The organism is Pseudoalteromonas sp. AWH4_217 (assembly GCF_056161105.1).
This window is the reverse complement of the sequence record NZ_JBSWYM010000005.1, coordinates 1-57,671: the sequence shown is the minus strand read 5'-3', so window position 1 is coordinate 57,671 and position 57,671 is coordinate 1. Positions and strand designations below refer to the sequence as shown.

Sequence of the window (57,671 nt, the reverse complement as noted above, 5' to 3'; positions counted from 1 at the left end):
TTCCCAAGGACATGCCGCTGGAGCTGATTGAAATCTCCGCCGGTAAGCGGGGTAAAAATGCAGATATAAAACGCATTTTACAGCAAGAGGGTGAAAAAACCCTAGCCGCGATCCCCAAAGGTAACCGCATAGTGACACTAGAAGTAACGGGCAAGCCCTGGGACACCCACCAGCTGGCCGGTAATATGGAAAAGTGGCAACTCGATGGTCGCGATGTTAGCTTGCTGATAGGCGGACCTGAAGGCCTGGCGCCGGAATGTATCGCCGCTTCCGAGCAAAAGTGGTCGCTGTCCAATCTGACACTGCCGCACCCACTGGTGCGCATTGTGGTAGCAGAAAGCCTGTATCGAGGCTGGAGTTTGAACAATAACCATCCTTATCACAGGGAATAGTCACCATTATGCTCAATCACAGGCCGACGATCCGCGACCATAGCGCAGAAGCAAACCTGTTTGCGCGTCGCGCCTTTATTGGCTTTGTATTCGTGGTTACTCTGATCGGTATCTTACTGCACAATGTGTATAAGTTACAGGTTACTGAGCACGAAACCTATCAGACTCGTTCTAACGACAACCGTATTAAAGTCATTCCGGTCGCACCAAACCGAGGGTTGATATACGACCGTAATGGCATCATCCTGGCCGAAAATCGCCCCGTTTACAATCTGGAAGTGATCCCCGAAGACGTCGAAGATCTCGACACGGCGTTGACCCGGGTCCGAGCCCTGATCAACATCAGCGATCAGCAAGTGGAAGAATTTCGTAAAGACATACGTCATAATCGTCGTTTCAAAAGCCAGATCCTCAAAGGTCGCTTGAACGAAGAAGAAGTGGCCATTTTTTCGGTCAATCAGCATAAGTTTCCCGGCTTCAGTATTGAGGCCCGGCTGGCTCGCTACTACCCCTACGGCGATACTCTAACCCACGCGCTGGGTTATGTTGCCAAGCTGAATAAAAAGGAGCTCGACGAGCTCGAGTCTGAAGGCCATGCCAGCAACTATCGCGCAACCCGGGATATCGGCAAACTGGGCATTGAAAAGTTTTACGAGTCGCGACTGCATGGCGTAGTCGGCTCACAACGTGTTGAGGTCAATAACCGTGGCCGTATCATTCGCACTTTGGGCGTCGAACCACCGCAGCCCGGTGAAGATCTCGTCCTGACCATGGATATTGGCCTGCAACAGATAGCCCAAAAAGCGCTGGAAGACGTGCGGGGTGCCATTGTAGTGCTCGATCCCAAAGACGGCGGTGTGCTGGCCATGTACTCCAACCCCAGCTATGACCCAAACCTGTTTGTCCATGGGATCAGCAGCAAAGAATATCGCGAGCTGCTTAATCCCGACAGACCACTGATTAACCGAGTTACTCAGGGTCGCTATGCACCGGCCTCGACGGTGAAGCCACATCTGGCCATTCTGGCACTGGAAGAAGAGCTGGTGACAGAACAAACCAAACTCTGGGATCCGGGCTTTTTTCAGATCCCCAATGTCGACCACCGCTGGCGTGACTGGAAGCGCTGGGGGCATGGTCACGTGGATGTTTATAAAGCCATTGAAGAGTCATGCGATACCTATTTTTACCATACCGCTTATCAGCTTGGCATCACCAAGATCAGTAACTTTATGAGTCAGTTTGGCTTTGGCGACCTGTCCGGTATTGATATCTACGAAGAAACGGGTGCCATTATGCCCACCACAGACTGGAAGCGTCAGCGCTTTAAGGAGAACTGGTGGCCTGGTGATACCATTTCAGTCGGCATTGGGCAAGGTTACTGGACTGCCACACCAATCCAAATTGCCAATGCAGTATCCATTTTGGTTAACAAAGGGGCACACAGACCGCCACACCTGGCACAGGTCGCCCGCCATGACAATGAAGTCACACAAATGTACACCGATGAAAAGCCGCCTGTGGTTTTAAAAAATCCGGACCATTGGCGTATTGCGCTAGAGGCGATGCACAACACGGTTTATAAAACCACCGGCACGGCCCACAAAGCATTCAAAGGCGCAACCTATGACCCGGCAGGGAAAACGGGTACAGCACAAATCGTCAGTATTGCCCAGGGCGAAGAGTACGACGCAGAAAAATTACAAGAGCGACACAGGGATAATGCCATTTACACCGGATTCGCCCCCTATAGTGACCCCCGTATTGTGGTCGCCATTGTAGTTGAAAACCAAGGTGGTGGTTCAGCCATCGCAGCCCCCATCGCACGGCGCCTTATGGACTATTATTTTGCCACTTACCCCAGTGACACGGAGGGACAATGAGCCCGTTAAATCAACAGCGTACCATCTGGCACAGGCTGCATATCGACTTGCCGCTGCTGCTCGCTATGCTGGCGATGATGGTCGGTAGTATCACCATTGTCTACAGTGCCAGTGGCCAGGATATGGATATGGTGGTGCGCCACAGCAAACGTATGTTTGCCGCCTTTGCGGCCATGCTGTTAGTAGCCCAGCTGTCTCCCAATACCTTAAAAAGGCTGGTGTTTCCCATGTACACCATTGGCCTGCTGATGCTGATTGCCGTGTTGTTTGTCGGGGTCAGCAGTAAAGGCGCACAGCGCTGGCTGGATCTGGGCATTACCCGTTTTCAGCCATCCGAGATCATGAAAGTCGCAGTACCTATGATGGTTGCCTGGTACATTGGCCGCCACCATATGCCGCCGCGCTTTATCCACATAATTGTTGGCTTTGCGATTGTGCTGGTGCCAACCTTGCTGATCAAAGAACAACCCGACCTGGGCACCTCTATACTCATCGCCAGCTCAGGGATATTTGTGCTGTTTCTTGGCGGGCTCAGCTGGAAGCTGATTGGCTCCGGTGTTCTGCTAGCCATTCCGGGCGGATTTGCGCTGTGGCATTTTGGTATGCATGCCTATCAAAAGCAGAGAGTACTGACCTTTTTAGACCCTGAAAGTGACCCGCTGGGCTCAGGCTATCACATTATACAATCAAAAATTGCCATAGGCTCAGGCGGCATAGAAGGCAAAGGCTGGCTACAAGGTACCCAGTCGCAATTGGAGTTTCTGCCCGAGCGTCATACTGACTTCATCTTTTCGGTGTTAAGTGAGGAGTTCGGGCTCACCGGTGTGGTCATTTTACTGAGCCTGTACCTGTTTATTATTGGCCGTGGCCTGTACATTGCTGTAAATGCGCAAGATGCCTTTAGTAAACTGCTGGCTGGCGCACTGACGCTCACCTTTTTCGTATATATTTTTGTTAATATTGGCATGGTATCGGGTTTGCTTCCTGTTGTGGGAGTACCGCTCCCCTTGATCAGTTATGGCGGCACCTCCATGGTGACCCTGATGGCCGGATTTGGCATTATCATGTCGATAGCCACAGATAAGAGGATGTTATTGAAGTGATGAAGAGGACGTTTAAACAAGCCGCACTGCTCGGTTTCGTTGTCGTATTAAGCGCCTGTAGCAGTCGCTATCATGTGAAGCAGGATAAAGCACCATTGCGCGCGCCCACAGAGCTGGAGATGCAAGATGCTCTGGTGACAAGCGAGGCCAAAAGTGTCAGCGCGGGTCGCCCGTACGAAGTACTGGGCAAGCACTACACACCGATGTCAGATGAAAAAGGCTATCAGGCACAAGGGACTGCATCCTGGTATGGACATAAATTCCATGGTTACTACACCTCCAATGGTGAAGTATTCAACATGTTCGACATGACCGCAGCCCATAAAACACTACCTTTACCAAGCTTTGTCCGTGTAACCAATGTCGAAAATGGCAAAAGTGCCATTGTCAGGGTAAATGATCGTGGGCCCTTTCACGATGACCGCTTGATAGACTTATCCTATGCCGCCGCCTATAAACTGGGCTTTCACCGTCAGGGTACAGCACAGGTTAAGATAGAAGCCATTACCATAGCGCGCGATACGCCCAGGCTAACCTATGTGCAAGTCGCAGCCGCCAGCAACATTGAAAATGTGCAGGCGCTGGCTAGTACTTTGTCGCAGCAATTTCAGCTCGCCGCGCCAATCGCCTTTGAGGACAATTTATACAAGCTGAGACTAGGCCCGATCACCGACGATAACACGGCGCAGAAACTCTTAGAAACATTACGCCAGGGTGAATTTAATCGCGCCTTCTTGCTTTACACAGAACATGAACTTTAAAATATTCAGTATTGACATTTAAACATGCCGATCAACAACCAAAAAGCGAGCATAATGACAGTTTTCAAACCTAAATTTATTAAACACTTAGTGGGTGCCGTGTGTTCGTTCACCCTGTTTTCGGCCAGTGCGCAGATCTTACCTTCACCGCCTCAGATTGGTGCAAAAGGTTATTTTCTGGTCGACTTTACTACGGGTAAAGTCATCGCAGAAGGCAACCCGGACACCAAACTGGCCCCGGCAAGCTTAACCAAAATGATGACCAGCTATGTGATCGGTACCGAGCTGCTGGCCGGTAACATTTCCAATGACGATATGGTCACCATCAGCGAAAAGGCCTGGGCGAAAAATTTCCCGGAATCTTCCAAGATGTTTATCGAAGTAGGTAAGCAGGTCAGTGTTAAAGACCTCAACTACGGCGTGATCATCCAGTCGGGCAACGATGCTTGTGTCGCTATGGCAGAGCACATCGCAGGCAGTGAAAGCGCGTTTACTGACCTGATGAACGCCCATGCTGAGAAGCTGGGGATGAGCAACTCTCATTTTGCTAACAGCCACGGCCTGGACAGCACAGAACAATACACCACGCCAAGAGATATGGCTACGCTGGGTGCGGCGCTGATCCGTGATGTGCCGGAAGAATATGCCATCTACAAAGAGAAGTCGTTCACCTTTAATGGCATTAAGCAGTATAACCGCAACTCTCTGCTGTGGGATGCCAGCCTGGATGTCGACGGCATCAAAACTGGTCACACCTCTGAAGCCGGCTATAGCTTAGTTACCTCAGCAACCAAAGGTGATATGCGTTTGATAGCCGTAGTGATGGGCACAGCCAGCGAGCGTGCCCGTAAGGTAGAAAGTAAAAAGCTCCTGAACTACGGTTTCCGCTTCTTCGAAACCATTACCCCTTATAAGGCAGGCGACAGCTTTGCGGATCAACGTATCTGGATGGGTAACAAAGAAACCGTATCGCTGGGTATTGCTCAGGACACGCCTATTACCATCCCGCGTGGTCAGCGTAAAAACCTGAAAGCGCACTTCGAGCTGGATAAGACCCTCGAAGCGCCGCTGGCAAAAGGCAGCAAGGTAGGTACTTTATTCTTGCAACTGGAAGGCGAAGACATCGCTCAGTACCCGCTGGTCACGCTTGAAGAAATAGAAGAAGGCAGCTTCTTCAGCAAGATCTACGACTACTTACGTTTACAGATCATGCAATAACCCCGTTATTAGTGGGCTTATAATCACAGACGCCTCCCACCGGAGGCGTTTTTTTTTGTCGCAAAAATGCTAGAATGCCCGCCAAGATATGTAGTGTGCCGGGGTCTGTTCAGGCCCAGCCAAGTAGTGAGGATACCGTTGTGGTAACACCTGTAAAAAATACTAAGTTTGACGAGTACTTAGAGTTCCCTTGCCCGTTTACTTTCAAGATCATGGGTCTGGCGAATGTCAACCTGACCGATCAGGTTGTGGCAAAGATGCAAACTTTGGCACCTGGTGACTATGCACCTAAAACTAAGCCAAGCAGCAAAGGCAACTATGAATCCGTCACCCTGGTTGCCACTGTGACGTCTAAAGAGCACATCGAGCAGATCTACACTGAGATAGGTTCACTGCCAGACGTCCGTTACGTGCTTTAAGGCGTAAGACTGATATGAGCAACCGCAGTATCATAGTTCGTCAGCTTGGCCGCCAGGCCTATGAGCCAATCTGGCAAAAAATGCAGTCGTTTACCGATACCCGTGATGATAACAGCCCGGATGAGATCTGGTTGGTTGAACACGAGCCGGTGTTTACTCAGGGTCAGGCTGGCAAAGCTGAGCACTTGTTGGCGCCTGGTGACATTCCTGTCGTTAAGGTCGATAGAGGTGGCCAGGTCACGTATCATGGCCCGGGCCAGCAGATGATGTATGTGCTGTTTAACCTGCGTCGCCTGAAAATCGGGGTACGCGAACTGGTCACCTGGCTTGAAGAAACCATCATAGATGTGCTTCAGGATTATGGCATTGAAGCCTATGCCAAACCAGATGCGCCGGGTGTCTACGTCAATGATGCCAAAATTGCCTCATTAGGACTGCGGGTCCGCCGGGGTTGCTCGTTTCATGGTCTGGCGCTGAACGTCAACATGGATATGAGTCCATTTTTACGCATCAACCCATGTGGCTATGCCGGCATGGAAATGGTGCAAACCAGTCAACTTAATGGCCCAGCTACGCTTACTGATGCGGGCAATGGCCTGGTACAACACATGCTCAAGCGCCTCGAGGCCGAGCAGGTTATACACACCCAGGGGTTTGAAAACGAATGAGTAAACCAGTGAAAATTGAGCCAGGGGTAAAACTCCGCGACGCAGAAAAAATGGCGTTGATCCCGGTTAAAGTAATGCCAACCGAGCGCGATGAAATGCTCCGCAAGCCGGACTGGCTGAAGATCCGTCTGCCAAAATCCAGCGAGCGTATTGATGGCATTAAGCAAGCGATGCGCAAGCACGGCCTGCACTCCGTCTGTGAAGAAGCCTCATGCCCTAACCTGTCGGAGTGTTTTAACCACGGTACCGCCACCTTTATGATTTTGGGTGCCATCTGTACCCGTCGTTGCCCATTCTGTGACGTGGCGCACGGTCGCCCACTGAAACCAGATGCAGCAGAACCAGAGAAGCTGGCGCTGACCATCAAAGACATGAAGCTGAAATACGTGGTGATCACGTCGGTTGACCGGGATGACCTGCGTGACGGTGGTGCCCAACATTTTGCGGACTGTATTCGCGAAATTCGCAAACACAACCCGGGGATTACCATTGAGATCCTGGTACCGGATTTCCGTGGCCGGATGGACCGCGCACTGGAAATCTTAACCGAAACGCCACCAGATGTGTTTAACCACAACCTGGAAACCGCACCACGCCTGTACAAAATGGCCCGTCCGGGTGCCGACTACAAGTGGTCACTGGAACTATTGCGTCGCTTTAAAGAAGCGCACCCTGAAGTGAAAACCAAGTCTGGCCTGATGGTCGGTCTGGGTGAAGAGATGTCAGAAATTGAAGAAGTACTGCGCGATTTGCGTGAGCACAACGTCGACATGCTGACTGTTGGTCAATATCTGGCACCGTCAAAACACCACCTGCCAGTTAAACGCTACGTGCCACCCGCAGAATTCGATGCGCTGAAAGAGTACGCCGACGAAATTGGCTTCAGCCACGCCGCCTGCGGCCCGTTTGTACGCTCCAGCTATCATGCTGATCAGCAAGCTGCGGGTAAAGAGGTGAAGTAACACTCACACAGCAGAAGAAAAACGCGACCTGAGTGTCGCGTTTTTTATTCATGTAAGCAGCCCATTCCTGCCAATTTCAAAGCACATACCGCTATACACAGAAAAACCAGCTTTAAATCAGCAATAAGCATATTTTTCAACCTCTTAAAAGTGCCTTTCATACTTTAAATGGGTGTTTCCTTACCGAATCTGACTCTGTCAAAAACCAAAAGCAGTCTGCTGTCAGCGCTAAATCAATAAAAAATCAGTGCAAAGTCAGGCATCACAAACCAAACACGGTACTGTGAGATGGCTTCACCTTATTCAGACCACATAGCATCAGAAAAATAAGGAACAATCATGCACGCTGTCTATCGCATATTTCCTCTGTTACTCGTCGGGTTAACAACCAGCTACAGCAGTAACGCACACAATCAGGCACCTGCTTTCAAAGGGCCATATCTAGGTCAACCCTCTCCCGGGCTAACACCGCGTGCCTTTGCGCCAGGCGTGATTGCAACAGATAGTCACCTCGAAACAGAAGTGTTGTTTTTACCAGATATGACTGAACTCACATTTACTCGCTCTGGGGGAGAATACGGACAAAGCACCCGGCTTGCCATGCAATACAAAAATGATACCTGGCACTGGAAGTCAATTCCTGCAGGCAAGACAAATGCCTACCAATCACGCTTTAGCCCGCCTGTCTCTGAAATCAAGAAATTCGCGCCATTCAAAGATATTCCTGTCATTGGTTACACTCGTTCTGCCGCCGATACTATTTATTTCTATGTGTTGAACTTTGATGACGGTAGCGGACATTTAAGCTACTCACGCAAAATCAATGGCAGGTATGAAACACCGGTAAAAATGAGCAACGCCGTTAATAAAGGTAAGTACATTGCCCACCCCTTTATTGCCCCTGATGAATCCTATCTCATGTGGGATGCTGAAAAAGATGGCGAAAACACGCCCGATATATTTATAAGCTTCCGCCAACCAGATGGCAGCTGGGGAGAAGCCATCAATATGGGCGACAAAATAAATACCCCTCTGTACGAACAGCGCCCGAAGGTAACGCCGGATGGTAAATACCTGTTCTTCTGGCGCGGTGATGTAAAAACAAAACAAGACGGCAGTCGCTATGTTGTGGGAGGTCCCTACTGGGTGGATGCGCACATCATTGAGCAATTAAGACCTAAGCTATAAAACTGTATAGCTCTGATACCAAGCCGCTATCATCTCAATAATACGCGCCCGTGAGGGGCGCATTTTAGCCAAGATCTGATAGCCATCGGGTGTACGGTAATATTGACCGTTATATCGAACTCAACTTCGTCATACCAGCCCTGGGCCAGTGCCCATCTGTAATACTCTTAGTGAGTGGCTTCAGCTATTTTATTTGAGGCTAAACAAAAATAATAAGCCCGTAATTGGTCTGCACTTGGAACGTCAACAATTCAAACCACTTAGTTACAGCCCATATACACTGTTACCCATCGCTGTTCCCAAAGGCTCAGGCACAGCTGACACCTGGCTACCAAACAAGGACAAAAGCCGCGATATCTCTGTGATATTTGTTGCATTAAATTGCTCTATCAAACACTTAAAAAACAACACACTAAACGTTGCATCTGTTTAATTTGTATGCTTTATTAAGTGCCGCAATTGAAATAATTGCCACTTTAAATATGGAATAACTGGAAATAATTAGAAGTAAAAGGAAAGTAAAATGGACGAAATTTTCGAGGGCGATCAGGTCGATTTAGATGGCGATGGTTACAGTGACGGTGTGGCCGCTGATATAGATGGCGATGGCATTGTCGACAGCGTCGTCATTGACAGTGATAACGATGGATATATTGACGCCATTGCTATCGATACAGATGGGGATGGATACATAGACACGGTTGCGGCGGACACTGACGGCGATGGCTATATTGATGCGGTAGCCGTTGATACCGATGGAGATGGGTTAGTTGATACCGTTGCGATTGATGCTGACGGCGATGGCCTGGTTGATGCGGTAGCGGTGGATGCTGATGGCGACGGTGTGATTGACACTGTGGCCATGGACACAGATGGCGATGGTGTGATCGATACGATGGTCATGGACACCGATGGCGATGGCGAAGCTGATACAGTGATAGCAGATACCGATTTTGACGGTGTAGCCGATGTGATGGTCACGGAAGTTGATGATTTTTAAAGAGACAAGGACAGGAGAATTAGAATATGTTTAACAAAATAAAAGACACAGCAACCAAAAACTTTGCCAATACAGGCGAAGAAAACAACGAAGCGCCAAAAGTGAGTTTAAAAGAAAAAGGCGATGTGCTCAGTGCGACCATTAAACAAAAAGCCAACGATGCCAGAGGCAGCCTGAAAGAAATCTCTGTGATGGCTAAAGTGAAGGAATTCACAAAAGCTTCGGTCAAAACCGTTGAAGACATTGACGCAGAGTTATTGGTAAGTAACTCACAGTACGAAATCAATAACTTCCGTGTATCGGCCACCGCAGGGGTCACCGCAGGTATGACACTGGATATTCATTTTGTGAAGAATCAGGGTGCTAAAGAAATCGCCCAGCAGGCCTCTCGATTCCTGATTGTGCATAACCCGGATACAGGCAGCAAAATTCAGGTACCCAGAAGTGCACTGGTGAACAAAGACATTGCCAAAATCAAAGATCCAAAAACAGAAGCCATTTTAACCATCAACGCCAAAACAGGTGCAATTCTAGGGTAATTCGACACCCTTACATCTCGTGTCATTGCCAGCCAAAGAACCAGGTAATGACACTTCCCTCTTACCGTCACTGTCGCTCGATACCTGCTCTCCCTTATTTAGCACTCAGCAGCTCATTTCTCTGCGCGTAACATCCTGTAATGGTCACCGTGCACCTTTGCATCTAGAGTTTATGCGGGCCTTGATCGGCGCAGCTATACTCAGACAGGGCAGGCACGAAATCCCCCGCCCGGTCGGGACAGGTAAACGACGGATGATCAACGCATACGTCATTGCAGTTACCTGACAAGGAAACATTTTAAGCGGAAACCGTTATGAGCGATAAGAAAAAACGTAATAAGCAACAACAAGGTGAACTGGTAAACCCTAAGTATCTGAAAAAGAATATGAAGAATGCACCGACAGCCAATAATGTAAAATGTTGGACAGGTGGTGATGACTTCCAACCCATTGAGCTGGCAACCCAACGCCTGAAAGAAATGTTTGTGGAAATGGGCCAGAAAACCCGTATTGAGCGCGGTCAGCAGCCCGCAGAGCGTGCTGTATTTCGTAAGCAGCACGGCATAGCCTATGGTAAATTCGAAATCCACAGCAAACTCGACAAAGCGCTTCAAGCTGGCGTATTTGCCAACCCCGCCAGCTACGACTGTGTGGTGCGCTTTTCAAGCGATACCACGCCGAATAGTCCAGATCTACACACCACTTTAGGGCTCGGGCTTAAATTATTCGGTGTAAAAGGCAAGAAGCTGCAGGGTGACAGCGACAATGTCGACTTTATTATGCAGAACATCGACCGCTTTTTTGTTCGCGACGCCTCACAAATGTGTGCCTTTACCACCGCCGGCGTCATCGACCGCGACTACCCGGCTTACCTTAGCGAAAATAAAGAAACAGCCGACATACTGGACAAGATGACCAAACCCGAAGCCAGCTGCCTGAGTACTCACTACTGGGCAATACTACCGTTTAAGCTTGGCGAGCAGAATATCGTTAAATACCGTATTCGTCCGGTTGATACCTATCGGGGCTCACCTGCACAAGGGAATGACTATCTGGCGGAGGACTTGCAAATTCGCTTGCGTCAGGGAGAAGCCAAGTTTGTGTTTGAAATCCAACGTCGCCCACCCAATGCTTCCGAGGAAGACTTCCCAATCGACAACGCCATGGTCGTGTGGCCAGAGCAGGATGCGCCGTTCGAACCAGTTGCAACCCTGACACTGCCGCAGCAAGATATCTGTGCCATCGGCCAGGCCGAGTTTGGCCGCAACCTGGCTTTCAATATCTGGCGAACCCTGGCCGAAAATGAGCCACTGGGATCTATTGCACAGGCCCGAAAAGTCGTTTATCAGGCCAGCGCCAATACCCGCCACCAGGCCAACGGCCAGCAGATGAATGAGCCCAATGCTATCGACCCAAAGTTTACCCCTAACAGCGATGAAGACAGCAATTGTATTGTCCGTGCCGGTATTTACCCGCCCATTGGCGTGATGCGAGTAGGCAGTAGTAAAGAGTACTTTATTGGCCCACAAGTACCTAACCCCAAGCCGCGACTTGAAGAAGATGCCTATCGTGATGACCAGGGCCTGCTAAAGCGTCAGGCGGCTGAGTTTCGTATATACGGCTTTAACGCGGCTGGCAAGCCCGTTAAAGAGCTGACTATGGATAACGCCAAGATTCACTGGCAAGTGCACCTGGCCAATCAGAAGTCGTCCTGGTATGAGTTTCAGTTGGCACTGGATGTCCCGGAAGCCGCCGACGCACCGCCCAGTCTGCTGCGCAACAATAATGTTGCTGATCGCAACCGTTTGCTAATTGATGGTGGTACGCACAAGCTGAATAAAGCCAAAGTGGAAGATGGCCCGCAATTCCAGGGCGAGTTTATGGGCGAGGAAGTCTATCTGGGTGAGCTTAAGTCAGATAAACAGGGCCGCCTGATTGTACTTGGCGGTAATGGCGTATCGCGTAATATTAATGGTGACATTGCCATTACCTTTGCTAATAACCAGGGCTGGCACGACGACATTTCTGATGGCCCTGTTACCGCCGAGGTTGAGTATGAAGGCGTTAAATTGCAGGTTGACCCGGCCTGGGTAGTTTGTGCACCACCTGATTATGCACCAATGCAAAAATCCGTACGCACCATGTGGGACCTTATGCGCTCTGTTGCCGTTAACGCAGGTATGCTGACTCGCCCGGCACGTCCGTCTTTTAAGCACGATATTTTACCCATTTTCGAGCGAATGACCGACTTGCAATGGGTCAACGCTGGTTTTGCCGCCGGATTTGGATTTAAAGCGCCTTTTAACTACACCAGCGAAGAGTGGAAAGCAAAACTGGGTAATCCGTCTCCCGCCTATAAAGAGCTGCGTCGTACCCTGTCGAACAATTTTCGCCGTTATGGTCAGCCAGGTGCACAGGCCGCACAGCTTTGGCCCTGGCTGTATGGCGATGCGCTGTCTATTCCACCAACGGGTTCGGAGCGTCAGCACTCGACGCTGTCAGCACTGCAGTTGTCCTTCCTGGACCAATGGGTTGAGGGCGACTTTACCGCCGATTATATAGACCCTGCAATTTGCCCACATGCCGCTGAGCCAGACGACATAGATAAAGTGCCAGTGGCGGAGCAACCGGATATGCTGACCCGGGGTGCATTAGATTTCTGTCTGGCCGACGCTTTCCACCCTGGCTGTGAAATGACCTGGCCAATGCGTACTGCCGGCATGTATATGGCTCCGTTTAGGATCAAGCATGCCGATAAAGGGATCTGTAAAGACACCACCTACTATGGCGCCCAGATCAACGGCGATACCATTACTCTGGCTCAGGGTCCGATCCTCGGAGGTCAGGTAGCCGGTGGTATTACACGCTGGATGGCAATCCCCTGGCAAACCGACACAGCCAGCTGTCGCGATGGCTACACGCCTGAATACGATCCGTATCTGCCTACCTTCTGGCCAGCACGAGTGCCGAACAACATCCTGAATGTGGCACGGTATGAAGAAGCCATCAACCCGGCACTGGACCCGCAAACCCGCGTTGAGGCATTCAATTACCGTACCGACTGGCTAGATGCCCTGCCCTTGTATGGCCAACCGGCCACCTATACCGCGCAGATCAACAGCATGATCACTAACTTCGATAAGCTGGCTGTGGTACAGGGCAGGCCAGGTGCAAGCGGCGATGCTGATCTGCCGGATACCATGCAAGTTGGGATCACAGCTGAAGACCACCGTAAAGGCCTGGCCAGTGAGACCGAAACCACAGCGCAGGGCAAGCTGCAAACTATTGCTGAGTTGGCAGCCAATCTGGTGCCCAGCCCGGACGGCCGAGATGCGGCACGACCAGTGATGGCAACTTCGCGTTCTCGAGTCGACCTCGGGGTCATTGAAAAGGTCAGCCGCTTTGCAGTAAATTTCCCCAAAGACTTTAAATAAGGTCATACGCAATGACACAGGTAAAACACTGTCAGATTGCGATCATTGGCGCCGGGGTGGCAGGCTGTATTGCCGCCCTGGCGCTGAGTCGCCACTTTCAGGTATTGTTGATTGACAAGCAATCGGTCTGCCCCGACAAAGTAGGTGAATGCCTGCCGCCAGCTGCGGCGCGGATCTTGCGAAATTTAAACCTGCTCAAGGAGTTTGAGCAGCGCCAGGATTTGCATATTCCAAACTATGGTATTCAAAGTCGCTGGGGGGCTGAGCAGAGCCTGATCAACGACAACCTCAGTAATCCCGATGGCCTGGGCTGGCAACTGAACCGGGCCGGATTTGAAAACTGGTTGCGCGAGCAGGTCTCCGCGCAAGGCATTGAGACACTTTGGCCAGCCAAATTACTGGATGCGCAGCCAGGCAGCGACGGCTGGCTGCTGTATCTGGCAACACATACACAGGATAACCAGCAAAGCATCGCAGTCCCCTGTCACTTCGTCGTTGACGCAACCGGACGCCACAGCGCGTTTGCCACTAAGCTTGGACTTAAACGCAAAATATTGGATAAACAAATAGCGCTCTGGGCAAGTATGGCGTGTCATGATGCAAATCAACTCGCGCGCATAGAAACCTGTCCAAACGGTTGGTGGTATAGCGCTAAGTTGCCTGCACAGCGCCGCGTATTGGCGCTACAAACCGACAGCGATCTGCTCGAAAAAGGCCTGCAACATGACCTGGCTCAGTTTTGCCGCCAGGCCCGCGTACAGCCAGGACTGCGAACACTACTCCCACAAGGTCTTGAGCAATCGGGCACCATGCAGTTTCATGGGGTGGTGTCCGCCAACAGTACTTGCCTGACTCAGGTGGCCGGACACCGCTGGGCTGCGCTGGGTGATGCAGCCTGCAGCTTTGACCCTTTATCGTCTCAAGGTATGTTCAATGCCATGGCAACCGCGATGCAACTGGCCAACAGTCTCACCGAGTACGGTCTGACCGACGCCAGCGCTGCAATAGAGGTTGCACGCCTTCATCAAACACAGATTAAATCAATCTGGCAACACTATCTGACTCATCGCACCCACTACTACGCACAAGAACAACGCTGGCCCGATTCACCCTATTGGCAACGGCGCCAGACACACAAAAACGCCGAGCTCAGCTGAGCCCGGCGCGAGGTTTGCAATTCAAGTTCGTTTTATAGGTGCTCACCTGCGGTGAACAATCTGGCCTTACTTGACGATTAGCTGATCTTCATAGGTATAGATGCTGTTTGGATCCGTCAGATTAAAGACCTTCACCGCCATAGTTTTACCCACTGCGTTTTCACATTCCAGAATTTGATACAGTACAGGGTGCTTCGCCTTGTTATCAACGACTGTGTCCAGAGTAAACACGTCTGAATGGAATGGACCCTTACGATCTTCACCATGGAACAGGCCCAGAGACACGCCACGATCTGCCAGAATGCTGCAACGTGCATCATTATTCTGGTTGTCCACAGTCAGGCGACTGCTGATGTGATACGCCGTATGGTAACCATACGAATAAGGCTGATGAACAAAGTCACCTGCCGGTGTCAGCTCAACCTGCCAGTCGACAACTGGTGCGCCAGGTACATTAACCAATACGTTGTACCAGTCACCTGCTGCGTTATAGCAGCTGACGTGCAATACTTTTTTGTCTGTCAGCGCCGCTTCTGGAATGGCAACACCCATTTCCACCGTGTTACGGTCCGCAATCGTCTTCACACCCAGATTGGCAACATGGCTACCGTCTTTTGCTGAGTACAGGTTTGCAGAGTCACAGTAAGCACCTTCACCACGCAGCACTAGTTGCGCTTCAAAGTTGTGCGCAAACTCACCAGTCAGCAAAGCCGAGCTAACCGGACCAGATGTATAGTTAGTCAGGCGTTCGTAGCCATCAGTATCAAATACGTTCTGATACGCGGTAGCCTGGCTACCAAAAGCACTGAATAATGCAGCGGCTGCTAGTGATAAAGATAAGGTTTTCATGTTTATGTCCTTTTAGAAAGTAACGAGTAAAAATAGTGATGATTAAACTTCGCAGTTCAGAGCCGATATTCACGTGAATGCCGAACACTTGCTTGCTAACTGAGTTCACCATAGCAAGAGAAATTCACGTCCGACAAATTTCAAAAACAAGTAGGCTTACTTGTTTAATTCATAAAAATATCCAATTAATTCATTACCATAAAAAGACTTATGACTAGCATCCTAAGCATTGCACAGTTTTGCTTAGTGTTTCAAAACTCGCCCCTAAGAGACCCTGTTTTATTCTGTTCAAAAAATAATGAAACTTCAGCTGGGGAAAATTTTTCTCTCTTTCATAAGCGGACAAAGCTTGATCCACAACAAATAAATTTGTCACTCAGAAGCAAAATTTCTCGTCGAAATGGGACTTGCACAACCGCTACATGCCCCCTACTATTTGCGTGTTTTCTGAAGATAGCCAATCCGAGTACATCGCGGTGGTGTGTTTAGCATGACGGTCAATGAGCCGGTCATGATGTGGTCACCCCGTGGCAAGGCGATAGAGCAACTATCCAGGATCTGTAACTGGTTCGGGTAAAGGTAATACGCTGATGCGTCGTCAATACCTGAGTCGCTTTGCTCAAGATCTGAAGGGGTGATCCCGTGCACCACAAACAAGCACGGATCACACATAGAGCCTGCAGGTCGTTATTCGCTGATACTATTTGGAGTCGCTATGCCTATTCAGCCTCAAGTACAAAATTTTGATATCGACGCTACCCTTGTAACCGATTTGGTTGCACAGTACGGATCACCCCTGTTGATGCTCGACTGCGAGCAAGTACGTGATCAATACCTGGCACTTGCCGAAGCGTTGCCTGGCGTACGTTTACACTATGCGTTAAAACCTTTACCTCATCCGGCAGTAGTACGCACTTTGCTGCAACTGGGTGCCTGTTTTGACCTGGCAACCAGCGGTGAAGTCGACCTGGTCCGTGAGCAAGGGGTTCCGGCTGAGTGCACGATTCATACGCACCCAATTAAACGTCGCAGTGACATTGCTGATGCACTGGAGTACGGCTGCCAGGTGTTTGTGGTCGACAACCAAAATGAATTGGCTAAGTTTCGCGAATTTGCCGAGCAGGCCGAAGTGCTGATCCGACTAAGCTTTCGTAACAGCGAGGCCTATGCTGATCTGTCGAAAAAGTTCGGTTGCAGCCCGGCCGATGCAATGAACCTGATCCGTCAGGCACAGCAATGGGGTATTCGGGTGAAGGGCCTGTCGTTTCATGTTGGCTCGCAAACCGCCAATGCCGACAAATATGTCGCGGCTATTCAGGCGTGCAAGCAGCTGATGGACGACGTAGTAGCTGAAGGACTGCCTGCGCTAAGCTGCCTGGATATCGGCGGAGGTTTCCCGGTATCTTATGCCAGCAACCAGGTAGATATTCGTGCTTTTTGTGCGCCAATCAACGCAGCACTGGCCGAGCTACCAGAGACGGTACAGCGTATTGCCGAACCAGGTCGGTTTATTGTTGCCGGTGCGATGACCTGCGTTGCGTCGGTGATGGGACAGGCACAGCGTGAAGGCCGTACCTGGTATTATCTGGACGACGGAATTTATGGCTCTTTCAGTGGGCTGATGTTCGACATGGCATGTTACCCGCTACGTACGCTGAAAACCGCTGATGTGCTCTACCCAAGCGTACTGGCGGGGCCAACCTGCGACAGCATAGATGTGATCTGTGACGCCGTTGAACTGCCGCAACTGGAAGATGGCGACCTGGTTATCACCCGCATGATGGGTGCCTACACCAGTGCGACAGCCACCGACTTCAATTTCTTCAAACGTGCTACGACTGTGGTACTCAATGAAGTGATCCAACTTCACCAGGCCGAATTCGGCAGCTAATCGCCCACCATACAGAGGTCCACTCGGGCCTCTGCTCCTCATTTGTTCACGAATTTACGCAACAAAGCGTCGCGCTGAAATCGAGAAAACGTGCCTGATAGCTTGCCCGATAGACACTTACACTAAACGCGCAATAATTTACGCAGGTTTATTCATAATTGGGTTATAAACCGACGTATCAGCCACGGCAGCTACCTCCACCCTGTGTCAATGTTTAAAAATCGAAGCTAAATTAGGGACTGTAAAAGAAAGTATAATCACTTCTATAAACACTAATGCTTAGAATGATATATGCCACATATCCGACCAGATGAGATTTTTTATTCAACTTGTTTGACTTTTGTTCATTTAAACCTAACTTTTAAAACAACTCGACACACAGAGTTAACCAAATAAAAACAATTACCTTTATGACAACAGGAAAAACGAATGAAACATTCTTTAATTTGCTTATCGATTGTAAGTGCCCTATCTAGTGCCGCTGTATCGGCGTCTGAACCCGATTATCAGGGAGCAGCCGCTCAGCTAGCTATCAACAATACCTGTATCGTCAGATTCGACGATAAAACAGAAAAGCTGGATGTTGAGGGTAAGGCCAGAGGATTGCTGGCCCGTGCAAACGCTCAGGCAAAACATATTTATAAACATGCAATGAAAGGCATGGCAGTCAATATGAGCTGCGAGCAGGCACGTGCTACGTTTGCCGCTGAGTCTGCCACAATGCGCTTTACCCCAGACGGCGCCGTGTATGCCAGCCCGGCAAAAAAACTCGGAAAGCCAGGTGGTGGTGGTTCGCAAGGCCAAACCATTCCATGGAGTGTTAGCCGAGTGGGTGGCCCTATCGATGGCAGTGGCTATACGGCCTGGGTCATAGACACAGGTATTGATGTTGACCATGACGACCTCAATGTGGACAGCAGCCGGGGGTTCAGCGCATTTAGTAAAGGCAAGAATGCCGGCGTTGACGATGGTAATGGTCACGGCACCCACGTCGCTGGCACCATTGCAGCGCTAGACAATGGGATCGATGTTGTCGGAGTCGCTGCAGGCGCTACCGTCGTACCAGTCAAAGTGCTCGACTCCCGGGGCTCTGGCAGTTGGTCTGGTGTTTTAGCCGGTATTGATCATGTCGCAGCCAACGCATCACCCGGCGACTGTGTCAATATGAGCCTTGGTGGCGGCTTCAACCAGGAACTAAACGATGCTGTTGAAAATGCAGCCCAACAATCAGGCGCTTTCTTTGTGATTGCGGCGGGCAACGAAAGCCAGCATGCCAGCAATGTCTCACCCGCCAGTGCATCACACCCCCGTGTTTATACCATCTCGGCCACAGATGCCAATGATCGCTTCGCGAGTTTTTCAAACTACGGTAACCCACCGGTGGATTACGCCGCACCGGGCGTCAGTATTTTATCAACGCGCAGTGGCGGCGGCACAACCACGATGTCCGGCACCTCAATGGCATCACCTGCCGCGTGTGCCGTGATCATGATGAGCAATGGCAACCCCAGAACAGATGGCCGCGCATCCGGTGATCCGGATGGCAATGCCGACAGCATAGTGCACTTATAAATGACAGGCAGTGGTTCGGTCTCTGAACTGCTGCCAACACCCTGTGGTCAGCAGCGGTAATTGACCATGCTAAACCGTTCTTCCCTGTGCTTGCATTGACCTGACACCTGCAATCGCCTGCATAATATCCATAAAGTAAACATCCTCCAGCAAAGATATGACGTCATTCCACCTTGGATTAAACTCATTGTTCTCCCAGCGCCTTAAGGTGCGCTCCTCGATACCATAACTCGCAGCTGATTCGGCCTGAGTATAACCCCGTAACTTGCGGGCATACTTTAATAGCTGGGCACCGCGAGGCGCTCTTAAAAGATCAAACTGCCCGGCATTGTCTGCGTGCTGAGGCGGCATTGATCCTCCCATGGCAAACGGGTTGATCACTGTTTCTGTTGGGATGTTGCAGGTTACTGTGCTGGTCATATCCACTTCCTTACTTTTTTACGCAATCTTGTCATGTTACCCAACCACCTTAAGACAATTGGGTCATTATCTACTATCAGCAAAGGCTGTTAACGCGGACTGAATCCTTAAAACACCGCCAATGCGTAATTTATGAAAGATGATAGTGCAATTATTTACGCAGATCAATGCGTAACTTTCAAATTTTTGCGTAAAAATTTGAATTGCCTTTTGCCAGCCAAGTTCCTATAATGCCGTATTGCTTAAAAATGGGACATCCAAGGGCGTGGTATCAAACAATGGAAAAACAACATAATACCGAAGCTGACATCTCAGCATTTGCAGAACGCGTTGAATATGCAATTAAGCCGCATAGCATTCGTGCTTTCGCGTCAAAAATTGATATTTCTGAAGGAACTTTACGACGCATATTGAAAGGAGAGGATCCTAAGCTCAGTATTGTTGCACGCATTGCCCAGGTTGCGAATGTAGATCTGATGTGGCTTATCCAGGGTGAAACAACCACGGATTGCCCACAGTCGCCCATCATCACTCAGCCTCTGGTTAAGCTCGATGAATTTAACGAAGCCTTTGTGTTAGTACCTGGGTATCATGTATCTGTCAGTACCGGCCATGGCGCGTTCAATGACAACGCTCAGGTTGCCCGCCACCTCGCATTCAGAAAGAAGTGGATCGACTATAAAAACCTCGATAAAAGTGAGTTGGCAGTGGTGTTTGCAAAAGGCGACTCGATGGAGCCCACCATCCACAACAACAACACCATTTTGGTTGACTTGAGTGACAAGAAACTCAGTGAAGGCCTGATCTACGTAGTCAGACTCGGTGAAGAGTTATATGCAAAACGGCTACAACAGTATCTGGATGGCTCTGTCAGATTGATCAGTGACAATAAAGAATACGTTGAACAGGTGGTGCGCGCTGACGAGCTGGAGCAGTTAGAAATCATCGGCAAAGTGGTGTGGATTGGCAAAGATCTGGCTTAAAAGCGGATTTTTTAGCGACCCATATATTAACAGGTGGCGTTACCAAGCTTATTGAGGTGCCGGAGCTCAGTACTGGGCCCCCTGCTCTTTTGCGCTGGTCACTATGTCTCCCTGAAAGAGCTGATTGCGCCCGCTGCCACCATTCAGTATGTCATAACCCGTGCCACCGGCCAGAATATCATCCCCGTCTCTGCCCTCGAGCACATCTTTATCATCACCACCTATCAGGACATCATTACCTGTACCGCCAACGAGCTTATCACGACCAGCAAAGCCTCTCAGTTCATCATTACCGACACCACCAAATAACCGATCCGCACCGCGTCCCCCCATCACCTCATCATCGCCGCTACCAGCCCAGACATGTTGCTCGATGGCCATAGCACGGCCATCGTAGCTGTCGTCGCCTTCGCTCAGATAAACGTGAATTTGCTCAACCTGATTGGCATAGATAAACACACAGCTGGCGCTGTCCGAGGTCGCTCTCATCACTTTAATGCGCCTACCGTCCAGGGTTAGCCGGTACGTTTCTGCCTCCGTCGTGCCAACAATATTAAGCACCACGATGTGTCTGACAGATTTCACTGCGCGCAAAGACATGCGCTTTAATTCGACAACAGCGCCTCCACCTAACCCGACACACACGCCGTCGGATGCAATCGCGCTGCGCGCACCGACCAAACCCAAAAGACCTATTAAAAACGCCACTAAGACCCGCTTAAACATATCCCTACACCCTTTTGAAAGCGTTGTTTAATCTGGCTGAGTGAAAGCTAAGGTGCTGTACTGACCAGATTACCTACTGTCACTCTAGCGACACAGTGTGGACACAATGTGCAGATGTAACACAGGGAGCTCATTTAAGTTTAGCTGCTTAATACAAATGGTGAGGTGTAATTGTACAGAGAATACTGCGGGTGGGCTTTGATATACGCCAGCTCGGCTTTTCTGGGGATACAGGAACCAAAACAGAGCCCGAAGCAAGCGGGCTCAGATAACAAAATGTGCAATTTACATCATGCAGTTAGCACTGACATGCCCAGTATTGATTACCCGTTTCTGATTCCGGCGGACGCGTGCAGCGGAATGTAGGCCCAGCACCCGCAACATTAGGGGTCTGTTGCTGTGCCAGCTGTTGAGTGTCGGTAAGGCGTTTTAGTGCTGATTTTTTAATTTGTAATTTCATGTTCTTTTCCTTGAGTTGAATTTTTTATGATTGCTGAATAAATCAACAAGAATAACATGCCACCCAAGAAACAATAAATCAACAATTATTTTACTTAAATTAAGAATCGTCCGTCATCCATTCAGACATTCTAGCCATAATTTCATCTTCGCTCAGATCTTCTAGGTGCGTACCTATTGTCCAGACATGACCAAACGGATCTTGCAGTGTCCCGGCTCTGTCACCATAAAACTGGTCAACGACAGGCCGAAGCTCGGTTGCCCCCGCAGCAACAGCCTGTGCAAACGTGCTGTCGACATCGGGCACATACAGCATCAGACTGACCGGCGTCCCGCCTAATTGCTGCGGACTCTTAAAGTGCATATCGGGGCACATATCAGATAACATCAAGTGAGAATCACCAATTTTCAGCTCTGCATGTGCCACACCACCGTCTGGCATGGGCAGCTGCATAACCAGCTCGGCCGAAAAAGCCTTACGATAAAACTCGATTGCTTGTGCGGCATTTTCGGTGATTAGATAAGGCGTCAGGGCATGATAACCATCGGGTATCGCTGAAACTGTCATGGTGATTTCCTCACAAGTTGCAGGCAGCGCCAATCTTCAAAACGGCATGGAGACATGTCCATCCTTAAAGTGGTACTGCCCGTCAGGCATTTGCATCTTTTAAAGCTAGTTCAGTTCGGTCAAATGTCGAGTGTCAGGCATCAAAGCGATGCCTGCGAATTTTGGTTAGCGCTTTTTCGCCACTGTAAAAAACGCTAAACTAGGTCTTTTTGATGTCCGACAGTGAGAGTATGATGCAACGTAAAAAGCTGGTAAATCACCTCAATGAATATCTAAAGCCTTTTCAAATAAAAGACTATTGCCCAAACGGCTTACAAGTCGAGGGCAAAACCGAGATCCGCAAGGTGATCACAGGTGTCACCGCCAGTCAGGCGCTGATTGACGCAGCGATCGACAGGCAAGCCGATGCCATACTGGTGCACCATGGCTACTTCTGGAAAGGCGAAGACCAGACCGTAACCGGTATGAAAAAGCGCCGCCTGCAAAGCTTACTGGCACACGATATAAACCTGTTGGCCTATCATCTGCCGCTGGATGTCCACCCTGAAGTGGGCAACAACGCACAACTGGGCAAGCTGTTGGGCCTGACTATTGAGCGCCCGTTAGAACCCTGGAACAGCAGCAGCGTGGCAGTAAAAGGTAAACTAAGCGAGCCCATGGCTGCGACCGACTTTGCCGCTTTGATTGAACAGAAGCTGGGCCGTAAACCGCTACTCAACCAGGCGGGTGACCACCTGATCAAGACCATTGCCTGGTGCACAGGAGGTGGGCAGAGCTTTATTGATCTGGCGGCAAGTCAGGGGATCGATGCTTATCTGACAGGAGAAGCCTCGGAGCAAACCATCCATTCTTCAAATGAGCAACAGATCCACTTCTTCGCTGCAGGACACCATGCTACCGAGCGCTATGGTGCCAAAGCTTTAGGAGAATACCTGGCTGCGCAGTTCGATCTGGACGTTGAGTTTGTTGATATTGACAACCCGGTATAATCGCAGCCATGGCAAGACATAAACAGCGCACCCTCAACAGAAATGAGGATCGCAATTTCAGCGAGTTAACCGGTAAATTTAAAAATAACATTTATGGCACATCAAAGGGCAAACTGAGAGAAGCAGTGCTCCAGCGAGACCTAATCCAACATGTGCCCTGGCTGGGTGTCGATTGCGAAAAAACGGTGCTTGATGTTGGTGGCGGCCAGGGCCAACTGGCAATGTTTTTGGCACAGCAGGGCCATCACGTCACTCTGATAGATATCTCAAAGGAGATGCTGGCTCAGGCGCGAACACAAGCCGACACGCAGGGAGTCAGCGACCGCCTTACCCTGATCCATGCCCCATTACAGGCACTGCCGGATCTGAACCTGGGTCAGTTTGATTTGGTACTTTGCCATGCTGTACTGGAATGGCTGACTGAACAACAACAGGCGTTAAAGCTGCTGTCAGACAGGTTAACCACTGAGGGCTATCTGTCTTTAATGTATTACAATCGTTCAGCTCAGCGCATGGCCAACATGGTGTATGGCAATTTTGATTATGTGCTTAATGGTTTGCAGGTCAAGCAGAAAGTAGGGCTAAGCCCCAACCGACCACTGGAACCGGATGATGTAAACAGTTGGCTCAGAGCGTTACCCCTGAAAAAATTGAGTCAGTCAGGTGTACGTTGCTTTCATGATTACTTGCGGGAACCAGAAAAAGCCAAAAATGAGTTTGACGCACTACTGGCACTGGAACTCCAATACAATCAGCAAGAGCCATATGCCTCGCTTGGCAGGTATACGCACTTAATGATGCAGTATGGCCTCTCGACTTAAACAGTAGCCATAAAAAAAGACCCTGGCACCCAGTTACAGTGCCAGGGCCGAGACATGTGTTCAGGTCTTTAATCCTGTCGTCATACACCCACATTGCTCAGCGGACGTATGTCAATGCCAAAGGTCGGGAGAGCAACGATTTAAACGTGGCACAGCACAGCGAAAAAGTCATTACCTGTCCTTTGAATCATTTTGAAAAGCATTATTTTCAATTACTTAAATCTATATTCTTTGTGGCAAAATGAGATAATATTTTACCATAAAGCTGTGGCCGCTTAGTCGCTACCCCTTGTCCGCCACTATTTTCGATCACCTGTAGCATCTCCTGACTGTCGATCAGTGTGTAGAAATAATACGGCGTTTGATTGCCAGTCGCTCTGAGCTGCTGCAATAATTTCAATCCCGCTAAAGGCTCCTCGGCCCTGCCCATATCAGAAATAATCAAGTTGTACTCATACATTTGTAACAACAACAGGGCTTCTTCAGTGGTTTTCACGGGATAGACACCAATATGGTGGCGCTCAAAGTAGCGCTTTTCCTGCAGATTATTCTGTGGGTTGTCGTCCACCCAGAGTATCCGCCCGATAGCATCTACCGGTTCACCATGACGCAATACAGACGTCTGTTCAGTACTATGAGTCATCAGGCCAACGAAGCACAGACAGGCGATCACCAATACCGGTAACCAGTACCGGGCAGGCAAGGCATGGTGCTCTCGCACGGACATCATTTGCACCGGCTGAGCGGTCATCGCTGCGGTATCGGAGCTGCCCACTGCGCCCATAAAAGAGCCTGTAGCCTGATGCTCGGTGACCTCCATGGCAGGTGCGAAACGATAACCCTGGCCACGTACGGTAACGATGCAATTTTGTTGCAGCCCTGCACGGTTTAACTGGCTGCGCAGATCTGAAACCAGTTTAGGCAGTGACCAATCTGAGACCACAGTATTTGGCCACAGTAATTTTACCAACTCGGCATGCGAACACACCTGAGGCCGACGCTGTAATAGGTAGTTGAGAAGCAAAAAGGCGCGGTCATCCAGCTGCGTTGACCGCTCATTGATGATGACGCATTGCGTCGCGATATTCAAACGCGCATTGGCGAATTGAAATTCCATAATTCTGACAATATTCTTGTTATTATCGCACCAGCGTAGCGGATTTTTTATTCACATACCAGACACAAACACTTGAATACTTATCAACTTTGGTCGTACTGGTGCAATATTTCGTTTCGATTTTTTGATTTATAAATAATAAAATCAAACAATTAAACTTATTTATCCAGCCAATCAAATGCGCGTTGCAAAAAAGCAACCGCGTCTTCTTCGATGATCAGACCATGTGCCATCACCAACCGTTGTGGCGACCAACTTAACATCTTGTTCAAATGCGCCCGCGCCGTATCGTGATGGAAAATAAAACTCAGCCGCCAGTCTAGTGGTGTCTGGCCTTCAGGTGCGACCACACCCGCGCCTTTTGCCACAAAGCGCTGAAAGGTATTCAGACTTTGTGGGTCAAAATTTTCAATCAGATCGGTGACCAGTAAAGTGCGACTTTGTGGATGATAGAACACCGCTTCTTCCATTGCCGGAGAGCCAGTAAAAAGCAACGTTTTCAGTGTATTATCCCAGGGGTAATGATGGTCATTGTCTAGGATCTCATCAAAGCTAAGTGTCTCGCACTTGTCTTTGACTTCCTGCGTACCAAAGGTTTGCGCTTGTGGATAGGCCTCCTGCCACGGTGCCATAAACAGATGGTGGAGATGATTGGGTGCGATCAGATAAGTCACAGGCCCCAGTCCATCTACCTGCTCTCGCAGCTCTGGTGTCAGGCGGATTGGGCTATGTACCCACAACCCGCCGCAAGGTAGGCGCACTATCGTCATTCGGGTAGTGAAAGGCATGGTGAAAAAAGATACCGCTTCACCATCGAAGATCCAAATATTGTCGTCCAGCTGTCTCATATTCATCTCCCTGGGGATCTAACTTCCCCTTAGTTCACTCATAAAAAGTAAGAAAAAGTAATGAGATTTGAGACTAACATACTTGCTGATATTTTATCCAACATGGCACAGAGCCAACTAAAACGGACACGTACACTTTACTTTACTGACAAACGTCTTTGAGTATTTGCGCACCCAGATCACGCATGACCTGAGGCTCAGGGTGCGTATGAGCGAAGGTGCGTAATCCATAAATACTGACAATCAGGCCACGTGCTCTGTCCAAAGGAGAGCGTGTGCCTGTCAGCTCACCTTGCTCGGCAATACGTTCAAACACCGCACACAGAGCATTACGCCACATGGCACATTGCTCACTGAGAATAGCCTGGGCTTCCGCGTCCTGCTCAGCCAGTTCGTTCAGCGCTTTTTGCGTCAGACAGAGCTTTTGCGGATCGCAGCTCACACATTCATCCACGACATGAGTCAGATAGGCTGCCAGCCCGGCTCTGGCCGATGAATGTTGTGAAAACAGCGCCTGTAATTCATCACCACGATCCCGGTTGTACTGCTCCAGAGCCGCCAGCAGCAGACCGCGCTTATTCTGAAACGCGCAGTAAATGGACCCCGGATGCAAACCCGTTGCAGCTTTGAGATCCTGCATACTGGTTTTTGCATACCCCTTTTCCATAAATGCCGTCATCGCGGCCCTGAGCACCTGCTCTTTGTCAAATTCTGCACTGCGCATTTCATTCTTCTCCTGTTCAGGCATAGCGCATTTTACTCATTTTTGAACAAATGTTCAAAATATACTTGAACGATCGTTCAAATGATCATATCTTGAATAAACATTCAAAAACTAACCGGGTCCTACTATGACGAGCAAACTGTTTGAAACTTATGTATTAAATGAGCAAATCTCACTGAAAAACCGTATTCTAATGGCGCCACTCACCCGCTGTATGGCTGATGATCAATTGGTGCCGACCGACGCCATGGCACAATATTATGCGCGTCGCTCAGAGGCTGGTTTAATCATTTCTGAAGCCACAATTATTCGACCCGACGGGCAAGGCTACCCAAATACACCGGGCCTGTTTACACCTGAACAAATAACTGGATGGCGCAAAGTAACAGATGCTGTTCACGCCAACGGCGGCAAAATATTTGCTCAGTTGTGGCATACCGGCCGGGTTGCGCACCCGCATTTCTTTGACGGTGACAAAGTGTTGGCTCCCAGCGCAGAAAAAGTAGAAGGTACAGTGCCACGCATGCGCGATTTGAGTTACATCACCCCCACGCCAGCCACGGTTGAAGAGATCTCAGTGCTCGTCGCAGATTATGCACAGGCAGCCAGCAACGCCATTGATGCTGGATTTGATGGTATTGAACTTCATGCCGCCAATGGTTACCTGATTGACCAGTTTTTGCATCATGACAGCAATAAGCGTACTGATGAGTATGGTGAAACGCCGCAAAACATGAGCCGCTTTGCGCTGGAGGTGATTGACGCCATCAGCGACCGCATTGGCGCTGAGCGAACAGCTGTCAGACTGACACCGGGTGCTTATTTTAATATGCAGGCCGATCCGCGCGACAAACCGGTCTTTGACTATTTGCTGGCACAACTGGAACAGCGCACACTGGCTTATGTGCACATTGGTATTTTTGACGACGCCATGGAGTTCGATTTTCTGGGTGGCAGAGTCTCGGACTATGTCAGAGCAAATTACAGTAAAACCCTGGTCGGTGTGGGTGGCTTTACACCACAAACTGGCGAGCAGGCGCTACGTGACGAACGCTTTGATTTACTGGCAATTGGCAGACCTTTCATTGCCAACCCAGACTATGTGGAAAAAGTCAGACAAGGTGACGCGCTGACCCCTTATTCCGAAGAGATGCTGACAAGCCTGGTGTAATACCCTCTGAATTCGCTGCGGGTGAAAGACACCCGCACGCTTGCTCTGGTGCGCACTACTGCCCGGCTGGCTGCTGTGTTATCACCGGAAGTTGCTCGGCCTGCCAGCTAAGATAATCGCCGCTAAGGTGCAGCAGGCTGAACCCCTGCTCCGTCAGTACTTGCTCAAAAATAGCTGCCCGGCGTCCGGAGCGGCAATAAACCACCAGCGTCTGGGGTTTTAGTGTTTCCAACAAAGACTGGTGCTGAGTGATCTGATCAAAAGGAATGTTAATCGCGCCTTTAAGGTGTCCGGCCAGAAACTCTTTTTCGCTTCTGACATCTACAATGACATGGGGCTGAGCCGACATCTGATTTCGTAATAACGCCTGTTGACTGATGATCTCTGTGGCAGCCTGAGCGAATAAACTCACCAGAGCAAACAACAAAAATAAACCTTGCTTAATCATATAACACCTTCTGTCTTTTAGACTTTCTGCTAACCGCAAGCAGAGTAAAGTAACGATACATTCACCTCAAGAATATCTTACCCTACAAACATCAACAAAACCGAATAAAAGTCACTTAAGCAAAGTGCTTACCTATATCTAAAACACAGTTCAACTTGTCAATTTTTCACTTTGAAAACTTACCATTTATTTTACAATTACTTATTTATTTGATCTGGCTCATTGGTCAGACAACTACGGCTATAGTCTAATACTCAGTATCAGAGTTTACATCTATTACTAGTATTTGGGTGAGAGTGTTCGCTCCGGTTATATGGAAAAAGGAACTGCCATCAAAAACTTGAGCTTTTACTCTATTTTGCTATATTTTTTATCAAGCTTGATGATGAAAAATATTGAACCTTTTGAAGGGACGCGCTAATAACAACGAATAAACAGATGCAAATTTGTCTTGAGAATTAAATATATCGGTTATTAATTCGTCACAATGACGAATGACAATAACGCCAGTTCGTAAACCTTTCGGTTAGTGTAAAAACAACCGGAAACGTGGCTTAGAAGTGCGATAGTTGAGCCGCCTTAAGTTCGGAAGAGCAATATGGAAAGCAAAAAAATCGCAGTCGTCACTGGTGCACTGGGTGGCATCGGTTCAGCTATCGTCAAAGAGCTGGTAAATGCAAACTGTTTTGTTGTGGCTGTTGCCAGCCCGCGTCGTACCTCAGCGGATATTGACGCCTGGCTCAATGAGCAGTCAATCAACCCGGCAGCCGTGCATGGCATATTTTTGGATGTCACAGATCATCAGGCCTGTCAGCAACAGCTCGATGATGTTATAGACCAGTTTGGTCGCATCGATATTCTGGTCAACAATGCAGGCATTACACGGGATACCTCATTCAAAAAGATGACTCTGGCACAGTGGCAGGAAGTCATCGACACTAACTTCAATTCCATGTTCAACATGACTCACCCTGTTTTTGCACACATGTGTGGTAACAAATCAGGTCGCATCATCAACATTTCGAGCGTAAACGGCCAAAAGGGTCAGTTTGGTCAGGCGAACTATTCAGCAGCTAAGGCCGGCATGATCGGATTTAGCAAGGCACTGGCTTACGAAGGCGCCCGCGCAGGCGTGACCGTAAACGTAGTTGCCCCAGGCTATACGGCAACACCTATGGTCGAAAAAATGCGTGAAGATGTGCTTGAAAGTATCAAGGCACAAGTGCCGATGCAGCGCTTAGCCACGCCACGTGAAGTGGCTCAGTCGGTCGCTTATCTGGCGTCTGATCAGGCAGGCTATATCACAGGTGAAACGCTGGCGATCAACGGCGGACTTTATATGAACTAAGCGGCGTATATCAGGATTGAGCATGCGCTCTGAAGTACCTGGGCAGTAACGCTACCTATACGGACTTTTTTGATAAACAGGAAGCACACCATGTACAACGATCTAATGAAAACTTTTACTGAGCAAAGCGAGCAGTTTTTTTCTCCGGCTATCAAGTTCAACCAACTGGTTGCTAAAAACATTGAGCAACTGGCGCAAATCCAGCTTGATGCAACAGAAAACTTTACTAAAACCTCTGTAGAGCAACTGAAAACTGCTGCTGAAGTAAAAGATGTTAAGTCTTTCATCGACTTCAATGCCAGCCAGCTTACTGCGATGAACAAGCTAAGCCAGCAAATGATCGACGACGGTCAAAAGCTGACTCAACTTGGCAACGAATTCAAAGAGCACCTTGACGCTATCTCTAAAGACAGTGTTAAAGCCACTGCTAAAGCTTAATCGCTGTCGTCTGCCCCTGCCTGTTGCGGGGGCATTTTTTTAGCCTGTTTTTTGTAGTGACTGATCCGCTATACCAAACACGACACAAGACACGTGCAATCAATTTGCCTATTAGGACACGAGTAATGGATACCGATAACACAGATCTTAATAAAACGCTGACTGCCTGGTGGCAGTACAATCAAGATCTCTACACCATATTCAGTAATAACCTGCTCAAAGAAAACCCCGTTCAACAAGCCCTGAACGAGCAAAGTGCCCGGGATTTTGGTGTCTGGTTGAACGAAATAGCGAAGCAGCCAGAAACCTTTGTTCAACATCAGTTTGACTGGTGGCAGGAACAAATCAAAATCATGCAACAAACCTGGGGTCAGGGATTCGACACTGAGCAACCAGATGTCATCGAAACAGAGCGTGGTGACCGCCGTTTTAAGGCCGACGAATGGCGTGATAACCCCTGGTTTAATTACATTAAACAAAGCTACCTGCTGTTTGGTCAGTCCCTGTTGTCTTCTATTCGTGAAACGCCAGGGCTGGATGATAAGCTCAAGGAGCGCCTCGAATTTTTTGCCCGTCAGGTCGTCAACTCGATCTCCCCCAGCAACTTTATTTCTACCAACCCGGAACTGCTTAAGCTCACTTTGGACTCCAAAGGCGAAAACCTTATTAAAGGGTTGGAAATGTTTAAAAAAGATCTTGCCAAAAGTGGTGATATGTTGCGTATCAGCATGACAGACGAACACGCTTTTGAGTTAGGTAAAGACATTGCTACGACCCCGGGTAGAGTGGTATTCCAGAATCATCTGTTCGAATTGATCCAGTACGAAGCAACCACTAAAGAGGTGTTTAAAACGCCGCTGCTGATAGTACCGCCGTATGTTAACAAGTACTATATTCTCGACCTGAAACAACAAAACTCGCTGGTAAAATGGTCTGTCGACCAGGGCCATACCGTGTTTATGATCTCATGGAAAAACCCGGATGCCAGCATGGCTGAAATCGGCTTTGAGGATTACATAGTCGATGGGGTGATTGCTGCTCTGGATGCCATTGAGAAACAAACCGGTGAAGCCTATGTCAATGCAGTAGGTTACTGTATTGCAGGCACTTTGGTAACCACAGCAATGGCTTACTTTGTCTCAAAGCGCATGAAGCATCGTATTAAAAGTGCCACCTTATTGACGACCCTGCTGGATTTCTCACAGCCCGGCGAAATTGGGGTCTTCGTCAATGAGCCGACCATTTCTGCGCTGGAGGAATACAACCTGCAAAATGGCATCATGCATGGCCACCTGCTTGGCGTGTCTTTCAGTATGTTGCGCGAAAACAGCCTGTACTGGAATTACTACGTTAATAATTACCTCAAAGGTGAAGCGCCCATGGACCTGGATCTGCTTTACTGGAATGGCGACAGCACCAACCTCACCGCAAAGTGCCATAACTTTATGCTGCGCGACCTGTATCTGGAGAACCGTCTGGTACAGCCACGCGAGGTAGAAGTCAGAGGCACAAAAATAGACCTGAGCAAAGTGAAACAACCGGTCTACATGTTATCGACCCGGGACGACCATATTGCGCTGTGGCAGGCGACCTTTCAGGGCATTCAACACACCAGTGCCAAAACCACTTTTGTACTGGGTGAATCAGGTCATATCGCCGGGGTTATCAACCCTCCAGCCGCTGAAAAGTATGGTTTCTGGTATGGCCCGGACGCAACCGGTGACGCCAATGCCTGGCTCGACAAGGCCAAACATCAGAGCGGCTCCTGGTGGCCTCACTGGGGCAAGTGGTTAAGCCAGTATGTGGATGAAAAAATCCCTAAGCGGGCCACCAGCAAAAAAGATAATCCAGGTATCTATGCGGCACCTGGCGAGTACGTCAAAGTTAAGATCTAGCACCAATCCGGACTGCCCTCGGGCAGTCTCTCACGATAAAAGCCATCCGTGACTATCTGGTGGCTTATACCAATTACTTTTGCCGGGTGAACTCACTGTGTTTGGCAGACACCATGTGTAAACCACTCAACCTGACGGCCTGTTTACTTAACCTTGGAAAGTCCTTTCTCAATTTATAACTGTGATATAGGTTGCTGAAAATACTGCTGCGAGACAAGCTGTCTAATTGAGCGAGAAACACTTTTGCGCTGTCGGGCTGACCATCCGGGGCAGTCGCTCTGCAACATGCCTGATAGCGCCTGAGCAGACCAACCAGTGTCAGGCTGGGATCTTTTTGTCGCAGAGCCAGCTCTGCTTCAATAAAAAATGCCGCCCCGCTCCAATATACCCGAGCATGTGCCCTGCGCCGCCACATATCTTCACTGACTCTGGCCAGAGGCCCCGGCGTATCCCAGGTACCCAGCCGGCCACGCTCCAGTCCAGACATAATCCGCTGCACATATTCATCGGCATCAATGACTCCAGAATGCAGCATAATGACGTTTTGCAAATAAGTAGCCAGACCTTCCGCCAGCCAGAAATCGGGGTAATCAAACAATGGATGATATAAATGCGCCAGCTCGTGATACAAGGTCCAATCACGGAGCAACTGCTGCTCTGTCGCAAATGCACTGACATGTAGTTCGATGCCATCCACATTCCCGCGGTTAACCGCTCCCCAGGGCACCGGCTCACTGCTTAAATAGACGTTTTGAAGCCTGACGGGCAGCCGGGATTGCGCAACAGGTCCTAAGGTCTTTTCGGTAGCTTCAAGGCCCTGCGTTAGCCAACTAGTGACAACGGCTTGTCGTTTTTCACTCAGTTGCTCAAGCTGCTGATAAACCAGTTCTGTGGCCCACCCGGGTGAGCACAATAGTAAAGTACCTATTAATATCCGCATGACCCCTCCTGAGCATCTCTCAGTCCACCATAACATATCAGACCCAGTTGTAATGCACTGTAATAGTCAACAGAGCGCGAAGCACTACACTTTCTCACAACATAACCAACAGCGTAAGGAACTAATTATGGGGCAAGGTGGATTTATTACGCTCGTCAATAGTACCGATTCAGACTGGACTCGTACGGGCCAACACGCTTACCAGATGAATGCCTGGGAGTTTCCCGACACCATTGCGGCCAAAACCAGTACCAGGGTCTATGTAGAGTGGGATCAGGGTATTTTTCATGACCAGCAAGATGACGCAGCAGAAGTCTATTATACCATTAACGATGGCCATCACTCGTGTTTTCAGATTCAGGCCCGGGCGAAGCAGGGCTTTGAGCTTCAGGTGGTGTTCGACAATCTGATCTCCAGTGGCAATCCTGCGGGGTCGACGCTCAGGCTGGGTTGGCAGCACAACGGCATGGTGAGCTTTATTCTTGCCGGGCGTTACGGCGACTACACGGGTTCCAACCTGCAAAGCGCAAACTGGATGAGTCAAAACCTGACCTTGCTTGGCGATAAAAAGCTGCGCGACCTGTGCATTAGCGGCTCTCACGATTCGGGTATGAGCGTGTATACCTCAGGCACTGCATTTGCCCATAGCTGCAATACGCTGACACAAAGTGCCAACCTTCAGGGCCAACTTAATCTGGGTGCACGCTATTTTGATATACGTCCGGTAATAAGCGATGGTGACTACTACACCGGACACTATAGTGAGATTAGCCAGATTGGTTCATGGCAAGGTGCCAATGGTCAGTCTATTGCTTCGGTTGTCTCGGACATCAATGCGTTTGTTGCCCACAACAACGAGCTGGTGATCCTGAATCTCTCCCATGCATTAAATACAGATGTGGGGAACACACATTATCGCCCATTCACTCAAACTGAATGGGATGGCCTGTTTGACGCCCTGTCGGGTCTGACTCATCTCTATATGGCAGATGCCAGCAGCGACCTGACTCAACTGACACTCAGGCAGCTTATTTCAGGCAGTGCCGCCGTGTTACTGATTGTAGAAGACAGTAATGTAGAACTCGGCGCACATGCAGGAAAAGGGTTCTTCCCGGCCAGCAGTTTACCTGTGTACAACAGTTATGCAGACAAAAACACCGTTGCAGCCATGGCTGACAATCAGCTAGACAAAATGCAACAACATGCACCTGAGGACTATTTTTTACTGTCCTGGACGCTGACTCAAGATGCCACTCAGGCCACGACTTGTGCGCTGGGGGTAACCTCCAGTATCAAGGCGCTGGCCGATGAAGCCAATCAAAATCTGGCCTACCTGCTCTATCCGGCAATCACGCCACAGGCCTACCCCAACATTATCTATACCGATAACCTTCGTAACAGCGATGCCGCCGCTATGGCCATGGCTGTAAACTGGACCGTGTTGTCCTGATAGCCTGTTTTGGGGCCTCAACCAGGCCCTGCTTCATTCAGTAAAAAGCTCACTCGTTAAGAGCAAAATTTCTTGTTAGACACCACTGTCGATTGCTCGTTTAATGCGGCCCATAACCTATACTCATTTAAATTAATTTTTTACCCGTTAAGGAACGTTAATGACAGATTTGATCTCTTCTGAGCAGGCACGTGAATGCTACAACGTGCGCCACTGGAGCCAGGGCTTCTTTGGTATCAATGATCAGGGAGAGGTAACCGCCATGCCGACAGTAGATAACCCGGGGCACGCAGTTACTTTGACACACATTGCCGCGCAGATTAAAGCGCAGGGCTATGGCTTACCGGCTTTAGTGAGGTTCCCACAGATCCTTGAGCAGCGCGTCAATGACATCTGTCAGGCGTTTAACACAGCAATTGCTGACTACCAGTATCCCAAAGACTACCTGTTGGTTTACCCCATCAAAGTGAACCAGCAACGCGAAGTGGTTGAAGGGTTAATAGCCAGTCAGGACGGTAAAGAGAAAAAGCAACTGGGCCTTGAAGCAGGCAGCAAAGCCGAGCTATTGACTGTGCTGGCGTTGAGCGAAAAAACCAGCGCCGTGATCGTCTGTAATGGTTACAAAGACCGCGAATATATTCGTCTGGCGCTGATCGGCGAAAAGCTCGGCCATCGGGTGTATATAGTGCTCGAAAAACGCTCCGAGCTGGATCTGGTACTGGCCGAAGCCAAAGCGCTGAATGTCACGCCAAGGCTGGGCCTGCGTGTTCGTCTGGCTTCGCAGGGCAAAGGTAAGTGGCAGGCAAGCGGCGGTGAAAAGTCTAAATTTGGTTTATCCGCTTCTCAGGTGTTAACTGTGATCGAGCAGCTAAAACAAGCAGACATGCTGAGCGCATTGCAACTGGTGCATTTTCACCTGGGCTCGCAAATGGCCAATATTCGTGATGTACGTTTAGGCGTAAGCGAAGCGGCACGCTTTTACTGCGAGCTGCGCAGACTGGGCGCTAACCTGATCAACCTGGACGTGGGCGGTGGCCTGGCGGTGGACTATGACGGTACACGCAGCCAGTCGCATAATTCGATGAATTATAGCCTGGCTGAGTATGCCAACAATGTGGTGTACACCATAGGTGATACCTGTCAGCAATATAATCAACCTATGCCGACCATTATTTCGGAATCGGGCCGGGCGCTGACGGCACATCATGCGGTGTTGATCACCGATGTAGTAGGCACTGAAAGCTACCAGCCAGAGCAGCTTACTGCGGTTGCCAGCGATGCCCCGCAGCTGCTGCGTAACATGTGGCGTTCGTGGCAGGCACTGAGCGAGCAAAGCGACGACAGAGCCCTGATTGAGCTCTATCACGACACACAGGGCGACCTGGCGGAAGTGCACGGACAGTTTGCCATGGGCTTGCTGTCGCTGGAACAACGCGCCTGGGCTGAGCAGGTAAATTTGCGTATTTGCTACGAGTTGCAGCAAAGAATGGACAACAAAAACCGTTTTCATCGTCCGATCATCGATGAGCTGGGCACCAAACTGGCCGACAAGTTCTTTGTGAACTTCTCGTTGTTCCAGTCACTGCCCGATGCCTGGGGCATAGATCAGGTGTTTCCTGTGCTGCCGCTGAGCGGCCTGACACAGGCGCCGAAAAAGCGTGCGGTGCTGCTCGACATCACCTGCGACTCAGACGGTGCGGTGGATCATTATGTCGATGGTCAGGGCATTGAAAGTACCCTGCCTGTGCCTGAGTACACGGCAGATTCGCCCTACTTGCTGGGCTTCTTCCTGGTCGGTGCATATCAGGAGATCCTGGGCGACATGCACAACCTGTTTGGCGACACCCACAGTGTGGTGGCCCGGGTGGATGCGCAGGGTCAGCTGCAAATGGACGACGTCGACGCAGGCGACAGCGTGGCAGATATGATGCGTTACGTACATCTGGACGTAGCAGCATTTAAAGAGAACTTTATTGCCCAGGTGAATACCCGACTGGAAGAGGCCGATCGGGCCATGTGCCTGACCGAACTTGCGTCGGGCCTGGAAGGCTACACCTATCTGGAGGAGTGCTAAGTGAAGCAGCTGTTCGACCATTGTGACCACTCGTTATACTCAAACGGCATGACGTTTTTGCGTCAGCCCATGGTGCGAGATATCGCCCATATTGAGTCCGACGTCGTGGTATTGGGGTTGCCATTTGACTTGGCCACCTCAGGTCGTCCCGGTGCCCGTCTGGGGCCGGATGCGATCCGCCGTGCCTCGGTTCACTTAGCCTGGGAAGGTAAACGCTATCCATGGCAGTTTGCTTTGTGGGACAAAATTAGCCTGCACGATGCTGGCGACTTTACTTATCCGGTGGGGGATCCGGAATACTTTACCGCGCAGCTGGAATTGGCGGCAGAGCAGATCCTCCATCAGGGTAAAGCCTTACTCGGACTGGGCGGCGACCACTTCGTCACCCTGCCCTTGTTACGGGCGCATCAGAAGATACATGGCAAAATGGCCTTGGTGCATTTCGATGCCCATACCGATACCTACAGTCAGGGCTCACGTTATGACCATGGCACTATGTTTTTTCATGCCCCCAGAGAAGGACTGATCTGTCCGGAGCACTCCATTCAACTGGGGATCCGTACTGAGTTCGAGCAAAGTAATCATGGCTTTGCCGTGGTCGATGCGATGCAGGCCAATGATATGGATGCCCAGACCATTGCTGAGCAGATCAAGGCCAGAGTCGGTGACCTGCCAGTCTATCTGACCTTTGATATCGACTGCCTGGACCCGGCCTTTGCACCTGGCACCGGCACGCCGGTATGTGGTGGCCTGAGCAGCGACAAAGTACTGAAGATCCTGCGTGCACTACAAGGCATTAATATCGTTGGTATGGATGTGGTGGAAGTCTCGCCCTCATACGATCAGAGCGAGCTGACGTCTATCGCCGCAGCCACCATCGCCTACGAATTGCTCCATCTATGGGCCATTCGCCACAAATAATTTAAAGCGCCTGCGGGCGCTTTTTTGTTTTGCTAACCTGTTTCCCAAATATCTAGCATTGAGATTGTAGTGTTACATTTTGAAACCTTGATCTTGATAGCTCATTTTTCAAAATCGGTAAAAACATTGATTCTTCTGAGAAGGCTTGCCACCTTGGTGAAATAGGCTAAATTTATTGTAGTATTAAAAGTTTCGCCTCTATTGCTAAATGTGTAGTTAATCAGCAAGATTTTAGTATTTTCTTTGCCAACATTAAAACCAGAGGCACACCATAAATTAAAAATAAAAATCATTAGATTATGAAAGGAAAAATCACAAACCTTTCAAAGAATCAAGTGACAGACCTTAATTTAAAAAACTAAGAAATTAGATTTAATAAAGGCAAGTGAAAATGGATAAATTCTTAGTAAACATGGCAGTAGTAAAAGTTAATTGGGACGAATCTCAAGGCGACATTCTAGATAATTACATACCTTTAATAGCATACACACTTGGTCAAATGAAAGATGACATAGTTTCCATTGAAGAATTTAAAGTTAAATTTCAAGAATCAGTTGACTTCACAATCCCCACTGGAGCAATTATTACTTTACTAAAGAGAGCAGCAAGAAAGCATAAATATCTTAAATCAAGTGACCAGGGAACATTCAATATAGACAAAGGGAAAATAGATAACAATGATTTTGTTCAGAAAAGAGATTCTGAGCAAAGAAAATTCAACCAACTAAAAGAAAAGTTTATAAAATACTGCAAAGAAAATCTAAATGTAGATATAAAGAAAGAAGAAGCAGATGAATACTTCTTCGATGTTTTATTTGAAATATCCCCTCAATTATTTTCTAGCGTCTCTAACATTGAAAACATTAAAGTTGAAGTAAGTGAACAGAAAAAATACTTGGTAAGCAACTTCATTTCACATGTAAACAAAGCAGATCAAACCTCTTTTGAATCAATTATCTCTTTTGTGAGAGGAGCAATGTTGACTGAAACATTTTTTTATTCTCATCCATCAGAAATTAAAAACAAGATGAGGAAAGTGCAAGTTTTTTTTGACACTCAATTTCTTCTTAGGGCACTTGGATATGCTGATTCTGCAATAGTTACGCCATGTAAAGAATTGATTGAAATGCTCAGTACTATGTCTGTCAAAATGCATTGCTTTAAACATACCTATGATGAAATTCATAAAATTCTATACGCCGCTGCTTCGAGACTCAGACAACATGGAAGATTAAAATCAAGCCGACCTGGAGATGTATTTGACTACTTTAACCGATTAAATTGGTCGACTTCAGATGTAGAGTTAGAACTTGCAAAGTTAGAGAGAAACCTAAACGATATAGGCGTTTTTGTTGAAGATAAACCACCTCATAATGAAAAGCACTCTATTGATGAAAAAAAGCTAGCAGAAGAAATTCAAAAAGAAATACCTAATCAGTCTGAAGAATCTAGAAATCATGACATTGATTGCCTTGCATCAATTTTTCGCCTTAGATGCGGTAAAAAGCAAGACTATTTAGAGTCATGTATTGCAATTTTCATAACGACAAATGCAGCTATATCTAGAGCATCTACGTCTTTTTTTAACAAGGAATACGGAGCGTCAAATGCATCAATTTGTATGGCAGATCAAGTCTTCACTACCTTGATATGGCTAAAAACTGTTAAAAAGGCTCCTGACATGCCAAAAGATAGACTAGTTGCTACGTGTTATGCAGCTACTAGGCCCTCAGAAAAATTATGGGAAAAGTATGTTGCAGAAGCTGAAAGATTGAAGGAAAAAGGAAGCATAAAAGAAGAGGATTTTGCTGTATTAATTCATAGCCTAGAAGCAAGAAATCGGCTCATGTATTTAACACTGGGGGAAAATGAAATAGTTCAAGGTACTGTAGAAGACGTACTTAACACAGCAAAACAACATTACATAAATGACATAACAAAAGAATTACATGATGAAAAAGAAAAAAATGATTGCCAAATAAAAAGAATTGTCAGCTTCTCAAATAAAATTGGTGAAATAACAAAGAAGACAGCATATTATTCACTACTTTTAATCTGGACGTCTCTACTTGCTTTTGGCCTGTTAGAAACGTCTCCTAAGTCAATTGTTTTTAATGAACTTCTCACACTTAACAGCGTGATTTTTATCACATTGACTATAATAACTATATTTAACTTACTTTTTGGGTTTAAAGTTATGGCTCTCTGTAAAGAGATTTCCATAAAAGTTGGAAGCAAAGCATCTGATTATATCGAGAAAAAGTTAAAAGCGTAAATATTAAATTAATTATAAATATCTTTTTCATCATCGCAGGCTGTTTAAGTATGCTGGCATCGCTGCTGCATTTAGTATGTATTTGGGGTGGTCCGGATTGGTATCTCGCGATGGGTGCCGGCCAGGCGATGGCGGACCTGGCCGCTGCGGGTGATCTTTTCCCTACGCTGGTCACTGCATTTATCGCTGTCGTGCTTGCACTGTGGGGCGTATATGCTTTCTCCGGTGCAGGCGCTATTATTAAACTCCCGTTTCTAAAAACCGTTCTGGTACTTATCACCAGTGTTTACCTGCTGCGTGGCGTCGCGGGGTTGTTTGCGCCCTTTGTGACCACCTCGCCAATGATACAGCAAAATTCCATTACCTTCTGGCTGGTCAGTTCACTGATATGTTGCGTATATGGGGCCTTTTACTTGTTGGGCACAATCAGGCTTTGGGGTGAAAATACTCACCCCTGAAGCGCGGTATTTTGTTGCTTTTAACACAAAAATCCGTGCAAAAAAACAACCGAACCATGCCTTTTTCGTATCCTCTTTTTTTCCTATCACTGCTACCTTATTTCGGTGCTTTTGGCGAGTTCTTTCAGGGAATAGCCCTTAGCAAGGAAGCAGAATGATGTGTCTTACCCAGCAACAAACTGAATAAACAAACGCACATCACTGCGAAAAAATGGATGACGTCTCTTTGGTCAATTGGAATGGTCAAGCTTATGAAAACACCTATTTACGCAACTCTCACTGCCGGGGCGATGGCGCTCGGTTTATCACTTCCTCTGCTGGCAGCAAGCAGCGATAACGCCAACTCAGGCGTGGGGATTAATCTCACTGGTATTAATTACTGGTCAAGTCAGTGGACCACGCTGGATGTGATGAAGCATGCCTCTAACGGCAGTGGCCAGCTGTGGGCAACCAGTAATGCTCACACCTGGGAATTTAACACCGGCGATCAGGCATTACTGGACTTGGACGAGCAAGGCTGGCCGCGGTCTTTACCTGCGGACTCACCCGACTCGCCATTTCACTATGTCACCACCATTATCTATCACGATAACCCGCACCATCCGGTCGGCGAGTTTGTGATCTTGTACGAGGGTGAAGGCGAGCTCTATTACTCGGGCCCGGAACTTATCAGCTCAGCGCCCGGACGCGACGTGGTGCGCATGACTGCAAACAGTTTCTTCCATTTGCAGATCCATGCCACCGACCCAAACAATACCGGCAACCATCTGCGCAATATCCGTATCATAGCCCCGGGCGGCAGTTGCAGTGACGCAGCTACTGATTACGCCGCCAGCGCGGCGGACTGTGCCAGCCCTGAGCAGTTTGTCTCGTTCGAGCACAGCTATCAGGAACGGATATTCCATCCACTCTTTTTGGATGACATGCGCCAGTTCCGTACTTTGCGCTTTATGCAGCTGCTGAGCACCATAGACAACCCGGTTCAGCACTGGACGCAGAGAAATCAGTACGATTACGCCAGCTGGGCCCTCAATGGTGGCAGTCCCTATGAAGTAGCCATTGCCATGAGTAACAAGCTGGGTGCCGAGCCCTGGTACACACTCCCGGTTCGGATAGATGATGACTATATCCGCCAGTTTGCGCGGCTGCTGAAAACGCAAAGCCAGGGGGATTCTGCAATTTATGTGGAGTTTGGAAACGAGTTGTGGAACAACGCCTGGCCATATATTTTCGATGGCTTGTATCTCGAAGAGCAAGGCAAAGCCCTGTGGCCCAACACCAGTTACCACGATATTGAATATCGCATGAACTACTACGGGCTGCGCAGCACGCAGATGTGCGACATCATTAAAACTGAGTTTGCCGAGGAAGCACAGCGCATACAATGCGTGATGGGCGGCCAGACCGGCGTGCCCTGGATCAGCGAGCAGGCACTGAACTGCCCGATTCACGCAGCGGGCGTGGGCCAGCGCTGTGCCGACAATATGGATGTACTGGCGGTGGGCAGCTACTTTGCCGGTTACTTTGCCGACCAAAAATACCTGCCCATTTTACAGGGCTGGGCCAGTGAAGGGGCCGAAGGTCTCAACAAGCTGTTTGAGGAAATGGACTCGGGCGTACTGTATGGCCTGACCTATAACCCCGATGAACCACCCTGGTGGCAGGCACCTGAGCATGGCGCGCTGGCACAAGCCAGAGACAATATTCAGGGCAACCTGGCACTGGCCCAGCAGGATGGCCTGATGCTGGCTGCCTATGAGGGTGGCCAGCATCTCACCTATGCCGGGGATATTCGCGATGGCCGCGATACCATAAGCGAGGCATTATTCCTGAGCGCCAATCGCGATCCGCGCATGGCTACCGCCTTTACCAACCACCTGAACGATTGGCAAGCGTCTGGTGCCGGGCTATACGTGGTGTTTGAAAGCATAGGGCGCTGGGACAGCTGGGGTGCATTTCCGCTTAAGGAATATCAGACTCAGACCCGTGAGCAGGCGCATAAATACGATGCCGTGCTGAACTTTATCGAGCAGACGCCCTGCTGGTGGACTGGGTGCGAGCAAAGCATACAAAGTGGTAATACACAGAGCGTCCCCGCAGGTGAGGGCTCACCTCAGGCCGCGATGTTGAACCTGAGCTCTTCAGCCTTGTTTGGCAGCAATGGCGTTGGTCTGAGCTGGCAATTCATTGATGTTCCCGAGATACCGGTGAAGTTTCAGGTCTATCGCGATACGCAACTGATCTGGCATACCACCGCCAACAGCTACGAAGATCACTGGCTCCCGCTTAATCAGGCCTACCACTACCAGGTTCGTGCTGTACACAGCGACACGGGCACACTGGTGGCAGAGGCAAGCCTGAATACCAAAGCCGGTGACAGCGAGCCACCTACGACACCCGCTCAGTTCAGTGTGCAGTCGGATGGCGCTTATGGCGCAACATTACAATGGCAACCAAGCGCGGATAATCAAGGCATTCGCTTTTACAAGATTATCCGCAACGGCCAGCCCTATACCCTGAGTAATGAGGCACGCTTTGAGGACCCCTGGCCGCCCAAAGGTGAAGTCAGCTATCAGGTTATCGCCGTCGACCTGGCTGGCAATCAATCAGATGCCTCGCCTGTCGGCACCCTGATTATTCAGTAATATACGCAGACTGCCAGTATCAACTGGCAGTCTGTACCAGCGAGCAAAGCCTCGTTTTTTTGCGCTTTAACTACCTAAAACAGCCACACCAGCCAAAACAAACCACCCAAAACAACACCTTATTGATTGGTTTGTCATCAATCTGACATTTTTTCAAATTTTTTACTAAAGAAGTCACACAGCCGGACGATACACTAATCATGGCAGGTAGCGACTATCTCTTCCATCGCCATGACTTTAAAAGCTTTATCAACTTATACCCCAAGATAGTGCTAATCGATACGGCTCGTTCCTGGTTTTTTGGCTTTGAACGAGCAATCCCTTTTTCCATGCTAAAACAGCCACAAAAGCACTGTATCATTAGACGTTAACTTATGGTTTTAGGTAAATCTCATGCTTTGTCGTATAAATGGGAATCGTCCAGCAGCTGTGCCAGCAGGTTATTAATAAACTGATTATCAAGCCTGCCTAGTGAGTCATGTAACTGCGCCAACCTCTGATCTCTTTCACTAACCACCGGATCGGTGATCGGCTTATCTGACTCATTTGATATCTGTTGTGAATCGCCAGCTTCGGAGGCTTCGTTTTGCTGCGCTTTTATTGGATCGTATACAGCGTATATTGTGCCGTTGCGTTGTTTGGCTTGCACTTGTCTCTGGTGCGCAAGGTCAAATGCCAATGAATTTAGCTCTTTTAATGACTGGGGAGTGACATCCATACTCATATAGGCATTGCCCAGCTCTTGCTTATCCCGCTCGTCGAGAAACGACATGATATCACCAAACGCTGCGTTGACATTGCCCTCAGGGAGAGGGTTAATTTTGAGAGATGCTGCAACATCTAAAGTCATTTCTTCCAGAGTTTTTTCATTGACCACTAATTCCGGATACTGCTGCGTCATAGCACTGTTGAGTGACTGACGCACAATATCAAGCCTTTGCTCATAAGCAATATATTTAGGTGGTACCGCCTCTTGAAGGCTCTGCACTGTGAAAGACATTAAGCCCTGAATATCATGGGCATCGGTACTGAGTGTTGAAGTGGAGGCCTGGTTAACAGCAGATCCTGAAGGGTGTGCATCTGGCACTTTTGCCTGCGCCGATTTGCCCGTTGCCGGGAGTGCCGTTGCGGGTGAGTCTGGTTTCGACGGGTTGATATTCAGCATCCTTGACCTCCGTTGTGTGATTAATAAGTGTAGTCGATGGTGATTGTATTCTTTACATCATAATCCCAATAAGCATGGTAGCTGCCGCCTTCCAGAGTATAGGTCAGTACTAACTCGCCTCTGGCTTCTAAACCATCGAAGTAATCAACTGACCCGCTGTTACTGCTAGAAATATCCATGCATTTAAAATCATAGTTCGAGTACTGGCGTCGGTAACATAGCTCAACTTTCTGATTATCATAGCCATTTGTATAGTCATGATAATTCCAGGAAACTTTGGTAATTTTGGTTCCACTTCTGGGGATTTTTAGGTCTCTGTACCCCATGCTCGCATACCCTGTACTAAAGTAGATAGTGTAACCACCCCGTTCAATAACAGACTGACCGGTAGCAGCGAAAGTGGAGCCTGAAACAGCAGCCGCAGCCAGGCAAAGTGGTAAGATAGCTTTTTTCATAAATTGATCCTCCTTGGATACTTAATAGGTGCTTTAAAGCAAATAAGCTGGGGGTGATTATGAGTATTTTAATATTTAAGTTCAAGCCTTTATTATGAGTTATAACAGGAATATCAATAAAAAGGCACGAAAATGATGTGACTTAATTACCAAAGGACAATACCTGAGACAACCATATTGAGCAGACACAATAATACCAAGCAAAGTCACCGTAACAGGCACACAGGCACACAGGCACACAGGCACACAGGCACACAGGCACACAGGCACACAGGCACACAGGCACACAGGCACACAGGCACACAGGCAGCCTATATCCTTAAGCGCTTAAAAATCCAAAGCAGAATTTTAAAGGATAACGCGTAAAGCGAGATGAATAAGACAAAGGCACACCCAAACACCGCCAACGTCACATCACCGGAGTACTCTTTTATTGGTCCATTAGGATCAACCCCAAATACTATCGCAATTTTACTACTCAAAATTATAAAGACATAGGTGACGACACCGACATTTATTATATGAAATAAGGCCCGAAGCCTTCTGCCCCCTTCGGTTCTGGCATCTGAAATTTTTAATGAGTTCATTATTGGCACTCTGAATGATCTTTACTCAGCATATCCGCTGCGGTGACAACGATTGCAGCCCAACACCATAAGCTTCCTCACCTTGCCTAAAGGGCGACCTTGCAAGCGAGCAGCCTATATCCTTAAGCGCTTAAAAATCCAAAGCAGAATTTTAAAGGATAACGCGTAAAGCGAGATGAATAAGACAAAGGCACATCCTAAAACAGCAAGTATAAGCTCTCCTGGATATTCTCTGCCTGGTATATTTGGATCAACACCAAGTGCTATCGAAATTTTATGAGTCAAAATTGTAAATACATAACTTATGACACCGACATTTATTATATGAAATAAGGCCCGAAGCCTTCTGCCCCCTTCGGTCCTGGCATCTGAAATTTTTAATGAGTTCATTTTAACTTGTTTTACAAAGTATCCGGTTTGTCTTTGCTAGGCGCTTTTTAAGTGCGCAGAACCCGGCTTAGTGGATATAAGGCTGATAAAAACAAAAAGGCACATGCAAAATGCATATGCCTTTTTTGACCGCGCTGTGAAGCGCGAATAGCGTTAAGCTTTACGCCAGGTGGTTTTACCGGCGCTGTCTTCCAGCACCACGCCCATGGCTGTTAAGGCGTCGCGGGCAGCGTCGGCTGCGGCCCAGTCTTTATTCTCACGGGCAGTTTTACGCTGCTCGATCAGGGCTTCGATTTTTGCCACTTCGTCTTCGTCCTGGTCACCATGTAAAAAGGCTTCCGGATCTTGCTGAGCAATACCCAGCACTTCTGCCAGCTTCACCAGAATAAAGGCATGTTCGCCCGCCGCTTTGGCATCTGAGTCTTTCAGCAGGTTGACTTCTTTGGCCAGTTCAAAAATCACAGGCAGTGCTTCAGGGGTATTGAAATCATCGTTCATAGCCGCTTCAAAACGTGTAACGAACGGATTGCCCGCCAGTTCTGTCTCAACCAGTTCAACACCACGCAGAGCCGTGTAAATACGCTCTAATGACGAACGAGCCTGCTCCAGGTTCTCCTGTGAGTAGTTTAGCTGACTACGATAATGGCCGTTGATAAGGAAATAACGCACGGTTTCACGGTCATACGCTTTGAGTACTTCACGTACGGTAAAGAAGTTGCCCAATGATTTAGACATCTTCTCTTTATTGACCTGTACCATACCGGTGTGGATCCAGGTATTGACGTAACGACCATTGTTGGCGCAGCATGACTGCGCAATCTCGTTTTCATGATGCGGGAACTGCAAATCCGACCCACCACCGTGAATATCAAAGAACTCGCCCAGGTGCTTAGAGCTCATCGCGCTACATTCAATATGCCAGCCCGGACGACCTTCACCCCAGGGTGATGTCCAGCTGGGCTCGCCGGCTTTGGCTTTTTTCCACAGCACAAAATCCAACGGATCATCTTTGCCTTCAGCCACTTCAACGCGCGCGCCCGCCTGAAGCATATCCAGGTCCTGCTGAGACAGCTGACCATATGCTTCAAAGGTCGACACATCAAATAATACATCGCCATTTTTTGCTACATAGGCATGGCCTTTTTCGATCAGACGTTCAATCATCACTATGATTTCGTCCATATGACCGGTTACAGTCGGCTCAATGTCCGCAGGCAGAATGTTCAGTGCCTCGAAGTCCTCGTGCATGGCCTTGGTCATACGTACTGTCAGCGCATCGATCTCTTCGTTGTTCTCAGCAGCACGCTTGATAATTTTGTCGTCCACGTCCGTAATATTACGTACATAAGTAACCTGATAGCCTAAGTGGCGCAGGTAACGGTTCATCACGTCGAAAGAGACATATGTACGGGCGTGGCCTACATGGCAGAAGTCATAAATAGTGATACCACACACGTACATGTCTACTTTGCCTTCCACAAGCGGTTTAAACTCAGTCTTTTGACGTGTTAGTGTGTTGTAGATCTGCAACATGTAGCTTTATTCCTAAAATTTATCCAAATTCTCAGCAATCATATCACTTGCACCGCTTTGGCTCTATAGAAAATCCCGTCCAAATAGAATGAAAAAGTAACAGTTAGTTGACAATTTAGCCGCTCACCCTCTGAGGGACTTTGTAGTTATGAATTTGTGCTATAAAATAGGCTCCTAATATGAAATATGTAAATCAAGGACCTGTTATGGTTGTTTTACAAACAAACTTTGGCGACATCAAAATTAACCTGTTTGCTGACAAAGCGCCGGCAACGGTTGAGAACTTTTTAAAGTACGTTGAATCTGGTTTTTATAACGGCACTATCTTCCACCGTGTTATCGACGGCTTTATGGTTCAGGGCGGCGGCTTTGAGCCGGGCATGGACCAAAAAGAAGTGGGTGCGCCGGTTAAAAACGAAGCCAACAATGGCGTTGCCAATAAAACAGGCACGCTGGCGATGGCACGCACGCCAGATCCTCACTCTGCCACTGCACAATTCTTTATCAATGTGAACGATAACGACTTTTTGAACTTCAGCAGTGAAACCGCACAAGGCTGGGGTTACTGTGTATTCGGTGAAGTGGCCGAAGGCATGGACATCGTTAACAAGATCAAAGGTGTTGCAACGGGATCTGCTGGCTTCCATCAGGACGTTCCGCTGGAAGACGTTGTGATCGAAAAAGCGTTTGTTGCCGAATAAGCGACCGCTTTATTGATTGTGAGGTGTGTACATTCAACGCTTGTATGAGCTGTGCATGCCTCTGTCCCTTTCCCTCGCTCTAATCTGAAGTTGTCTCCATGCGCAAAAGCTACTTTATTTCTGATCTGCATTTAACCGAACATCGCCCTGATATCACCGCCGCTTTTTATCGTTTTCTTGAGCAGCATATGCAAGATGATGTGGATGCCTTGTATATCCTAGGCGACTTTTTCGAGGTCTGGATTGGGGACGATGAAGGTAATCCACTGGCACTTGAGATAGCCACTAAACTGCGTGCGATCTCCGAGCGTGGTATTAAACTGTTCTTTATTCATGGCAATCGAGATTTCCTGGTTGGTCAGCGCTACGCCGAACTGTGCGGTATGACTTTGTTGCCAGAGCAAGCGGTGATCGATCTTTATGGCACTCCCACCGTGATTTTACACGGCGATGAAATGTGTACCCAGGACGAGATCTATCAGAAGTTTCGTAAGAAAAGCCGCGGCTGGTGGTGGCCAAGGCTGATGTTGTCTATGCCGCTGTGGTATCGACGCCGGGTGGCGCGCAATGCAAGAGAAAAGAGCAAACAAAGTCAGATGGGCAAAGCCCCTGAAATCTTAGATGTAACCGAAGAAGCCGTACTGGCAATGTTCGACCGCCATCAGGTCAGCAATATGATCCATGGCCATACACATCGGCCAAATGTCCACCACTACAATGACAAAACACGTACCGTGTTGGGCGACTGGTATAGTCAGAGCTCTTATTTGGTGGCCACTGAGCAAGGCCTGACCCTCACTCAGCATCCTTTTTCAGACTAACCCTGTCAGTTCATGCAGCCTGTAGCGGCGCACCACTATGAAATTTAAAGTCGCTGTCTGGCGTTAAGATCAGATCATTTTCAATGGCTTTGAACTCGGCGACACGTGCTGCGATATCAAATCGCTGCGGATCAGTCGCATCGGCCACCTGCTGTGCCAGCTCCAGATAGTCCTGATAATGACGTGCTTCCGAGCGCAACAGCGAGACATAAAAGCGCCCAATGTCCGGCTCCAGGTAAGGGGCAAGTTTCGCAAAGCGCTCACAGGAGCGGGCCTCGATAAAGGCACCTATAATCAACTTATCAATCAACGCGGCTGGCTCAAACGTACGCACATGCTTGATCATGCCAGAGGCATAACGAGAGGCATTGAGGCTCTGAACCCGTAACCCTTTCTCGTTAATGATATCCAGCACCTGCTCGAAGTGGTGTAACTCTTCTTTGATCAATCGCACCATTTTATCCAGTATATCCTGGTTATAGGCGTACTCGGGCTTAGCGGTTAGGCTACCGATGAGTTCATTCTTGCTGGCGCTAAACTGACCATCGCCAATTTTACGATAGACAAAGTCTTCATAGGGCTTGATCCAGCTAAGCAGAGTTTTGGCTGAGGCATTGTCTACCGCATATTTACGGATTAAAAATGCCGCGCTCTGGGCCGCTTTGAGCTCACAGTGCATATGGTCGACCAACAGGGCTTGCAGATGCTCCGGCTTTTTCGCTTCATCGATCCAGCTGTCGGGAGTTTCACAACCCAGAAACTGATAAATAGGTGCCAACAGTTCGGCATACTTCTCTAACATGTCTCAGATAATCATTCGCAAAAAAATTATCCCTATTCTACCACAAGCGTGCCAAGTGGCACTATGAACGCCCGCCGTTTACCACAAGTTTGTGCCAGATCAAAGACGCTGGGATTTCAGAATTGTTTCTTGACAAAAATTAACCAATCTTTCATAACTTAAATGATGTTGTATAAATTTCATACTTACAGGCGTCGCCAGTGGCCCCGTTTTTATGGTGATTACGCAGCTTAGCCTCATCGCACTGTGATGTTACTGAGCTGTTATATAAGACAAGGACTGCACCCGTGATCGCCGGGTAATCTGAACGCGTCAGACAACAATCTTTTTTGAGGGGCTCGTTATGATTTTAAATCATCTGTGGGGCTTATATGCCCACCCAATCGAAGAGTGGCAAACCATAGACAATCGCCACGAAAGCGCTACGTACAGTTTATCTCACATTGCCTTGATTGCCCTGATCCCCAGTTTAATGGGCTACTATTCCTCTGTGTATCTGGGCTGGAAAATCGGCACTGGCGACGATGTGTTTCTCACCCATAACAGTGCCATGCTGATAGGCATTGCCATGTACTTTGCGCTGATCATCGGCGTGTTTGCCCTGTCTTATCTGGCTCACTGGATGGCGGTGACATTCGGTGCTAAACCCACTTATACACAAACGCTGGAGCTCTCTGCCTATACCGCCACACCGGTCTTTATGTCGGCCTTTGCTGCTTTCTATCCGGAATTGTGGTTTGTGGTCTCGGTGGGGCTCGCTGCCCTTGCCTACTCGGTCTACCTGCTTTACACCGGCGTTCCTATTCTGATGCACATACCTGAGGAGCGTGGCTTTATCTATGCCAGCTCAGTGGTCACTTGTGGTTTGGTATTATTGGTAATTATTTTGGCTGCAACAGCGATATTGTGGACGAATGGGATAATCAGTCCTACATTTACCTAGGGAGCGGGCTTATGCCCCTTAATGGTGCGTAGGTCAGCTCGCTTCCTTTGCTTTTATCCTATAGAAATCTAACAAAAAGGGCCGCAATCGCGGCCCTTTTTTTAAACATGTTAGGCTAATTTACTCGCCTTCACCCGTTTCCTGATTGTGCAGCTCAAGGCTTGCCGACATGGCTTTTTCACGTGTCGATTTTGCCGAGTCATTACGCAGTGCATCAATACGATTCAGGTAATCCTGGTTTACATCACCAGTAATGTACTGACCATCAAAAACGGAGGTTTCAAAGCGAGTGATCTCTGGGTTTTCCAGTGCCACCGCGTCTTTCAGATCAGAGATTGACTGATAGATCAGGCCGTCTGAGCCGATGCTGGCATTGATGTCTTCTACATCACGGCCGTGAGCAATCAGCTCTGCAGCCGATGGCATATCGATACCGTACACATTCGGGAAGCGCACTTCCGGTGCAGCCGAAGCGAAGTAGACATTCTTTGCACCCGCATCACGCGCCATTTCAACAATTTGCGCCGATGTCGTACCGCGAACGATTGAATCGTCAACCAGTAGTACATTTTTGCCGGCAAACTCTCGGTCGATGGCATTTAGCTTACGACGTACCGACTTTTTACGCTGTTCCTGACCAGGCATGATGAAAGTACGGCCGATATAGCGGTTTTTAACAAAACCCTGACGATAAGGAAGCTCTAGCACCGATGCGATTTCGAGCGCGATATCGCAAGATGTCTCCGGAATTGGGATAACTACGTCAATGTCTTTGTCGGCCCATTCGCGTTTGATCTTCTCACCCAGCTTAGTACCCATATTGACACGGGTGGCATAGACCGACATATTGTCGATGTTCGAATCCGGACGAGCAAAGTATACAAACTCAAAAATACACGGCGCGTGCATGGTTTTGTTGGCACAGATCTGCGAATGGAACTGACCGTCTTCAGTCACATAGATGGCTTCGCCTGGTGCCACATCTCGAACAAATTCAAACCCGTCGATAGACAATGCCACGCTCTCAGACGCAAACATGTATTCAACGCCACGTTCAGTTTCACGCTTACCGAATACCAAAGGACGAATACCGTGCGGGTCACGAAACGCCAGAATACCATGGCCGATGATCATAGCAATGGTGGCGTACCCACCCGACACTTGCTGGTTCACTTCGCTGATAGCGTTAAACATATCAGCAGGTTCCAGCTTCATTTTGTCGCTACGTCCTAGCTCATACGCCAGAATATTCAGCAGCACTTCTGAGTCAGACGTCGTGTTGACGTGACGGCGTGCCTTAGTGAACAAACGCTCTTTCAGCTCTTCCGCATTGGTTAAATTACCGTTGTGCGCCATGGCGATACCAAACGGTGAATTCACATAAAAAGGCTGTGCTTCCGCTGAGCTGGAAGAACCGGCTGTCGGATAACGCACATGGCCGATGCCAATGTTACCCTGCAGACGCTTCATGTGACGGGTGTGAAACACGTCTTTGACCAGGCCATTGGCCTTGCGTAAGCTGAACGTATTGTTGTCAATGGTAATGATGCCGGCTGCATCTTGGCCACGGTGTTGCAAAACAGTTAAGCCGTCATAAATCGCCTGATTTACAGGAGATGTTCCGACTATCCCAACGATACCACACATTAAAAATTTCCTCGCCGATTAACGGTTTGCTGAATTCAAAAAGCTTGAGTTATGTTCTAGATAGGAAAAAAACCATTCTATTACAAAGCCAAATTCAGGGATTACTTGGGATGCCTGCCACCACGATGTATCGGGGGCTTTGGTGAAGGCATCCAGAAAAAACAACGCGGCGCTAACGACCAGCACGCCCCGCATCGCACCGAACACTATGCCAACCAGGCGATCGGTACCAGACAAGCCCGTACGCTGTACGAGTTCACCTAAGATATAATTGACAAACCCACCTAACACAAGTGTCGCAATAAAAAGTATGGCGATTGCGGCGGCATTTCTTAAAAGGGGTTCTGAAATGAAGGTCAGGAAGGTTGCAAGGTATTGGTAGAATAAACTAGATATGAAAAAGGCGCCGATCCAAACCACGAGTGACATGGTTTCTTTCACAAAACCTCTCATCAGGCCAAACAGTGTCGAGATACCGACAATTGCAAAGATGGCGTAATCAACCCAGATCATATAAACCAATAAGTCGTTAATTTGGGGCGCATTCTATAAGACACGCCCATCAATTACCAGATCATTTTACCACGGTAAATTGAGTAAGGCGGCCGTTTAACTTAGTTAATTTCTTTAATTCTGGGAGCTTAGCTTCCAGTTTAGCTTTATTTAAATCTGGTCCGACAAATACTTTGGTCAGGGTACCATTGGGTGTTTTCACCGGCCGGGTAAACGTCTTAAAGCCATTCTTGGTGAGTTTTTTAGTCAGTGCTTCAACATTTGATTTATGTGAGAAACTACCAAGCTGAATGACATAGGCCATCTGCGTAAAGTTGGAAGACTCGGGACGTGCCAACGGCTCACTTTTCACCTCAGGCGCAGTGCTGGGCTTAGCAGGCAGCTCTGTGGATGGCTGAGTTGATTCAGGCTTACCTTCCCCCTTATTGTCCGCAACCTCGACCACAGGCGACTCCGCTTGTTGCTCGCCTTGTGTGTCGTCCTGCAGCTCGTTAGATATTAGCGCAGAACTGAGTTGGTCGTCATCGGCACTGATGTCTTCTACCACCTCTTCCATTGGCTCTGTTGCCAGTGATGCGCGTTCATCTATGCGCGTTTTTAGCTCAATGGTCGAGAACTCAGGACGCTCAGGGATAGGCTTAAACCCTTCCTTATAGTGGACTTTTTCGCCATCCAAAATATTAGGTATAAACACCACCGCCGCTATCACTACGATGCTGGTGCCGACCAGTCGGTTAATAAATCCTGAGTTCACAACTATTGCTCTCTACTTTTGCCAGTACTGCATGGCCGCGGCCACGGTCACAAACGAGCCGAATATAATCAGTGCTGTGTCCTGGTGTTGCTGAGGAAGCAGACTTTGCAGGGCCGAGTCGACACTCGGGAATACCTGACTGTGCTCACTGTGCGGTGCAGGCAACATTGTCAGCAGCTGCTCTGCTCTTTCGCCACGGGGACCTTCCAAAGACGCACAGCTCCACTTCTCAACCACATCTGACAGGGCATCAATCACGCTCGCTTTATCCTTATCAGCAAGCATAGCGACTAAGGCATGAATTTTAAAGCCCTGATTTTTCAAACGCAATAATTGCGTTCTAAGGTAACGCGCTGATTCAGGGTTATGTGCCACATCGGTGTAAATTAAAGGCTGTTGACTGAGCTGCATAAACCGGCCTTCCACTTGTAACCCGGACAGAATTTGCTTTATCTGCTCGACATCAGGTAATAAGTTCAGTCTGGCAAGGAGCGTTAACGCTGTTGCCACGTTTTGCGCAGGGATGGCAGGCTGTGCCAATGTCAGGTCGTGCTCACCATATTGCCAGCGCAATCCGTCAGGCAAAGGAGTAAAGTGGAAATCGCGTTTTGACAGGATCAATTCTGCCTTAATTTCCTCACCATACTCGGTCACGGTATGTGGAATATCCAGGTCGCCTACGATAGCAGGTGTGTCTGTGCGGAAAATTCCCGCTTTATCATAGCCTACCAACTCACGGGTATCACCCAGAAACTCTTTATGATCAAGGTCGATAGTGGTGATCACGCTTGCATAAGGCGTTACAATATTGGTTGCATCAAAGCGGCCACCCAGACCCACTTCTAGTAACACATAATCTACCGCATGCTGTTTGAATAACCACAAGGCACCCAAAGTGCCATACTCAAAAAACGTCAATTCAACGTCGCCGCGCCCCTGATCTAAGGCATAAAAAGCGTCGACATGAGACTGATCGGGCAAGGTTTTACCATTGATGCGAACACGTTCGTTGTAGTGGATAAGATGCGGAGAAGCATAAGTACCGACGCTGTAACCCTGTGCCAGCAACATGGCTTCCAAACAACGCGCTGTGGTGCCTTTACCATTAGTGCCACCAATCAGAATGATTTTACCGGGGCTATCAAGCAAGTCGATATTGTTCGCAGCCTTAGCAACGCGCTCCAGGCCCATCGAGATGTTGGCGGGGTGTAACTGCTCTAAATAACAAAGCCAATCACTCAAAGAAGATGATTGGCTTGGTGTAGTCTTTGACATAGTGCGCTCAATTTAGAAAATTTTACGCTACTCTATGCTCTTGTTCGGTAGAAGGCAAGTTCATGAACTTAGCCAGGATACGTGCCAACGAGTCACGCATTTCACGACGGTCAATGATCATATCAATGGCACCGTGTTCCAGCAGGAATTCACTACGCTGGAAGCCTTCTGGTAAAGTTTCACGTACCGTTTGTTCGATAACACGTGGCCCTGCAAAGCCAATCAGAGCTTTAGGCTCAGCCACATTAATGTCACCCAACATAGCAAGTGATGCTGATACACCACCCATTGTCGGGTCAGTCATCACAGAGATAAACGGCAAACCACGCTCGCTCATTTTAGCCAGAGCCGCACTGGTTTTAGCCATCTGCATCAAAGACATTAAAGCCTCTTGCATCCGTGCACCACCTGACGCTGAGAAACACACCAGCGGCATATTGTGCTCAAGACACTCATTCACGGCATCGACAAAGCGTGCACCCACCACAGAGGCCATTGAACCACCCATAAAAGAGAACTCAAACGCCACCGCGGCAACCGGGATCCCTTTTAGGGAGCCTTTCATGGCTACCAGCGCATCTTTCTCGCCACTGACTTTTTGCGCAGCAGTGATGCGGTCAGAGTACTTTTTGGAATCTTTGAACTTGAGTACATCCTTTGGTTCGTGCTGAGTACCTAACTCAACGCGGCCACCCTCGTCTAAAAAGCTTTCCAGACGCTTACGTGCGCTGATCCGCATGTGATGATCACACTTAGGGCAGACGTGCAGTGACTTTTCCAATTCCGCTTTGTACAGGATTGAATCACAGTCCGTACATTTTGCCCAAACGCCTTCCGGGATCTCTTTTTTACCCGTTGATTTAGCCGTTTTAGGTAAGATTTTTTCTAACCAACTCATTTGCAACTCTCTTAGTGCTCATTCTGTGTCGCGATCTGCAAAAAGCAGACAGATTTTCTCAATTAAAACATGATTAAGACATCAGTGATATAAAAAACTGGTCTTAGTTGTCTCTTACGATTAAGACGCTCGCGCTCAGGTTTGCTTTAGTCATCGCTCAGCGTGATTAACGAATCGTTACCTCAGGTAGAAACAGAGGACCAGCTGGCGTTGTGGGGATCTGCCAGCGCTCAGGATAATCGACATCTACCAGATATAAACCATTCGGCTTCGCGGTAGCGCTGGCTTGTGTGCGGTCTTTAATACTCAGCAACTCAGCCATCCACTCTGGTGGGTATTTACCCACCCCAATGTCCATCAGGCACCCGGTGATATTACGTACCATATGGTGTAAAAATGCATTGGCTTTAACATCAATGACAATGTAATCACCAAACCGGTCAACCTGCAAGTGATGAATGTTACGACAAGGAGAATTTGACTGGCAATGTACAGCACGAAAAGAAGAAAAGTCGTGCTCACCAATCATCACCGGGCACGCTGCCTGCATAAGCTCAGCATCCAGCGGATGATAGTAATGGGTTACCCCACTGCGTAAAATGCCCGGGCGATTGACGCTGTTATAAATCACATAACGATAACGTCTGGCCGTTGCACTAAAACGTGCACTAAACTCGTCATGGACCGGCGTCGCGTAGCGCACAGCAATATCGTCAGGCAGCTGAGAGTTGACGCCGAGTGTAAATGCTTTCATGTCCCGATCAGAATGGGTATCAAAATGGATCACCTGGCCCGTGGCATGCACACCCGCATCAGTGCGCCCGGCACAGACCACATCGACCTTATGGTTACAGATGCTAGACAGGGCTGTTTCCAGCTCCTCCTGAACACTATTTACATTACACTGACGTTGCCAGCCACTGTAATTGCCACCATTGTATTCAATACCCAAAGCTACACGCATAAACTACTCAAACTCTCATTTCGAACTTAGCCGCGCATTTTATGCGATCACCGCCAATAATACCAACATCATTGTCTCGTTGGCGTCTATGGTCTATTTGATCTGCTGTTTGAGTGCCTGTGCTTCTGACTGTACCGACTCAGGACCATTACTCAGGATTTCTTCAACGGCATTTTCTGCCGAGTCAAAGTCTCCAATTTCAATATATGCACGAACCAGATCCAGTTTGGCGGCGTATCCGTCTTCTTCCAGATCGACATCCGTGGCATTTTCACCGGCCAGTAGTTCTTCAAAATCGCCTAACCCAACATCCATATCTGGAGACTGATAGGGTTCTTCCTGGGTCGGCTCATCTTCACTTTGTGAGAGAAGATCGTCTATCTCAAGGAAATCCCCTTCACCCGCTGCTACGTCATCGGCACTTGCTTCGCCCCCAGACAGACTTTCTCCAGCGGGCTCGTCAATATCTTCAATTTCGAGGTCCTGTGCCAGTTCCTCGCTTAACAGCGCGTCAAAGTCTAGCTCGGTGTCTTCAGACAAGTTAACTTCCGACGTATCCGGCTCAGCAGAATCATCGAGCAAAGCACTGAAATCTGTTTCGTTCAGCTCTGCCAGAAACTCATCTTCAATGGCAGCTTCATCTATGTTTATCTCTGGTTCCGGCACATCATCATCGTCTTCCGCCAGGTCCGTTAATTCATCTAAAAATGCGTCCGGTTCTAATGCAAGTTCAGGTTCAGACAAGTCTTCCTCTGCCTGAGGACTGTTATCGTCAAGCCCGACAAGGTCTTCATCAGACAACATGAGATCAGATAAATCATCTTCCAGCTCTATTTCGCCATCCGGCTCTGAGTCCATTGCGGCAAGCGCATCTGCTTCGTCAAATTCCGGGAAGTCTTCGTCGGCCTGCGCTTCATCGCTTACTGTCGCTTCCTCTGGGGCTTGTTCCGCTGCGGGCTCTTCGACCTCAGGCTCTGCGTCCATCGTACTCAACGCGTTTTCTTCGTCAAACTCAGGGAAGTCTTCGTCGACCAGCGTTTCATCGCTTACTGCTGCTTCTTCAGCTTGCTCCGCTGCTGGCTCTTCGACTTCGGGCTCTGCGTCCATCGCACTCAACGCGTCTTCTTCGTCAAACTCTTGGAAGTCTTCGTCGGCCTGCGCTTCATCGCTTACCGTCGCTTCTTCTTGAGCTTGTTCCGCTGCTGGCTCTTCGACTTCGGGCTCTGCGTCCATCGCACTCAACGCGTCTTCTTCGTCAAACTCAGGGAAGTCTTCGTCGGCCTGAGCTTCATCGCTTACCGTCGCTTCTTCTTGAGCTTGTTCCGCTGCTGGCTCTTCGACTTCGGGCTCGGCGTCCATCGCAGCTAGCGCATCTTCTTCATCAAACTCAGGGAAGTCTTCGTCGGCCTGAGCTTCATCGCTTACCGTCGCTTCTTCTTGAGCTTGTTCCGCTGCTGGCTCTTCGACTTCGG

53 protein-coding genes (1 of these 53 running past the window's edge) are annotated in these 57,671 nt (G+C 48.7%); 31 read left to right on the top strand and 22 right to left on the bottom strand.

Annotated features, from left to right (window positions below):
- From rlmH to ACXAH1_RS07080, 13 genes are all read left to right on the top strand, one after another.
- Positions 1–392 carry the 3' portion of a 23S rRNA (pseudouridine(1915)-N(3))-methyltransferase RlmH gene (gene rlmH, locus ACXAH1_RS07140; RefSeq protein ID WP_138552171.1) on the top strand. 79 nt of this gene lie to the left of the window's left edge, so the window shows 392 of its 471 coding nt (coding positions 80–471); the start codon falls outside the window, past its left edge; its stop codon occupies positions 390–392.
- Between the two features lie 8 nt (positions 393–400).
- Positions 401–2,272, top strand: coding sequence for a penicillin-binding protein 2 (gene mrdA, locus ACXAH1_RS07135; RefSeq protein WP_475195254.1), 1,872 nt, complete (start codon positions 401–403; stop codon positions 2,270–2,272).
- Positions 2,269–3,375 (top strand): rod shape-determining protein RodA, encoded by a 1,107-nt coding sequence (gene rodA, locus ACXAH1_RS07130; RefSeq protein ID WP_475195251.1) that lies wholly within the window; start codon positions 2,269–2,271, stop codon positions 3,373–3,375. The genes mrdA and rodA overlap by 4 nt, the downstream gene beginning before the upstream one ends.
- Positions 3,375–4,136, top strand: coding sequence for a septal ring lytic transglycosylase RlpA family protein (locus tag ACXAH1_RS07125; RefSeq protein WP_475195249.1), 762 nt, complete (start codon positions 3,375–3,377; stop codon positions 4,134–4,136). Before rodA ends, ACXAH1_RS07125 begins: the two co-directional genes overlap by 1 nt.
- 54 nt (positions 4,137–4,190) lie before the next feature.
- On the top strand, positions 4,191–5,354 hold the full coding sequence (locus ACXAH1_RS07120; RefSeq protein ID WP_138552167.1) for a serine hydrolase: 1,164 nt from the start codon (positions 4,191–4,193) through the stop codon (positions 5,352–5,354).
- Between the two features lie 140 nt (positions 5,355–5,494).
- Positions 5,495–5,773, top strand: a complete 279-nt coding sequence (gene ybeD / locus ACXAH1_RS07115) for a DUF493 family protein YbeD (RefSeq protein WP_040644649.1) — start codon at positions 5,495–5,497, stop codon at positions 5,771–5,773.
- 14 nt (positions 5,774–5,787) lie between these two features.
- The gene (lipB, locus tag ACXAH1_RS07110) at positions 5,788–6,441 is read left to right on the top strand and encodes a lipoyl(octanoyl) transferase LipB (protein WP_475195242.1); all 654 of its coding nucleotides are present in this window, start codon (positions 5,788–5,790) and stop codon (positions 6,439–6,441) included.
- The gene (gene lipA / locus ACXAH1_RS07105) at positions 6,438–7,403 is read left to right on the top strand and encodes a lipoyl synthase (RefSeq protein WP_046004199.1); all 966 of its coding nucleotides are present in this window, start codon (positions 6,438–6,440) and stop codon (positions 7,401–7,403) included. Before lipB ends, lipA begins: the two co-directional genes overlap by 4 nt.
- Before the next feature lie 339 nt (positions 7,404–7,742).
- On the top strand, positions 7,743–8,591 hold the full coding sequence (locus ACXAH1_RS07100) for a hypothetical protein (RefSeq protein ID WP_475195238.1): 849 nt from the start codon (positions 7,743–7,745) through the stop codon (positions 8,589–8,591).
- A gap of 523 nt (positions 8,592–9,114) precedes the next feature.
- Positions 9,115–9,591 carry a hypothetical protein gene (locus tag ACXAH1_RS07095; protein WP_475195235.1) on the top strand — a complete coding sequence of 159 codons (477 nt, stop codon included), beginning with the start codon at positions 9,115–9,117 and terminating at the stop codon, positions 9,589–9,591.
- Positions 9,592–9,617: 26 nt separating this feature from the next.
- Positions 9,618–10,130 (top strand): hypothetical protein, encoded by a 513-nt coding sequence (locus tag ACXAH1_RS07090; protein WP_475195232.1) that lies wholly within the window; start codon positions 9,618–9,620, stop codon positions 10,128–10,130.
- Positions 10,131–10,444: 314 nt separating this feature from the next.
- Entirely contained in the window at positions 10,445–13,564 is a 3,120-nt protein-coding gene (locus ACXAH1_RS07085; protein ID WP_475195229.1) for a LodA/GoxA family CTQ-dependent oxidase, read from the top strand.
- A gap of 11 nt (positions 13,565–13,575) precedes the next feature.
- Complete coding sequence (locus tag ACXAH1_RS07080) at positions 13,576–14,721, top strand: tryptophan 7-halogenase (protein ID WP_475195224.1); 1,146 nt, start codon at positions 13,576–13,578, stop codon at positions 14,719–14,721.
- Positions 14,722–14,787: 66 nt separating this feature from the next.
- On the opposite strand, the gene ACXAH1_RS07075 is transcribed toward ACXAH1_RS07080, so the two are convergent.
- Together ACXAH1_RS07075 and ACXAH1_RS07070 are read right to left on the bottom strand one after the other, a co-directional pair.
- Positions 14,788–15,570 (bottom strand): hypothetical protein, encoded by a 783-nt coding sequence (locus ACXAH1_RS07075; protein WP_475195220.1) that lies wholly within the window; start codon positions 15,568–15,570, stop codon positions 14,788–14,790.
- A 432-nt stretch (positions 15,571–16,002) separates the two neighbouring features.
- Positions 16,003–16,242, bottom strand: a complete 240-nt coding sequence (locus ACXAH1_RS07070; protein ID WP_475195215.1) for a hypothetical protein — start codon at positions 16,240–16,242, stop codon at positions 16,003–16,005.
- Between the two features lie 43 nt (positions 16,243–16,285).
- On the opposite strand from ACXAH1_RS07070, the gene ACXAH1_RS07065 reads away from it, so the two are divergent.
- Positions 16,286–17,461, top strand: coding sequence for a type III PLP-dependent enzyme (locus ACXAH1_RS07065; RefSeq protein WP_475195212.1), 1,176 nt, complete (start codon positions 16,286–16,288; stop codon positions 17,459–17,461).
- Positions 17,462–17,890: 429 nt separating this feature from the next.
- Positions 17,891–19,033: a S8 family serine peptidase gene (locus ACXAH1_RS07060; RefSeq protein ID WP_475195211.1), complete on the top strand. Its 1,143-nt coding sequence runs from the start codon at positions 17,891–17,893 to the stop codon at positions 19,031–19,033.
- Between the two features lie 69 nt (positions 19,034–19,102).
- Here the strand turns inward: ACXAH1_RS07060 and ACXAH1_RS07055 are convergent, their stop codons facing one another.
- Positions 19,103–19,453: a helix-turn-helix domain-containing protein gene (locus tag ACXAH1_RS07055; RefSeq protein ID WP_475195209.1), complete on the bottom strand. Its 351-nt coding sequence runs from the start codon at positions 19,451–19,453 to the stop codon at positions 19,103–19,105.
- A 278-nt stretch (positions 19,454–19,731) separates the two neighbouring features.
- On the opposite strand from ACXAH1_RS07055, the gene ACXAH1_RS07050 reads away from it, so the two are divergent.
- Complete coding sequence (locus tag ACXAH1_RS07050; RefSeq protein ID WP_138552159.1) at positions 19,732–20,436, top strand: XRE family transcriptional regulator; 705 nt, start codon at positions 19,732–19,734, stop codon at positions 20,434–20,436.
- Between the two features lie 66 nt (positions 20,437–20,502).
- Here ACXAH1_RS07050 and ACXAH1_RS07045 read toward each other — a convergent pair whose 3' ends face one another.
- The 3 genes from ACXAH1_RS07045 to ACXAH1_RS07035 form a co-directional block, all read right to left on the bottom strand.
- Positions 20,503–21,162 (bottom strand): calcium-binding protein, encoded by a 660-nt coding sequence (locus ACXAH1_RS07045; protein ID WP_475195205.1) that lies wholly within the window; start codon positions 21,160–21,162, stop codon positions 20,503–20,505.
- Between the two features lie 298 nt (positions 21,163–21,460).
- Complete coding sequence (locus ACXAH1_RS07040) at positions 21,461–21,622, bottom strand: hypothetical protein (protein WP_475195200.1); 162 nt, start codon at positions 21,620–21,622, stop codon at positions 21,461–21,463.
- A 99-nt stretch (positions 21,623–21,721) separates the two neighbouring features.
- The gene (locus tag ACXAH1_RS07035) at positions 21,722–22,189 is read right to left on the bottom strand and encodes a VOC family protein (protein ID WP_475195195.1); all 468 of its coding nucleotides are present in this window, start codon (positions 22,187–22,189) and stop codon (positions 21,722–21,724) included.
- 233 nt (positions 22,190–22,422) lie between these two features.
- Between ACXAH1_RS07035 and ACXAH1_RS07030 the strand changes: the two genes are divergently transcribed.
- Positions 22,423–23,178 carry a Nif3-like dinuclear metal center hexameric protein gene (locus tag ACXAH1_RS07030; protein ID WP_475195802.1) on the top strand — a complete coding sequence of 252 codons (756 nt, stop codon included), beginning with the start codon at positions 22,423–22,425 and terminating at the stop codon, positions 23,176–23,178.
- An 8-nt stretch (positions 23,179–23,186) separates the two neighbouring features.
- Entirely contained in the window at positions 23,187–23,999 is an 813-nt protein-coding gene (locus ACXAH1_RS07025) for a methyltransferase domain-containing protein (RefSeq protein WP_475195193.1), read from the top strand.
- Positions 24,000–24,207: 208 nt separating this feature from the next.
- On the opposite strand, the gene ACXAH1_RS07020 is transcribed toward ACXAH1_RS07025, so the two are convergent.
- The 3 genes from ACXAH1_RS07020 to ACXAH1_RS07010 form a co-directional block, all read right to left on the bottom strand.
- Positions 24,208–25,116 (bottom strand): winged helix-turn-helix domain-containing protein, encoded by a 909-nt coding sequence (locus ACXAH1_RS07020; RefSeq protein ID WP_475195189.1) that lies wholly within the window; start codon positions 25,114–25,116, stop codon positions 24,208–24,210.
- Positions 25,117–25,274: 158 nt separating this feature from the next.
- Positions 25,275–25,964, bottom strand: coding sequence for a DUF4336 domain-containing protein (locus tag ACXAH1_RS07015; protein WP_475195187.1), 690 nt, complete (start codon positions 25,962–25,964; stop codon positions 25,275–25,277).
- 142 nt (positions 25,965–26,106) lie between these two features.
- Positions 26,107–26,688, bottom strand: coding sequence for a TetR/AcrR family transcriptional regulator (locus ACXAH1_RS07010; protein ID WP_475195795.1), 582 nt, complete (start codon positions 26,686–26,688; stop codon positions 26,107–26,109).
- A gap of 127 nt (positions 26,689–26,815) precedes the next feature.
- Between ACXAH1_RS07010 and ACXAH1_RS07005 the strand changes: the two genes are divergently transcribed.
- Complete coding sequence (locus ACXAH1_RS07005) at positions 26,816–27,859, top strand: alkene reductase (RefSeq protein WP_475195185.1); 1,044 nt, start codon at positions 26,816–26,818, stop codon at positions 27,857–27,859.
- 55 nt (positions 27,860–27,914) lie between these two features.
- On the opposite strand, the gene ACXAH1_RS07000 is transcribed toward ACXAH1_RS07005, so the two are convergent.
- Positions 27,915–28,307, bottom strand: coding sequence for a rhodanese-like domain-containing protein (locus ACXAH1_RS07000; RefSeq protein WP_475195183.1), 393 nt, complete (start codon positions 28,305–28,307; stop codon positions 27,915–27,917).
- 598 nt (positions 28,308–28,905) lie between these two features.
- On the opposite strand from ACXAH1_RS07000, the gene ACXAH1_RS06995 reads away from it, so the two are divergent.
- The 3 genes from ACXAH1_RS06995 (at position 28,906) to phaC (ending at position 31,988) form a co-directional block, all read left to right on the top strand.
- On the top strand, positions 28,906–29,655 hold the full coding sequence (locus ACXAH1_RS06995) for an SDR family oxidoreductase (protein ID WP_253043629.1): 750 nt from the start codon (positions 28,906–28,908) through the stop codon (positions 29,653–29,655).
- Positions 29,656–29,745: 90 nt separating this feature from the next.
- Positions 29,746–30,093 (top strand): phasin family protein, encoded by a 348-nt coding sequence (locus tag ACXAH1_RS06990; RefSeq protein ID WP_046006440.1) that lies wholly within the window; start codon positions 29,746–29,748, stop codon positions 30,091–30,093.
- Positions 30,094–30,218: 125 nt separating this feature from the next.
- The gene (gene phaC, locus ACXAH1_RS06985) at positions 30,219–31,988 is read left to right on the top strand and encodes a class I poly(R)-hydroxyalkanoic acid synthase (protein ID WP_475195180.1); all 1,770 of its coding nucleotides are present in this window, start codon (positions 30,219–30,221) and stop codon (positions 31,986–31,988) included.
- Positions 31,989–32,061: 73 nt separating this feature from the next.
- On the opposite strand, the gene ACXAH1_RS06980 is transcribed toward phaC, so the two are convergent.
- Positions 32,062–32,928 (bottom strand): M61 family metallopeptidase, encoded by an 867-nt coding sequence (locus ACXAH1_RS06980; RefSeq protein ID WP_475195177.1) that lies wholly within the window; start codon positions 32,926–32,928, stop codon positions 32,062–32,064.
- A 127-nt stretch (positions 32,929–33,055) separates the two neighbouring features.
- Between ACXAH1_RS06980 and ACXAH1_RS06975 the strand changes: the two genes are divergently transcribed.
- The 6 genes from ACXAH1_RS06975 to ACXAH1_RS06950 all read left to right on the top strand — a co-directional run bounded on the left by ACXAH1_RS06975 (position 33,056) and on the right by ACXAH1_RS06950 (position 42,751).
- Positions 33,056–34,378, top strand: a complete 1,323-nt coding sequence (locus tag ACXAH1_RS06975) for a PI-PLC domain-containing protein (protein WP_475195174.1) — start codon at positions 33,056–33,058, stop codon at positions 34,376–34,378.
- A 160-nt stretch (positions 34,379–34,538) separates the two neighbouring features.
- Positions 34,539–36,452, top strand: coding sequence for a biosynthetic arginine decarboxylase (gene speA / locus ACXAH1_RS06970; RefSeq protein WP_475195172.1), 1,914 nt, complete (start codon positions 34,539–34,541; stop codon positions 36,450–36,452).
- Positions 36,453–37,373, top strand: coding sequence for an agmatinase (speB, locus tag ACXAH1_RS06965; protein ID WP_125716149.1), 921 nt, complete (start codon positions 36,453–36,455; stop codon positions 37,371–37,373).
- Positions 37,374–37,764: 391 nt separating this feature from the next.
- Positions 37,765–39,648, top strand: a complete 1,884-nt coding sequence (locus ACXAH1_RS06960) for a hypothetical protein (protein WP_475195169.1) — start codon at positions 37,765–37,767, stop codon at positions 39,646–39,648.
- A gap of 50 nt (positions 39,649–39,698) precedes the next feature.
- On the top strand, positions 39,699–40,106 hold the full coding sequence (locus ACXAH1_RS06955) for a hypothetical protein (RefSeq protein ID WP_475195167.1): 408 nt from the start codon (positions 39,699–39,701) through the stop codon (positions 40,104–40,106).
- Between the two features lie 251 nt (positions 40,107–40,357).
- Entirely contained in the window at positions 40,358–42,751 is a 2,394-nt protein-coding gene (locus tag ACXAH1_RS06950) for a hypothetical protein (protein ID WP_475195165.1), read from the top strand.
- A 391-nt stretch (positions 42,752–43,142) separates the two neighbouring features.
- On the opposite strand, the gene ACXAH1_RS06945 is transcribed toward ACXAH1_RS06950, so the two are convergent.
- The 3 genes from ACXAH1_RS06945 to cysS all read right to left on the bottom strand — a co-directional run bounded on the left by ACXAH1_RS06945 (position 43,143) and on the right by cysS (position 46,881).
- On the bottom strand, positions 43,143–43,916 hold the full coding sequence (locus ACXAH1_RS06945; protein WP_475195162.1) for a hypothetical protein: 774 nt from the start codon (positions 43,914–43,916) through the stop codon (positions 43,143–43,145).
- Positions 43,917–43,936: 20 nt separating this feature from the next.
- Positions 43,937–44,371: a flagellar protein FlhE gene (locus ACXAH1_RS06940; RefSeq protein ID WP_138546849.1), complete on the bottom strand. Its 435-nt coding sequence runs from the start codon at positions 44,369–44,371 to the stop codon at positions 43,937–43,939.
- Between the two features lie 1,130 nt (positions 44,372–45,501).
- Positions 45,502–46,881, bottom strand: a complete 1,380-nt coding sequence (gene cysS, locus ACXAH1_RS06935) for a cysteine--tRNA ligase (protein WP_475195159.1) — start codon at positions 46,879–46,881, stop codon at positions 45,502–45,504.
- A 206-nt stretch (positions 46,882–47,087) separates the two neighbouring features.
- Between cysS and ACXAH1_RS06930 the strand changes: the two genes are divergently transcribed.
- Together ACXAH1_RS06930 and ACXAH1_RS06925 are read left to right on the top strand one after the other, a co-directional pair.
- A complete protein-coding gene (locus ACXAH1_RS06930) occupies positions 47,088–47,582 on the top strand; it encodes a peptidylprolyl isomerase (RefSeq protein ID WP_054016531.1) in 495 nt (164 codons plus the stop codon).
- 98 nt (positions 47,583–47,680) lie between these two features.
- Positions 47,681–48,403, top strand: a complete 723-nt coding sequence (locus ACXAH1_RS06925) for a UDP-2,3-diacylglucosamine diphosphatase (RefSeq protein WP_475195157.1) — start codon at positions 47,681–47,683, stop codon at positions 48,401–48,403.
- Between the two features lie 10 nt (positions 48,404–48,413).
- Here ACXAH1_RS06925 and miaE read toward each other — a convergent pair whose 3' ends face one another.
- Complete coding sequence (gene miaE, locus ACXAH1_RS06920) at positions 48,414–49,205, bottom strand: tRNA isopentenyl-2-thiomethyl-A-37 hydroxylase MiaE (RefSeq protein ID WP_475195154.1); 792 nt, start codon at positions 49,203–49,205, stop codon at positions 48,414–48,416.
- A gap of 343 nt (positions 49,206–49,548) precedes the next feature.
- On the opposite strand from miaE, the gene ACXAH1_RS06915 reads away from it, so the two are divergent.
- Positions 49,549–50,148 (top strand): Yip1 family protein, encoded by a 600-nt coding sequence (locus ACXAH1_RS06915; RefSeq protein ID WP_054016528.1) that lies wholly within the window; start codon positions 49,549–49,551, stop codon positions 50,146–50,148.
- 120 nt (positions 50,149–50,268) lie between these two features.
- Here the strand turns inward: ACXAH1_RS06915 and purF are convergent, their stop codons facing one another.
- From purF to ACXAH1_RS06880, 7 genes are all read right to left on the bottom strand, one after another.
- Positions 50,269–51,795, bottom strand: a complete 1,527-nt coding sequence (gene purF, locus ACXAH1_RS06910) for an amidophosphoribosyltransferase (RefSeq protein WP_253043589.1) — start codon at positions 51,793–51,795, stop codon at positions 50,269–50,271.
- Between the two features lie 18 nt (positions 51,796–51,813).
- A complete protein-coding gene (locus ACXAH1_RS06905; RefSeq protein ID WP_253043584.1) occupies positions 51,814–52,308 on the bottom strand; it encodes a CvpA family protein in 495 nt (164 codons plus the stop codon).
- 61 nt (positions 52,309–52,369) lie between these two features.
- Complete coding sequence (locus ACXAH1_RS06900; protein WP_475195148.1) at positions 52,370–53,062, bottom strand: SPOR domain-containing protein; 693 nt, start codon at positions 53,060–53,062, stop codon at positions 52,370–52,372.
- A 12-nt stretch (positions 53,063–53,074) separates the two neighbouring features.
- Positions 53,075–54,337, bottom strand: a complete 1,263-nt coding sequence (gene folC / locus ACXAH1_RS06895; RefSeq protein WP_475195147.1) for a bifunctional tetrahydrofolate synthase/dihydrofolate synthase — start codon at positions 54,335–54,337, stop codon at positions 53,075–53,077.
- A 22-nt stretch (positions 54,338–54,359) separates the two neighbouring features.
- The gene (gene accD / locus ACXAH1_RS06890; RefSeq protein WP_475195143.1) at positions 54,360–55,235 is read right to left on the bottom strand and encodes an acetyl-CoA carboxylase, carboxyltransferase subunit beta; all 876 of its coding nucleotides are present in this window, start codon (positions 55,233–55,235) and stop codon (positions 54,360–54,362) included.
- A gap of 166 nt (positions 55,236–55,401) precedes the next feature.
- Positions 55,402–56,199: a tRNA pseudouridine(38-40) synthase TruA gene (truA, locus tag ACXAH1_RS06885; protein WP_054016522.1), complete on the bottom strand. Its 798-nt coding sequence runs from the start codon at positions 56,197–56,199 to the stop codon at positions 55,402–55,404.
- A gap of 93 nt (positions 56,200–56,292) precedes the next feature.
- Positions 56,293–57,671 (bottom strand): FimV/HubP family polar landmark protein (locus tag ACXAH1_RS06880; protein ID WP_475195139.1); only part of this gene is annotated, 1,379 nt, incomplete at its 5' end.

Bases quoted from the DNA above. Each gene is read 5' to 3' on its own strand.
- mrdA (WP_475195254.1), top strand. From the start codon at position 401: ATGCTCAATCACAGGCCGACGATCCGCGACCATAGCGCAGAAGCAAAC.
- rodA (WP_475195251.1), top strand. From the start codon at position 2,269: ATGAGCCCGTTAAATCAACAGCGTACCATCTGGCACAGGCTGCATATC.
- ACXAH1_RS07125 (WP_475195249.1), top strand. From the start codon at position 3,375: ATGAAGAGGACGTTTAAACAAGCCGCACTGCTCGGTTTCGTTGTCGTA.
- ACXAH1_RS07120 (WP_138552167.1), top strand. From the start codon at position 4,191: ATGACAGTTTTCAAACCTAAATTTATTAAACACTTAGTGGGTGCCGTG.
- lipB (WP_475195242.1), top strand. From the start codon at position 5,788: ATGAGCAACCGCAGTATCATAGTTCGTCAGCTTGGCCGCCAGGCCTAT.
- lipA (WP_046004199.1), top strand. From the start codon at position 6,438: ATGAGTAAACCAGTGAAAATTGAGCCAGGGGTAAAACTCCGCGACGCA.
- ACXAH1_RS07100 (WP_475195238.1), top strand. From the start codon at position 7,743: ATGCACGCTGTCTATCGCATATTTCCTCTGTTACTCGTCGGGTTAACA.
- ACXAH1_RS07095 (WP_475195235.1), top strand. From the start codon at position 9,115: ATGGACGAAATTTTCGAGGGCGATCAGGTCGATTTAGATGGCGATGGT.
- ACXAH1_RS07090 (WP_475195232.1), top strand. From the start codon at position 9,618: ATGTTTAACAAAATAAAAGACACAGCAACCAAAAACTTTGCCAATACA.
- ACXAH1_RS07085 (WP_475195229.1), top strand. From the start codon at position 10,445: ATGAGCGATAAGAAAAAACGTAATAAGCAACAACAAGGTGAACTGGTA.
- ACXAH1_RS07080 (WP_475195224.1), top strand. From the start codon at position 13,576: ATGACACAGGTAAAACACTGTCAGATTGCGATCATTGGCGCCGGGGTG.
- ACXAH1_RS07075 (WP_475195220.1), bottom strand. From the start codon at position 15,570: ATGAAAACCTTATCTTTATCACTAGCAGCCGCTGCATTATTCAGTGCT.
- ACXAH1_RS07070 (WP_475195215.1), bottom strand. From the start codon at position 16,242: ATGTGTGATCCGTGCTTGTTTGTGGTGCACGGGATCACCCCTTCAGAT.
- ACXAH1_RS07065 (WP_475195212.1), top strand. From the start codon at position 16,286: ATGCCTATTCAGCCTCAAGTACAAAATTTTGATATCGACGCTACCCTT.
- ACXAH1_RS07060 (WP_475195211.1), top strand. From the start codon at position 17,891: ATGAAACATTCTTTAATTTGCTTATCGATTGTAAGTGCCCTATCTAGT.
- ACXAH1_RS07055 (WP_475195209.1), bottom strand. From the start codon at position 19,453: ATGACCAGCACAGTAACCTGCAACATCCCAACAGAAACAGTGATCAAC.
- ACXAH1_RS07050 (WP_138552159.1), top strand. From the start codon at position 19,732: ATGGAAAAACAACATAATACCGAAGCTGACATCTCAGCATTTGCAGAA.
- ACXAH1_RS07045 (WP_475195205.1), bottom strand. From the start codon at position 21,162: ATGTTTAAGCGGGTCTTAGTGGCGTTTTTAATAGGTCTTTTGGGTTTG.
- ACXAH1_RS07040 (WP_475195200.1), bottom strand. From the start codon at position 21,622: ATGAAATTACAAATTAAAAAATCAGCACTAAAACGCCTTACCGACACT.
- ACXAH1_RS07035 (WP_475195195.1), bottom strand. From the start codon at position 22,189: ATGACAGTTTCAGCGATACCCGATGGTTATCATGCCCTGACGCCTTAT.
- ACXAH1_RS07030 (WP_475195802.1), top strand. From the start codon at position 22,423: ATGCAACGTAAAAAGCTGGTAAATCACCTCAATGAATATCTAAAGCCT.
- ACXAH1_RS07025 (WP_475195193.1), top strand. From the start codon at position 23,187: ATGGCAAGACATAAACAGCGCACCCTCAACAGAAATGAGGATCGCAAT.
- ACXAH1_RS07020 (WP_475195189.1), bottom strand. From the start codon at position 25,116: ATGGAATTTCAATTCGCCAATGCGCGTTTGAATATCGCGACGCAATGC.
- ACXAH1_RS07015 (WP_475195187.1), bottom strand. From the start codon at position 25,964: ATGAGACAGCTGGACGACAATATTTGGATCTTCGATGGTGAAGCGGTA.
- ACXAH1_RS07010 (WP_475195795.1), bottom strand. From the start codon at position 26,688: ATGCGCAGTGCAGAATTTGACAAAGAGCAGGTGCTCAGGGCCGCGATG.
- ACXAH1_RS07005 (WP_475195185.1), top strand. From the start codon at position 26,816: ATGACGAGCAAACTGTTTGAAACTTATGTATTAAATGAGCAAATCTCA.
- ACXAH1_RS07000 (WP_475195183.1), bottom strand. From the start codon at position 28,307: ATGATTAAGCAAGGTTTATTTTTGTTGTTTGCTCTGGTGAGTTTATTC.
- ACXAH1_RS06995 (WP_253043629.1), top strand. From the start codon at position 28,906: ATGGAAAGCAAAAAAATCGCAGTCGTCACTGGTGCACTGGGTGGCATC.
- ACXAH1_RS06990 (WP_046006440.1), top strand. From the start codon at position 29,746: ATGTACAACGATCTAATGAAAACTTTTACTGAGCAAAGCGAGCAGTTT.
- phaC (WP_475195180.1), top strand. From the start codon at position 30,219: ATGGATACCGATAACACAGATCTTAATAAAACGCTGACTGCCTGGTGG.
- ACXAH1_RS06980 (WP_475195177.1), bottom strand. From the start codon at position 32,928: ATGCGGATATTAATAGGTACTTTACTATTGTGCTCACCCGGGTGGGCC.
- ACXAH1_RS06975 (WP_475195174.1), top strand. From the start codon at position 33,056: ATGGGGCAAGGTGGATTTATTACGCTCGTCAATAGTACCGATTCAGAC.
- speA (WP_475195172.1), top strand. From the start codon at position 34,539: ATGACAGATTTGATCTCTTCTGAGCAGGCACGTGAATGCTACAACGTG.
- ACXAH1_RS06960 (WP_475195169.1), top strand. From the start codon at position 37,765: ATGGATAAATTCTTAGTAAACATGGCAGTAGTAAAAGTTAATTGGGAC.
- ACXAH1_RS06955 (WP_475195167.1), top strand. From the start codon at position 39,699: ATGCTGGCATCGCTGCTGCATTTAGTATGTATTTGGGGTGGTCCGGAT.
- ACXAH1_RS06950 (WP_475195165.1), top strand. From the start codon at position 40,358: ATGAAAACACCTATTTACGCAACTCTCACTGCCGGGGCGATGGCGCTC.
- ACXAH1_RS06945 (WP_475195162.1), bottom strand. From the start codon at position 43,916: ATGCTGAATATCAACCCGTCGAAACCAGACTCACCCGCAACGGCACTC.
- ACXAH1_RS06940 (WP_138546849.1), bottom strand. From the start codon at position 44,371: ATGAAAAAAGCTATCTTACCACTTTGCCTGGCTGCGGCTGCTGTTTCA.
- cysS (WP_475195159.1), bottom strand. From the start codon at position 46,881: ATGTTGCAGATCTACAACACACTAACACGTCAAAAGACTGAGTTTAAA.
- ACXAH1_RS06930 (WP_054016531.1), top strand. From the start codon at position 47,088: ATGGTTGTTTTACAAACAAACTTTGGCGACATCAAAATTAACCTGTTT.
- ACXAH1_RS06925 (WP_475195157.1), top strand. From the start codon at position 47,681: ATGCGCAAAAGCTACTTTATTTCTGATCTGCATTTAACCGAACATCGC.
- miaE (WP_475195154.1), bottom strand. From the start codon at position 49,205: ATGTTAGAGAAGTATGCCGAACTGTTGGCACCTATTTATCAGTTTCTG.
- ACXAH1_RS06915 (WP_054016528.1), top strand. From the start codon at position 49,549: ATGATTTTAAATCATCTGTGGGGCTTATATGCCCACCCAATCGAAGAG.
- purF (WP_253043589.1), bottom strand. From the start codon at position 51,795: ATGTGTGGTATCGTTGGGATAGTCGGAACATCTCCTGTAAATCAGGCG.
- ACXAH1_RS06905 (WP_253043584.1), bottom strand. From the start codon at position 52,308: ATGATCTGGGTTGATTACGCCATCTTTGCAATTGTCGGTATCTCGACA.
- folC (WP_475195147.1), bottom strand. From the start codon at position 54,337: ATGTCAAAGACTACACCAAGCCAATCATCTTCTTTGAGTGATTGGCTT.
- accD (WP_475195143.1), bottom strand. From the start codon at position 55,235: ATGAGTTGGTTAGAAAAAATCTTACCTAAAACGGCTAAATCAACGGGT.
- truA (WP_054016522.1), bottom strand. From the start codon at position 56,199: ATGCGTGTAGCTTTGGGTATTGAATACAATGGTGGCAATTACAGTGGC.